Origin of the sequence: Enterococcus raffinosus (genome assembly GCF_001886185.1) — a bacterium.
GTDB classification, from domain to species: domain Bacteria; phylum Bacillota; class Bacilli; order Lactobacillales; family Enterococcaceae; genus Enterococcus_A; species Enterococcus_A raffinosus.
Genome location: NZ_JXLA01000013.1, coordinates 57,672 through 105,459 on the forward strand (window position 1 = coordinate 57,672; position 47,788 = coordinate 105,459).

Below are 47,788 nucleotides of genomic sequence, written 5' to 3' on the forward strand. Positions count from 1 at the left end.
ACTTTATACTCATACAATTCTCCTAATTCTTATTTATCTTATACAAAAATGTTTTCAACTTCTATGATAGTCGTAATTTAAAAGCACGTCAATTTACTAAATTAATGATTGAAAAAATAAAAACAGCCAGACTCTAATCCGGCCGTTACTAGTTAATCAATCTTTTTCTGTTTCACTTTTCCAGTCCATTCTTGCATACCGCCTTTAAGAATGTACAAGTCCTTATAGCCTTTTTTTCGTAACATGTTCGCTGCACGAGCACTAACGGCCTTATTATGATCATAAAGATAAATTGGTTGGTCTTTTCGTAAAGAACTATAAGTTTCTTTCAACATACTGAATGGAAAGCTGCGTGCTCCTAAAATATGCTTTGCGTTAAACTCATCTCGTTCACGTACATCGACAACTTGAGCTTTACGCATCCCCGCTTGAAATTCTTCTTGAGTGATAATTTTCGCAGAACGTCTCATCATGATCCGCACAACTAACTCATAAAGTCCAAATAGTACAAGGACCGAAATAAGTACGATATTAATTTTCCACCAAATTGACATGCCTTAATTCCTCTCTTACTTTTAATCTATTTTGCTAATGAAGCCGCGCCAATTACACCCGCTTCATTTCCTAATTCTGCTAGTTTGATCTTTGTGCTTTCACGTACTTGTGGGAAAGTAAATTGTTTGAAATAGTTTTCGACACGACTACGCAAGAATTCTCCTGCTGCCGAAACGCCACCACCGATTACGATTGTTGAAGGATTCAACGTATTACCAAGATTGCCGCAAGCTAATCCCAAATAGAAAGTCACTTTATCAACAACCATTAAAGCTAAATCATCGCCTTCAGCTTCAGCTAATTCAAAAACATCCTTACTTGTGATGTCTTCACCATTATCTAGACGAGCTTTTAGTTTCGAGCCGCCAGCGTATTCTTCCGCTAGTTTACGAGCGACACGAACAACTCCGGTTGCACTCGCGATAGTTTCTAGGCAGCCTCGTTTGCCACAGGTACACTCAAAACCGTTTGGATCAACTGTTATATGCCCAACCTCACCCGCACATCCGGCAATCCCGTGAAGTAATTGACCATTCATTACGATTCCGCCACCAACACCAGTGCCAAGAGTTATAAACACGACATCTTGTTCGTTGTCTCCTGCACCCTTCCAACGTTCACCCAAAGCGGCAACATTAGCATCGTTATCGATACTGAACTTAATTTTCGTTCCTTTTTCTATTTCACTTTTAACTTGTTGCAAGGTAGTCCAATTTAAATTGTAGGCGCCAATGACTGTTCCTGCTTCGATATCGACACTACCAGGCGTTCCCATACCAATTCCCATGAATTGTTCTGGCTTCATATCATATAAAGCTAGATGATGGTTGATTGATTCAATGATGTCTGGAACAATATGAGAACCATCATCTAAAATATTCGTCTCAATACTCCATTTTTGCTGAATTTCACCTGCTTCAGTCAAAATTGCAAATTTCACAGTTGTTCCACCTAAGTCAATACCTAATAATTTTTTATCCACTTTAGTCACCTTCTCGACTTTCTTCAATGTGATGTTCTCGTTTTAATATGCCCCAGCCTTGCAAATAAGTATCACGATCAATAACACGACTCTCGTACAAATTCTTTAATTCAATCTGCATTAATTCAATATCGTATATTCGTTTGCCAACATAAACATAGATACCAAATTGCTTTAAAAGCTGCTGTACATCATACAAACTTTCCATCAAACCACATCCCTAATATTATACAGAAAATTTTCTCTTTTTTATAGCCTATTTTTTTATTTCCTAGTTTATTTTTGATCCAATTATCCATTCTATATTTTAAAGTATTGATTGAATAGCCGCAATTCCAATACAATGATTCTTTCAATACTTACCTTCCAGTAAAAATTTTCTCTTACTTTATTGTTAAACACAAGCAGATAATTGTTTGGCTATCACCATTTAAAACGCGGACAACTTTGTCCGCGTTTATTCCTACATACTAAATTTTCTTAATCCAAAGAAAACAAAAAGAACGATAGCAAAAATGAAAAACAATACAGCAGTAACTCGTGCCCTTGTGGTAAAGCGGTCCTGCGAATAAGGTACCGCTAGCGCCCAGCCAGATAAAGCTCCTCCAATGATACCTCCTAAATGCCCCCAAATATCAATCGTGGAATCAAATAAACCAAAGGCTAAGTTCATTAAAATGAACAATGCAAACTGGCGAGTCAAAGCTTGAATTGCTCCGTTGTCCCGATAATGCAAACCTACTATTAAAAAGGCACCAAACAACCCAAAAATCGCTGTACTAGCACCACCCGATAACGTGGTCGGCTGATTAAACGCAAAGCTGGCAAAATTCCCCATTACACCACTTAGTAAATAAATGATTGCAAATCGCCAATGACCAAAAATTGCTTCGCATTGTTGTCCCATATAATAGAGCACAACACCATTCAAGGCGAAATGCATTAAACCAAAATGGATAAACATCGGTGTAATAAAACGCCAATACTGATGCTGCCAAATAACCGAAGGCGCAAACATTCCTAATTGGTTTTCTATGGATAATCCTGGTAACAAGTACTGCATTATAAAAACAATTGTATTAATTGCAAAAAGCGTGTACATCACATAAGGTCTGTCTTTTCTCATATATCCACCTCTCTTATTCTTCAAAATTTTGACCAAATGGGGGTTGCTTAAGATAGAAATAACTGTTGAATTGGTTGATCAAACGCCTCTATCTGCCAATCTTCCATTAACTGCTCAGCAAACACAAAACTACATGTTTTTCCCTTATAATTCGCTAAGTAGCGATCATAATATCCACCGCCAAAACCGATTCGATAACCCGCTCTATTAAAAATCAGCCCTGGGACAATCAGTAAATCCAGTTCGTCCGGTTGTGCCTTATCTTCGATGTCAGGCTCCTCCACACCGAATTTCGTCGTATAATATTCTGTCGTCGAATCGATCCAGTGAAAGATCATCTCACCCTTCGGCAAAGACTTAGGAATAGCAACTTTTCTTCCTGTTGCAAAAGCACGCTCAATTAGGGGGGCCGTAGGAAACTCGAGTGAAGTTGCCATCGTCACACCAATTGTTTTTACATCTTTCCACGTACTGCTTCGAAAAAAATTATGATAAATGTTCTCAATTTGAACTTTTCTTTCCCCATTCTCTTTTATTTCTTCTAGCCGCCTGATCGCAAGTTGTCGTAGCTTTTCTTTCTCCATTTACTCACCTTCTTATCTAGAAATACTAACAAACTCAGAACAAAATAAAAAGGGGATTACTCCCCTTTAACAAATTCACTAGAAATTTGACGAGCAATCGCTAAACCGGCGATTGCATTAAAATGCAAATGATCCCCACTATCAAACATCGGATTCAGATATCCTGAGGATTTTTCAACGATTGAAGAAATATCCCATACATTAGTGTAGGTATTCAGTAACCAACGGTTGATCTCTTTCCTGACCTTTTCCTTCTGTTCGTCCATCTCAGGATAGTTCATACAGGGAGTCAACGTGCATAGTTGATAAGCTACCTTTTCATACTCACACACCTGAATGATCTTTTCTATTTCCTTCTGAAATTTTTTTACTGAAAGATCCCCGTGGATTAAATCATTAATTCCAATAAATAATATGACTTTTTTAATCCCTTTATGGCTGGCGAAACATTTTTTCAAACGGTGAAACGCACTGTAGCCGTAAAAAAAATCTTTGGAATCCTTCGTCATAATATCGCTGCTCGATCTCAGTAAACAGCTGCCATTGATTCCTTGATTTACCAAATAAATATTTTGTTCACGAAACATTCTCTGCAGTGGTGCAGTCCATGTTGCCCCTTCAGTCAAAGAATCTCCTAATGCGATGACACAGTCACCTGCAACTTCTGCCTCGATCGCCAATAATCCAGAGCAAAAGTTTGATACGGAAGTTGAAGCAAAAACATCAGCGTCATTAACGGCGAAACCACTTTCCATTAAGTCGTTTTGAAAAGCAATCTGCCACTTTTGAGCCTCAGGATCAATTGAGATTGGAGCTGTCCGAACTATTTCACCTGGAGCAATGGAGAGGTCACCAATTTGTTGTCGTCTATCATTTGTCTGAATAAACAGATTACGAATCTTTTCCACTTGATCCCCATAATCATTTGCAAAAACCAGCCTAATTGTTCCAACAGGCGCAATTTGGCGCAATGGCAGAAAAACCTGCTTTTCTCCATTACTATGATGAGCAATTCCTCTTTGTGCATGACTCCATATTGTTGTCCAGCTCATATAGTCAAAACTCCTTTCTATTTGCTTTTTTTCATTAGCTGTAAAATGAAATAAGGGGCGCCAATTAACGAGACAATAATTCCTGCTGCCATCTCACCATTTGGTAAAATAACCCTAGCTAGAATATCACTAAACAGCAGCAATCCCCCGCCAATTAGGGCAGACATTATCAATGTTTGATTATTCTTTTTGCCCGTTACTTGTCGAGCAATGTGGGGCGCAATCAAACCAATAAAACTAATGCTTCCTGCAACTGAAACGCTCACTGCTGCCAAGCAAACCGCACAAATTAAAAAGAATAACTGTGTTCGCTTCAATTTGACACCTAATCCGACTGCTACCTCATCCCCTAATTCTAAAACTTCTAATGAACGCCCGCGAAGTAAAATCAAAGGCAGTAAGCAAAAAATCCACGGTAATAATAGCAACACATGCTGACGAGTCGTCCCCCATATGGTTCCAGCCAGCCATGCTGTAACAAATTGATAATTATCCTTAGAGACTCGAATGCTTCCGATTAGAGTCAATGCTGAAATTCCAGCGTTAACCGCAACACCTGCTAAAAGCAAACGATTCGGTGTAATCCGTTCTGCTTGTCGTCCGAAGTAATAAACCAATCCTGTCGCGATAAAACTTCCGACACATGCAATCAAAGGTAAGTACCAACTGCTTTCACCTGTAGCAAAAAAACCTAAATATATTAAAACCGTTAATCCAGCCCCCGCATTGATTCCTAATATTCCTGGATCAGCCAAATCATTATGAGTAATCGTTTGAAATAAATATCCGGAAACCGCTAATCCCACACCCGCTAGTATCGACACTAACATTCTAGGAAAACGAAAATCAAAAACGATTAATTGCTGACTTATGCTCGCTTTATTTTGAAAGACACTAAGTAAATCATTTAAGGTAAGAGGAATAGTTCCCACTGTTAAACTGAGCAAAATACCCAAAAACAGTAAAAGAAATAAAATTATCCAACCCAGCTTTTTTCTCATAAGCTTCCCTTCCTAATCTGTAAAAGTAAAAATGGAACTCCGATAATTGTAATGATTACCCCTGGCGGTGTCTCCAGTGGCGGAGCAATTAATCGGGAAGCAATATCCGCAACAACAAAAAATAAGGCGCCAAATAGCCCTGAGGCCGGAATCACATAACGATAATCGTGTCCGACAAAAAAACGAACAACGTGTGGAACGATCAATCCAACAAAGCTGATTGTTCCAACAAGAGCAACAGAGCTACCGGATAAAAGTAAAACAATGAAAAGAGTCAATTGACGAATTCGAGCAGGATTTTTACCTAACGAAATTGCCGTATCATCCCCTAAACTCAGTAAGGTTATTTGCGGACTGATCAAGCAAGCTCCAATGATTCCTAGTAAAATCAGTGGAAAAATTGTATGCAATTGATTCCACGTGAGATTTGAAGTTCCGCCGACGAACCAAAATGTCATATCCTGATTCAAGTCAAGCAACAAACTGACACTTTGACTAATTGCCGTGAAAAAAGAACTGATAGCGGCTCCTAATAAAACAATTCGAACAGGAGATAAGCTAAAAGAAACCTTAGTAGAGATAAAGTAAATCAGTAGAATTGATACAGAGGCTCCAACAAATGATCCAGTTATACCGATCGCTGGAGAAGGTTGCTCATTCATTGCAAAAACCAGTGCAAGTCCTAATCCTGCTCCAGAGTTGATACCAAGCAGCCCAGAATCTGCGATTGGGTTAGAGGTGATTCCTTGAATCAAGGCACCAGCTATTGCGAAGGCTGATCCAACTAGGACTGCTCCTATCATTCTTGGAAGGCGTAAATAACGAACTAGTTGTTCTCCTTGATTAGCAGGATCAAAATTTAACAAGGCTTGATGAACATCTGCCCATTTACTGGTAACTGCTCCATACCTCAAAGAGAAAAACATCGCTACGATAAGGAACAAAGCAACGATAAGTAAAAAGTATCTTCTTTTAGCCATTTCCCTGCTCCTTTACTAAATCATAAGCAATAACTAAAGGTTTCTCACTATTTGGTAAGGTAGCAAAAGTGGCTTGTATATCAAATAAATTTAATAGTTTTTCAGCTGTAAAAATTTCTTTTGGCGTTCCTTGAAAAATTAATTCACCTTTTTTCATTCCTAATAAATAATCAGAAAAACGCGAAGCATGATTCAAATCATGAATTGTCATCAGAATCGTTTTTCCTTGTCGATTTATTTCTTGCAACAATTCCAAAATCTCTAATTGATGTGCCGGATCTAAAAAAGTAATTGGTTCATCTAAAATTAATATATCCGTATCCTGCGCTAACGCCATGGCAATCCAAACACGTTGCTGCTGTCCCCCTGACAAAGTTGTCAATGTCCGTTCTTTTAAAGCTTGTAGATTTGTGGCTTCTAGAGCCCAATTAATTAATTGATGGTCTTCTTCTTTCAAACCTGAAAATCCTTTTTGATAAGGAAATCGTCCGTAGGCAACAATTTCTTCCACACTCAGTCCATTTACCTGACTGCTTGATTGTGATAAAGAGGTAATCTTTTGTGCGACTGATTTAGTATCCAATCGCTGAATATTTTCACCATCAATAAAAACTTCTCCTTTAGCTGGCTCAAGAATACGTGCCAATCCCTTTAGAAAAGTAGACTTCCCACTACCATTTGGACCGATTAGGCTGGTAATCTGCCCTTTGGGAATTTCTACTGTAATATCCTTCACAATTACTTTTTTATCGTATCCGATTGAAAGATCAGCTGTAGTTAATTTTGTCATAGATCTTCCTCTTTTCTCTGATAATCGTTCTCAATTATGACCTTCTTTTTCACCATCGTCAACCATTTGTGAAAGAAAACTCTCTGTTGACACCCTTGATTCTTTCAGTAATAATATCAATTGAGAACACTTCTCAATTAACCTCAAAGGAGTTTTTTTATGTTCAAAAAAATAATTTTAGGAACTGCTGCCTTATTGGCTTTGTTTAGTCTATCCGCTTGTGGCCAAAGCAGTGACAACAAAGATACAAATAATGACGTTCAAACATTAACTGATGCACAGAATCACAAGGTCGATGTTCCAAAGAAGCCTAAAAGGATTATCGCCTCGTATTTAGAAGATTACTTAGTTGCATTAGATGAAAAACCTGTGGCACAGTGGACCGTTGGTAAAGGGAAAATTCAAAATTATCTGCAGGATAAGTTAAAAGATGTTCCAACGATTAACTATGATTTACCTTATGAAAATGTATTAAAGTTTGAACCAGACTTATTATTAATCGGATCAAACGGCTCTTTAGAAGGCGGAAAATATAAAGAATACGCTAAAATCGCTCCAACGTATGTAGTAAAAAATGGGGACAACGTTACTTGGCGAGATCAACTTGAAGACATCGGAAAAGTACTAGGTAAAGAGGACAAGGCTAAAAAGGTTGAGAATGACTATAACCAATTGGTGGATAAAACAAAAAATGACTTGAAGGACAAAATCCAAGGCAAGTCAGCAGTTGTCTTATGGGTAACAAATAATTCCGCGTTCATGGTGGCAGATACTCGTTCTAGCGGTCAACTTCTTTATCAGGAATTAGGATTTGAGATTCCTCAATTAACTAAGGATATCAGCAAAAAGGCAACCGCTGACTTCTCACAGGTTTCATTAGAAAGTCTTTCTCAGTTAGATGCTGATTACATTTTTTTAGTTAACAGTGACTCTGGAGCTGCGATGTTTAAGGATCCTTTGTGGAGCAATATACCGGCAGTAAAAAATAATCACTTGTATGAATTTGATGGCGAATCAAGCTGGTTATATAATGGACCTATTGCCTATACCAAAATGGTTGAAAATATTCGCGAAGTCTTGAAATAAAAAGCCGACCTGATCAAGTTTCCTTCTGTTTTAAGAAGGAAACGATCAGGCGGCTTTTACCTTTTATTACGACGCGACCGTGTAGCTGAGGCTGCTTCTTCTTTTTTTACCAAGAATTTCAAACGATACGGCTCGTGATAACGAACCCCGTCCTTAACGAAATCTCCACCAATAATAAATAATCCAATCGGACTCAGTGGTTCATTTTGTCGGATTGTTCCAATCGTTTCAAGGTCACGATAATTTTTTCCAATCTGTAATCGATAGGTGCTAGAATCGATCTGTTTCACATAATAATAAGGATATAGTGTATTTTCTTCAATTAGGAACCCTTCTTCTTCTGTTAAATCACGTGTCTTAATTTCATTATCATCGATTAATGCTTGAATATTTTCGACTAACCGTAATTGGTAATCCTCGGTAAAATCAACTGGGATTTCCTGCGCCTGTTCAAACACTTTCTTCGTTTTCTGTTGTTTTTCATTTTGAATGTTAAAGGCATCATCTGGCAAATATTTGACAAAAAGCTGCGTGATGTCTCCTTTTAAATTTTTATCTAAGAAATAAAAGAAAAAATTCAAAATAATGAAATAGACCAATCCAACAAAAACTAAGCCATAGAGCACCAATTGCAAATAGTTTTGGTTAAGCCAAAGTCCATAAACAATACGTAAAATATAAATGGTAGGTATGATGCTTAGCAACGTATATGCACGGTTGGAATATTTAGGACTGATATCCAAAAAGCCTAAAAATTTATTTAAACCATTTATTATGTCTAATAGTATCGTCATTGTGTATCACCTGCCTCTGAGCTCGCTGAATCATTGGCTGGCTGTAGCTGTTGTGAAGGTGTTGTTTGTGACTCCTCTACAGAAGATGATGGCGAGACAGGGTCGTTAGAAATAGAGGACTGTGTATCTACAGATTGGTTCCTTTCGATTGTACTTGCCTCAATATTATTGTTTATTTTAGATACTTCCGTTGACGATTGTTCGTTGATTGTGCTTGTTTCATTAGTCATACTATTTGAATCCCGAGAAGAATCAGTCGTAGAAGTAGTTGATGACTCTGCCGTTGGTGAGGAATCTTTTACTTGACGATAACTGGAATTATTCAAAATTCCTGAAGTCGTAGCAATCAAAATCGATAATGTTAAAAGAGCAATAGGCTTCAAAATCGGCGGAACTTTACGCATCGGATCCTTCCTTTCTAAAATTATTTTATTTAATAACTAGTTTTATCACTGGAAGGTTAGCTTTTGTTTAGGATTCTATGAAGTTTTTATGTAGATTTCTGAAAACACGTCAGAAAAACTTTCGTTTATTGATAAAAAAAGCCAGCAATCGAATGGATTGCTGACTCGTAAGTGCGGTTATTTTACTTCTTTATGCAAAGTAACTTTGCGTTCGCGTGGGCAATATTTCATTTTTTCCAAACGATCAGGATTGTTACGTTTGTTTTTATTTGTTAGGTAGTTACGTTCTTTACAAGAAGTACATTCTAAAGTGATGTTTACGCGCATGATTTTCCCTCCCTTGTAAATACAAGTTTTCCAAGATATTTCTCAGACTTTGATATCATATCATGTTTTGATTTCCTTGACTAGTGTTTTTTCAAAAATCGTTAAGTAGTTCTACTTGACGATTTTAAAGTTGCGCCTCAATATCCTTTGCAATATCTTCAGGCTTCGTTTGCGAAGCGTAGCGTTTTATCACGTTTCCTTCACGATCAATAAGAAATTTTGTAAAATTCCATTTAATTGCCTTGTTAAGTAAACCACCTTGCGCGCTTTTTAAATAGCTGTACAATGGAGCTTCGTTTTCTCCATTTACATCAATTTTAGCAAACGTTTGAAACGTCGTATGATATTTCAACTGACAAAATTCTGCAACTTCTACATCCGTTCCAGGAGCTTGATTGCCAAATTGATTGCAGGGAAAATCAAGAATTTCAAACCCTTTAGCTTTGTACTGTTCATACAAATTTTGTAATCCTTCGTATTGTGGTGTGAAACCACAGCCTGTTGCAGTATTAACAATTAATAGGACCTTTCCTTGGTAATCTGCTAATGATTTTTCAGTTCCATCGGTCTGTTTTACTTCAAAATTATACACTGACATGTTTAGCACTCCTTTTTCATAGTGGTCATTCTTTTTCTTGGAGAAGAGATTGTTTTACTCATTAATCGTTCATCAGAAAAAGCTAAGGAGCAAGCCCCTTAGCTTTATTGTACGCCATATGTGTCCGCAAATGCATTTATAATGTCTTTTGCAATAGCCTTATTTGTATCATCATGTTCTTCATCCAAGTTTGGAAGCATTACACTAATCGCGATCTGAGGGTTGTCATAAGGGGCATAAGCCACAATATTACTATTAATAGTACTTTCACCATTTTCGGCAACAGTCTCAGCCGTTCCGGTTTTTGCAGCGGGATCTAACTTGGCAGAAGCTAAATCTTTAGCCGTTGTATACGCATCGCTTCCATGCACCGCCTGGTAAAATCCTTGCTTGATAATTCCCATTTGATCAGCTGTAATATTCACTTGATCTAACTTTTTCCCTGTAATTTCTTGTTGCAGCTTTCCTAAACCGCCACTTTCATTGTTCCCGTATATCCCTTTAACTACATGGGGAGAAATTCTAGTTCCGCCATTGGCTACTGTTGAGGCATACTGTGCTAACTGCATTGGAGTATACGTGTCATATTGTCCAAATGACAAATCAAGTAAGTTCCCGCCACCAGGACCGTTTTCTTTCCCAAATTGTTCATTTACTAAACCGGGAGATTCATTTGGTAAATCAATTTGTGTTTTAACACCCATTCCATATTCGGCAAACGCCTTACGTAATTTGTCATACATTTCCTTGGATGAAGCACTTTCCGGTAATGTCATGTTCTGCTGGTATTGAACACCCAACATACGTAAGACAATCTGCATCATATACGCATTAGAGGACCACTCTAACGCCTTAACAGTATTCAGCGGGATTTGATTTCCTAAGACCTTGTTATAGATAGAACCTTTCAACGGTGTTCCAGATAACTGAATCGGTTGGTCAATCAAGGTATCATTCCCACTTATTACACCTGTTTGATATCCAGCAGTGACCGTACCAGCCTTGACTACAGATCCAGGTACAAATGCACTGGTAATCGTTCCCAGGGTATTTTCTTCTATATTTTTACTATTGATATCATGAGTGAAGCCTGTCATCGCTAATACTTCACCTGTGTTAGGATTCATTGCAACTGCGTAGGCACCGGGTGAGTATTTCGCAACACCGCTATCAATCAAACCTTGGTAGTGATTCTTTAAGATATCCTCTACTTTTTTCTGGAAGTCTGAATTAATCGTAAGAACAAGATTCGATCCCTTTTCTCCTGCTTTGACCTCTTGCTGTTTCTCGATCGTACCATTTTGATTCAGGGTTACTTTATATTCCCCTTTTTTGCCTTGCAACTGTTCCTCATATTGCTTCTCTAGGTAACTCTTTCCGACACGGTCATTACGCGCATAGCCTTTTTTCAATAATGCATCTGCTTCCTCGGCGGGCAGACCTTCTTTTTCTGTAGTGATTGTACCTAAGATACTTTTCAACGAGCCGTCTAAATCATTATTATAAGAACGGTCCCAGTCTGTACCTGTAGAGACGCCTGGTAAATCAGAGGCCCGCTCAGCGACTACAGCCAACTCTTCATCAGTGACACCTTCGTTTTTAATGAAGACCGTACTTAGTGCTGACGCCGCATTCATTCGTTTAAAGATCGTTGCGACTTTCATTTGTTCGTCATTAAGTTGAATCTCACTATCTTTGACTTTATCGACTAACTTCTGATATTCATTCGTAGTGTCTAAATTTTTCTCCTTGAAGGATAAACGATCTTCAGCCTCTTTCAAGTGGTCTTCGTCCGCCAACCAATAGTCTTTTTTATCACGTGTCGTCAAATTCTCATCTGCAGGAACATCGATCAATTTGTTTAGTTCTGTTGCGAGCTTAAGAATTTCTGTCGCCTTCATCTCGTTCCCACGAGTAAAAGTAATAGCACTATTTGGTGTGTTCTTAACTAACGCCGTGCCCTTTGCATCGTATATCTCTCCTCGAGGAGCGTTTTCCTTAACAGTTATGGTCGTTGAAGCTTTCATTTCCGCCTTCATCTTGTCACCTTCGACAATTTGAAGATAACCTAATCGTGAAACTAAAATCACGAACAAGCCAAAAATGACAAAAAACAAAAAGTTTAACCTAAACGGAATATGACTTCTATTTTGATTTCGCCCGCTTTCGTCCGCCAGCTTCAATTTTTCAAAAAGTTTTTTAAATGGATTTGTAAATTTCATTCATCTGTTCCTTCCACTTTGACAGTTACTTGTCTTATTGTAGCCGAAAAATAGTTTTTTCAAAAGGATTATTCGTCCTTCCTTTACCATAGTTTAATAACTTTATGCTCTTTCCTATTCAAAATGCTAAAGTGTTTCACGCGATAATGAAAAAAATTTAATAGCGTGGCTTTTTTTGCGTAAAATATGGGTTCTTATTAGATCAAAAACTCATTTTACGTGAAACAATCCCTTTTCGATTTACCTGTGGAAAACTTTATTAATTTAGATGGTCAGTATTACGCATTTTCTTAAAAAAGTTTTCCACAAATGAATCGTTTTTATGTATTCACTTAACATATAAGTCCAAAAAAGAAAGCGGTGAGAGAACTCACCGCTTCAGCTTAATTACGACTTAAATTGTCAATATCATCCTTAATTGCTTCAATAAATATATTCAAATCTTGTGCTTGCTGCTCTTCACTACCATAACGACGGACATTTACTGAAGCACTCTCAACTTCTTTATCTCCAATAACTAATAGATAAGGAATTTTTTGTGTTTGTGCTTGACGAATCTTGTAGCCAAGTTTCTCGTTACGATCATCAACTTCGACACGAACACCTTCACGAACTAGACGATCTTTTACTTCATAAGCATAATCTCCGTGATGCTCTGGTGATACTGGTAAAATCGCTACTTGTTCAGGTGCTAACCATGTTGGAAAGGCTCCTTTGTATTGTTCAATCAAATAGGCAGTGAATCGTTCCATTGTTGAAACGACACTACGGTGAACAACCACTGGACGATGTTCTTTTCCATCTTCACCAATATATGTTAAATCGAAACGCTCTGGTAACAAGAAGTCAAATTGAATTGTCGAAAGTGTTTCTTCTGTTCCAATTGCAGTTAAAACTTGAACGTCCAATTTAGGTCCATAGAAGGCTGCTTCTCCATCCGCTTCAAAGTAATCAAAACCTGATTCATCCATTACTTCTTTTAACAGCCCTTGAGAAGTTTCCCACATTTCATCATCATCAAAATACTTTTCAGTATTTTCAGGATCTCGATAGCTTAGACGGAAACGATAATCTTCGAAGCCAAAGTCTTTGTATACTTCTAAAATCAAGTCTAAAGTGCGACGAAATTCTTCTTTAATTTGATCTGGACGGACGAAAATATGAGCGTCGTTCATAGTCATCTCACGAACACGTTGTAAACCAGACAAAGCTCCAGATTTTTCATACCGATGATCCATTCCAAGTTCAGCTAAACGAATTGGCAATTCACGATAAGAGTGAATATGATTTTTGTAAATCATCATGTGGTGTGGACAGTTCATTGGACGTAAAACTAATGATTCTTCCCCGTCTCCCATATCCATTATTGGGAACATATCTTCCTTATAATGATCCCAGTGTCCAGATGTTTTATATAGGCCTGTATCAGCTAAGACTGGTGTATAGACATGCTCATATCCCATTGAGATTTCTTTATCAACAATGTAACGTTCAATGATACGACGAATCGTTGCCCCTTTTGGCAGCCAGAATGGAAGTCCCGAACCAACTTCTTGTGAAATCATAAATAGGTCTAATTCTTTTCCTAGTTTACGATGATCACGTTCTTTGGCTTCTTCACGCATTTTTAAGAAATGATCCAAATCTGCTTGATTAAAGAATGCTGTTCCATAAACACGCTGCATCATTTTATTGTCAGAATTTCCTCGCCAATAAGCACCTGCGACAGATAATAATTTAAAAATCTTGATTTTCCCAGTTGATGGTACATGTGGTCCACGGCATAAGTCAGTGAACTCGCCTTGTGTATAGGCTGTGATGACTTCATCTTCAGGCAGATCCGTGATCAACTCTACCTTATAAGGGTCATAGCTGAAGAAATCTAAAGCTTCTTGTCGACTCATCACTTTACGCTCAATCGGCAGATTTTCTTTGATAATCTTCTTCATTTCTTTTTCAATTGCTGGGAAATCTTCCTCACTAATTTGTGCGCCTTCACCATTATCCGTATCATAATAGAAACCGGACTCAATGGCTGGACCGACACCGAAATGCATATTTGGGAATAAGCGACGAATTGCTTGTGCCATTAAGTGTGCACTTGAATGACGAACAAGTGGCAAAGCTTCTTCATCCTTTTCAGTGATGATTTTTAAGTCCGCGTCTTCTTCGATTGCTCGATTCAAATCTTCTAGCTCACCGTTTACCACAACAGCTAATGCTTTTTTGGCTAATGAACTGGAAATACTTTTTGCAATTTCTAAGCCAGTAATACCATTGTTAAACTCTTTTGTAGATCCGTCTGGAAATGAAATTTTTACCATCCTGTAATTCCCCCTTGTTTGTTTTGATTGATAAAAAAAGTCCTAGTACCGAAAACGGTACTAGGACGAATAAACGTGGTTCCACCTAATCTTTGAGCAGAGTTTCTGCTCCTCACAAGCGATAACGGCGCTGTCCGCCTCTGCATTTATGCAGAAGTCTCAGAAAGTGGTCATTCCTTGTGCTTGTCTGGAAAAGTTTCAGCCATGCTTTTCCTCTCTGTTAAACAGCCTCCAAGTTCAGGTGTCTTTCTTCATCAATCAATTACAAAGTCATTATAAACACTTATTGATTTGAATTGCAAGTATAATATGAATTATTTCCACTTGCCACCTTGCGCATATTTTCCTTTTTGCATTTCATTAATGATTACATGGATATTCTCTTTAGGTGCTCCGGCAGTTCTTGAGACTGCTTCCGTTACTTCTTCCACCATTTTCGTTAATTGTTCTTCTGTTCTTCCTTCGACTAACTCGATGTGAACAAATGGCATAACAAATCGCTCCTTTGATTAATATAGTTCTATCGTTTCATATTTTATCATAAGTAAGAATAAAAAGAGAGAGCAAACCCATTTCTGGTTTCAGCTGAATGAATACAATAATTACCTATATGTTCAAGTCGAATTGTTATTGAAAGCCTTCTCTTCATGGTAGAGTATATGCATAAGATTGGAGGAATTATCATGGACATTTATTTGCACTTTAAAGATCAAGCAGCAGAAGCTATTATGTTTTACGAAAATGTGTTTAAAACAGAACCTGCTAAAATTATGACTTTTGGAGATTTGCCTCAAGATGATGAGCATCCGATAGATGAATCAATAAAGAAGTTGGTGATGAATTCAAGCTTGATAATTAACGATACAACGATGATGATCTCTGACAGTCCTGAAGGATTAGCCTCACCAATAACTATTGGAAATAATATTGCTTTAGTTTTTAATGCCTCCACCGAAGAAGAGGCATCAGATATTTTTCTACAATTGGCAAAAAACGGAGTGATCCTATTACCACTTGAAAAAACATTTTGGGCAAAATTGTATGGCATGGTAAAAGATCCATATGGTGTCATTTGGCATATTAATCTTTATTGAAGGAAGGTTGAGTAGTCATGGAGCAGCAATTTGGCTGTTGTCTCTGGTTTGATGGTCAGTTAGCTGAAGCAGCTGACTTTTATATGAAAACATTTGAAGACAGCAAGAAAAAGAATGAAACTCATTTTATTAGTAATGAACACGGTACGATTGGCGACTTGTTAACCGTTACTTTAGAATTAGCAGGCACTGAATTTCTTTTATTGAATGGCGGACCGGATTTCGAACCAACTCCTGCCATTTCTTATGTTGTTAACTGTGAAAACGAAAAGCAACTCAATGACGTTTGGAAACAATTGAATCAGAGCGGTGAAACTTTGATGGCATTAACAGACTACCCTGAGCTTGGCAAATTTGGTTGGACGAATGACCGCTATGGGGTTTCTTGGCGGGTTCGCTTGGGAGAGAACTTACAGACGATTATTCCCTGCATTATGTTTGCGAATAAAAATTATGGATTGGCTCAAGCGGCTGTCGATGAATGGATCACAACTTTCGGCGGAAAGCAGACTTTCGTTATAAAAGGAAAAGATGACCGTTTACGTGCCTCTGGCTTTCAGCTTCGAGGTCACGATTTGATTATCATGGACAGCCCTGAAAAACACGCCTTTGACTTTTCCATGGGAAATTCCTTTTACTTTTATTTTAACGATCAAGCTGACATTGATCATGTGTGGAACTTAATCACTAAGAATGGAAAAGAATGGCCATGCGGTTGGATGGAAGACCGTTATGGTGTTTCTTGGCAAACTGTTAACAAGGACCTGTTGGCGTGGACGAATGATTCAAATTTGGAAAAAGCTCGACGTGCCACGGAAGAGATGTACAAAATGAAAAAAATTGATCTTGCTAGGATCAAACGCGCTCATGACGGTATTCTTTGATTTCATCAAAAAAGAGGAGAACCCTCCTCTTTTTTTTTCGCAAACTACCCTTTTGCCTCTCCTTACTCTTATGTGCTATACTATTATGCTGTTATAAACAGTTGACGTAAAAATAAAGGGGGATGCTCAATGAACGCGAGAGAGTACGAACAAGAGCACGTCCAGCAAACAAGCGCTTTGATTCAACAGGAAATTGCTTTTTTGGACAGCCAAAAAAAAGAAACCAAATCAAAATTTGATACAGATATGTTAGAAAATGCTGATCAAAGAATTCAAGGTGGTTCCTTTGAGGCATTAGCTGAAACCATGGCTGATACACGACAGCACGAAGCAGAGCTGCTTTTACGCTATCAAACATTCGCTTCACAAGAAAAACGTCAAAGAGTGTTGAAATTGATGGGAGAAAATCCTTATTTCGCGCGCATCGATTTTAAAGAGGACCAAGAGGCTGAGACGCTTTATTTAGGTATCGCTTCTTTGAGAGATACACAAGAAGAAACAGTCGTAATCGACTGGCGGGCACCTATTGCGAATCTCTACTATGAAGGAACACTCGGCAAGACAGAATACGAAGCTCATGATGCAATCATTCCTATCGAACTTTTATTGAAGCGGCAATTCAAAATTCGTGAGGGGCAAATACTATCGATGGTTGATACCTCAGAAGCGATTAATGACGATTTCTTATTGGAAATCTTAGATGAAGCCTCTTCAAACCATATGAAAAATATTGTAGCAACGATCCAGCGTTCGCAAAACGAAATCATTCGTGATACGAGAAGTAAGGTTTTAGTTGTTGAAGGAATTGCCGGTAGTGGAAAAACCTCAGCTTTGCTTCAACGAGTTGCTTATCTGCTTTATCACAACCGAAAATGGTTAGAGAATGAACAGGTCTTATTGTTCTCCCCTAACCACATTTTTTCAGATTATATTTCAACTGTCTTACCCTCACTGGGAGAAAGCGGCATACCAACAGAAACCTTTAAAACTTTTTTGAGCGCGCTATTGCCTATGTATCATATTCATACCGAAGAAAGTCACGAAGAAGTCTTTCTTTCTGGACAAGATGATCGAGTACTGCGAGCAAAAAGTAGTTTTGCAATTGTTCAGGAATTGTATGAATATGTTGACCGAATCGTTGACTTGGGCCCATTATTTCGTGACCTCAAGCTAAATCAAGATGTTTTAATCTCAAAACGACAAATCCGCAGTTGGTATCAAGAGGCTAATCCTGAATTACCGATGTATCAACGAATGCAGTTGTTGCAAACGAAATTGTTAAAAAAATTAGGCGGCTTAGAAAAAGACGAAATGAAAAAGGACTGGGTCAAAAAAGCAGCGGATGAGTTAGTTGATGCTGTCTTTATTAATAATCCCGATATGGAAGATTCAGAAAAGGCTGAACGTCGTTTGCGTCGGCAAATGGCACAGAAAGTCGTCCGAAAGAAATTACGACCACTTCGCAGACAAATCAATCGTTTCGGATTCATTAATTATGCGAAGCAATACCTGCATTTTTTGCAAAGCCTGCCGAAACGTTTATTAGCAGATTATCAATTGACAGAGGGTAATTGGAAAACTATGCTTGAAGAGCTATTAAAGGACTTCAAGCGAAAAGATATCAGTTTAGAAGACGGGACCTTGCTGTTTCTTCTGATGAAGTCCATTCATCCACTCGACGTAAAACAAAAGGCCCGCTTCATTTTTATTGACGAAATGCAGGATTTCTCTCCAGCCCAGGTGGCTTTGCTACGTCATTTATATCCAAGAGCAACCTATACGTTGTGCGGCGATTTAAACCAAAAGGTCTTTGGTAATGAAAGCATGGTTCATTCCTTAGAAGAAATTTTTCCTGATCAAGCCTTGACGCATTTTGAATTAACGACTAGTTATCGTTCGACGGAAGAAATCACTCATTTTGCAAATCAGTTTCTGACTCAAGAAAATCGAGTTGAATTAACTGCACGAGTTGGCGATCTACCAAAAGTTTATTATGCGAACGAAACACGTCAAATGATTGATGGGTTAATTCATCAAATTGATGAAACAGCCGAACTAGCTAAATACTGGCGCACAGCTATTATCGCAAAAACAGTCGAAGAATGTCAGACGCTTTATGATCAATTGACCTCCGAACAAAAAGATCACGTACAGTTGTTGACTGATGAAGAAGATTTTATGAAGAAAAGTCTGATTATTATTCCCACTTATTTAGCAAAAGGGTTAGAATTTGATCGTGTCTTTGCTTGGAACATCTCACCAGAGAATTATTACACAGAGCAAGATAAATTAATTCTTTACACTGTTTGTACTCGTGCGATGCACGAACTGAATCTTTTAGTCATTGGAAAGAAAAGTCCTTTACTAGAAACAATTCCCGAAAACTTATATGTACAGGCTTCTTTCGAATAGAAAGCTTTAATAAAAAACCATCCAGCTCTTATTAGAGTTGAATGGTTTTTTTTATAAGCTAGTCTTCTAACTCAACATTGTGATAGACCTGTTGAACGTCTTCTAGTTCATCCAACACATCGATCATCTTTTCAAATTTTTCTAAATCTTCCCCAGTTAGAGTTACTTCGTTTTGTGGAATCATTTGCATTTCTGCGACTGAAAATTCTGTGATCCCTTTTTCTTTTAAAGCTTCTTGGATTACATTGAAGTCTTCGGGTTCTCCATAAACGATAACTTGACCCTCTTCATCCACAACATCACGAACATCAATTTCCTTGTCCATCAGATATTCTAAAATTTCATCTGCATCTTCACCTGAGAAACCGAATAACGCAGTGTTGTCAAACATATAAGCAACTGCACCAGAGACACCCATATTTCCACCGTTCTTGCCAAATGCTGCACGAACGTCTGATGCTGTCCGGTTTACATTATTCGTTAAGGCATCAACGATTACCATTGAACCATTAGGACCAAAGCCTTCATAACGTAATTCTTGGAAAGTTTCGTCTCCTGACCCCTTCGCTTTTTCAATTGCGCGATCAATAATATGTTTTGGCACATTGTACGTTTTAGCACGTTCGATTACGAAACGTAATTTTTGATTTGCATGCGGATCAGGTTCACCTGATTTTGCAGCTGCATAAATCTCGATTCCAAATTTAGCGTAAATTTTACTGTTGTTTGCATCTTTCGCAGTCTTTTTTGCTACGATATTCGCCCATTTACGTCCCATGTTTTCACTTCTCTTTCGTTAATTTCATACTTTCTCATTATAACGGCTCATTTAAGCTTTGGAAAGTATTTTTATGCTTGAATAGGAAATCGTCCAATTGTTTGTTCTTGCTGATGGATCAATTGATAGATCTGATCGGCACGATAAGTCAAAAAATGTTTCTCTTTTTCTTTTTGACCAATTTTTGCTGCAATCGGTAAAGTAAACTGTTTTTTTCGTTTGTTTAGATACGCTTGACCCTTTTTAGTAAAACCTAATATATGAAGCATTGAGTTTTCTTGCTCAGCGATTATTTCTGTTTCTTTGATCTGCAACAAAACATAGGTCAAAAGTCGCTGCAATCGTGGCTGAGTATATCGTTTGGTACTAATTAGCTGCAGGTATTCTGAAAAGCTGGCCGCTTCCTGCTCAATTAAACGATGCTCGACCCCTTCTCTCATTTGATAGATTTCTCGAAGGTCGCTTAAGGAGTTTGCACGAAGTTGATAATTTAAGTAGGGCCAGAAATCTGACCACGATATTTGCGTATTTCGTAACGCTTCCAACGTCTTACTAGGAACAAAAGCGGATATATCCTCGCCTGCGAATACTGCATGTCGGATTCCTGTAGCACTTGCAAACTGATCCATGATTAATGACTCGTCGTGATAGCCTTGATTCATTCTAGCTAAAGGAAAAATTTCCATCGGTTGTGCATACAACGCATTTTCCTTCGCATAGCTCAGTCCTAAAATATGATTGGGTGGAAAATTCTGCGCCTTCGGATAGAGCTGTGAAACCACCTCTGCCATTTTTTCAGGATAACTCCATCCAATTGGTAACTCATGAAATAATTGATCAATAGCAGGCTTCTCCTCAATAAAGAAGCGTCCATAATCCGCATAGTCAAATTGTTGTTCATTATCTGTGCCAAAACAGAGTGCATCACACTTGAGTGCCTGCAATAATTTAATGCTTCCCTTAGCAAAATAGTCTGCAGATTGAACCGCCCATGAAAAAGGCAGCTCAACCACGAGATCAACACCATTTTCTAGTGCCGCTGCTGCACGAGACCATTTGTCAGTAATTGCAGGCTCACCTCTTTGTAGAAAGTTACCACTCATCACTGCAACAACAATATCCGCACCGCTTAATTCTCGTGCTTTTTCTGCATGATAACGGTGTCCATTATGAAATGGGTTGTACTCAACAACGATTCCGCAACTTCGCATTTTTCAACTCCTCACTTACTATCATTTACTTACTATTCGGTACATTCTCACAATGAAAAATTCACAAAAAAACCGAGATTTCTCTCGGTTACTTATTACAAACAAAGAACCAACGTTTGCTTTTTTCATTTGGATGTTCATCCATAAAATCTGCGAAGACTTCCACTTTAAATCCAACCTCAGTAAGCATTTTTTGATACATATCTAAAGGATAGGTTCTCTCCTTGTGCAATTCATCAAACCGCTCAAATATCTCCTCTTCCTGTTTTACAAAAAAAGTCAAAAAGTGTTCAATACTGTGGTCCGAATCGCCAGGATAGCTATCCCATAAAAAGGCAAAATCCTCAGTCTGATCGTGATAACTATATTCAGGAAAGATCGTGTCAATTTGGTAAGTTGAATGAACGTCAAAAATGAAAGTTCCTGCTTCCTTCAACAACTGATAGACCCCTTCAAAAACTTGCTTAACTTGTGAGGCGTCCTGCATATAACAAAGAGAATCAGAGAAACAGGTTACAGCTTGATAGCTTCCAATATCCGTTAAATCAAGCATATCTCCAGCAACCCAATTGACTGCAACCCCCTCTTGAAGAGCACGGTCATTGGCAAGTGTTAGCATTTCTTCTGATAAATCTAAACCAGTCACGTCAAAATCCTTTTTTGCAAATTCTACTGCTAATGCACCAGTCCCACAAGCTAATTCTAATAGTTGATTGGTTTCTTTGGGTAGATGACGTAATGAAAAATCCAGCCATTGCTGATATAAAGAATCATCCATCACCTCATCATAAACAAAAGCAAATGTTTCATAGGCCATTAGTCTAACCAAGCCTCGATATTTTCAAGTGGTGCATCTGACCACAGCTTTTCTAAATTATAAAATTCGCGCTCTGACGTGCTAAATACATGGACAATTACATCACCTAAGTCAATCAAGACCCATTTGCCGCCATCTTTTCCTTCAATACGTTTAACTTCTACTTGCGCCTCTTCTTCCTTATCTACGATTTCATCTACAATAGCATTAATTTGACGATCAGAGTTTGCTGAACAAATCATGAAATAATCCGCCAATAATGATACCTTTGAAACGTTTAATGCCACAATATCAACTGCTCGCTTTGAATCAGCTGCTTTAACGGCGATTTCTAACATATTTTTACTATCTATGATAATTCTCCTCCTTATTTTTCATACCATACGACATTCTTCTAAACAACTAGAATACTTAGTTGCTTCATTCAATCATTATTTTATCCCAGCAACCCACCGATTATACGTTTCTATTGTTTTCGGATAGACTGGATTCTCCGCCTCAATTAAATGAGCCAGCGTATGTTTTGTTTCAAATGCGACTGCCTGATCTAAATCCCTCAAAGCAATCACACGTGCATCTTCAACACCAGGGAAAGATCTCCCTGGTTCAATATAATCTGCCACATAAATTATTTTGTCTAACAACGTCATCTCTGCCGCTCCCGTTGTGTGGAGACGGATCGCATTTAATATTTCCTCATCTGAAATATTCAGCTCACGAGCCACAAACTCCGCACCAACAAGACCGTGCCAAATAGCGTTACCATATTTTAATAGCTCTGTTTTATTTTCGTACTTTCCTCGTTCAATCGCAAGTTGGAATTCTTCATCTGAACGTTCTTTAGCATAATCATGAGTTAAGGCAGCGATACTCGCTTTTTCTGGCGATTCACCAAACTGCTCTGCCAAAGCAATCGCAGTTTCTTCTACACCCAACACATGTTTAAAACGTCGCTCACTCATTCGCATTTGAACGGCTTGCATCAATGCCTCACGATCCATTGCTGTATATCTATCACTATACTTCATCGAGATACAATCCTTCTTCCGCAATATACTCTCGTACACGATCTGGTACCAGATACCGAATAGAGCATCCCTGATTCACTTGCTTTCGAATGTAGGATGAAGACAGCTGGATCTCTGGAACATCTACCCAAATAATTGGGTATGGGCTCTCTAGTGCATAGCCGGCCCGTTTAACCCCTACGAAGTTGACGATACGCACAAGCTCATCAATCCGGTGCCACTTAGGCAGATAGGCTACTTCGTCTCCACCAATGATAAAATAATACTCCGTATCTGGATTTTCTGTGGTTAACTCTAGCATTGTATCAAAGGTATAGCTTTTCCCTTTTCGAGCCAGTTCTCTAGTATCCACTGACAAAAAAGGATTATCTTCAATCGCCAGCTTGACCATCGCAAGTCGATGCTCGCTATCAATAGTCTTCTTTTCATCTACATGTGGCGGTAAATAACTCGGCAACAGGTGTACTTCATCAAATCCCATTTTTTGTCCCACCTGCTCAGCGATCATTAGGTGCGCATGATGGATAGGATTAAAATTCCCCCCTAGCAGTCCTACCTGCTTTTTTGGCAGCGTAGTATCTGTTAGTGATTCAACTTTTGGAATCGTTAAGACGTCCTGATACAACGGTTACTCCCCCTTAATTTTTAATCAATCATTGTTTAGATACTTTGAACTTCTTTTGAAATCTTTTGATATTTTTCTTTACTTGAAGCCTTATACAGTACTAATACACGTCCAATAATTTGAACAATCTGACAATGGATCTTTTCTTCTAAAACATGTGCTACATCTTCAGCGATCTCATCAGTATTTTGTAATAAATTAATTTTTATTAATTCTCTTTTCTCCAACGCTTCAGCAATTTGAACAATTGCTGCCTCATTCATCCCGTTTTTTCCAATTTGGAAAATCGGTTGTAAGTGATGTGCCTGACTGCGCAAGAAACGTTTTTGTTTTCCTCTTAGTTTCATTAATACTCCCCTTATTTTAGATGAAAGTTTTTAGACCAATGCTTTTCGGGTCAAAACATCTACACCCTTTGGTGCCCAGCCAGCGACCACTGCTGGTTTTGATACGGTTACCCAGCCTAATCCAGCAAAAACAATATCGGTTTTTTCTTTAATTGAAAATTCAAAGCGAACTAACTCTGGAAAATCTTCTACCTCATCTGGACGTGGCGGCTGCAATAATCCACCAACGTGTTTCTCATAAAAGGCATCCGCTTTTTCTAATTTTGTTCGATGCGGATCAATGTCATTTGACACATAGGCAATAAAGGATGCGCGCTCTCCCTGAATAAAGTCAAATCGAGCCAATCCACCTAAGAATAACGTTTGACCAGCATTTAACTGGTAAACTTTTGGTTTAATTTCTTTATGGGGCGCAATAATTTTCAAATCTTTTTTTCCAAGATAATGAGCCATCTGATGACGATGAATAATTCCTGGAGTGTCAAAAAGATAATGACCATCATCCAGTGGAATTTCTATCTTATCCAATGTCGTTCCAGGAAACTGAGAGGTCGTAATTAAATCTTGTACACCAGCGGTTTGTTTGATGATTTGATTAATCAATGTTGACTTGCCTACATTTGTCACACCAACTACATATACATCGCGACCATCCCGGTACTCTTCAATTTTCTCTAATAGTTCGGCCATTTCATTTGCTTTGCGTGCACTCGTTAATAAAATATCCACTGGGCGCAGCCCTTCCTCGTGGGCACGTTCACGCATCCATTGAGTTAGGCGACCTCGCTTTAAGGACTTAGGCAGCAAATCAACCTTGTTCCCAACTAATAGGACTGGGTTATCACCAACAAATCGATGTAAGCCTGGAATCAGTGAACCATTAAAATCAAAAATATCCACCACATTCACAATCAACGCGTCTGCTTTTCCAAGCTCATTCAGCAAACGTAAAAAATCATCATCCGTTAATGATACATCTTGAATTTCATTGTAGTGGCGCAAGCGGAAGCAGCGTTGACAATAAACTTCACCATTTGCTAAGCCCTTTTCTAAAGCTGACTGCGGAGTATAACCTAATTCATTCGGATGCTCGGTCTGAATCTTCGCGCCACAACCGATACAAAATAATTCTTCTTCCATTTATAATTCACTCTTCCATTTCATTTCAGGGTCTTTGCGCAATAAAATATGCATGACACGACGTTCAAAAAATCGATTGATCCGCGTATTCCATCCATCTGTATCAAGAATCGGTCGAACAAGAATACTACGGATTCCTGCTGCGCTTGCCCCGCGAATATCTGTCATTACTTGGTCGCCAATCATAACAATCTCATCTTTAGAAACGCCTAATTGTTTCTGCGCATTTTTTATTCCTACAGAAAAAGGTTTCATTGCCCGTGAAACAAAATCTAATTGAAAGCTTTCTAAAGCCTTCGCGACACGACTGGCTTTATTATTTGATACAACAACCACAGGAATTCCTGCTTCATCCATCATTTTTAGCCAATCAATCAGCTCTTTTGTCCCATTCGGATTGTTCCAAGCAATTAGCGTATTATCCAAATCCGTTAACACTGCTTTAAATCCGTGAGCCTTCAATTGTTCCGGGGTTATTTGATAAATGGCTTCGACCATCCACGTTGGTTTGAATTTATCTAACATGGCAACTCCTATAACTTTATTTATACTTCTACAAAACCTGATTATAACGCAAATTTTTTGAAAACTCTACATTTGGGTACAAAGGTTTAAAAAAGACTAGGCTTTCTTCGCCTAGTCTTACTAATTTTATAATACTTTTGATAAGAAATCGATAGTTCTAGGATTCTTAGTATGATCGAAAACTTCTTCAGGTGTACCTTCTTCAACGATTACTCCACCGTCCATAAAAATTACCCTATCTCCCACTTCTTTAGCAAAACCCATTTCATGGGTAACGATCATCATCGTCATTCCTTCTTTAGCCAATTGCTGCATTACTTGCAGCACATCCCCAACCATTTCAGGATCAAGCGCAGAAGTTGGTTCATCAAAAAGCATGACATCTGGTTGCATCGCTAATGCTCGAGCAATAGCAATCCGTTGCTGTTGTCCTCCGGATAAAGATTGCGGATAAGCAGTCGCTTTTTCAGACAAACCAACTTTTTCCAACAGCTCTTTAGCTATTTTTTCTGCCTCAGGTTTAGCCATTCCTTTAACTTTAATAGGGGACAAGGTAATGTTATCTAAAACAGTCATATTAGGAAATAAATTAAACTGTTGAAACACCATACCCATCTTTTCTCTCGTCTTGAAAATATCGTTCTTTTTATCTGTAATATCGGTTCCTTCAAACCTGATCGTACCAGAAGTAGGAACCTCTAATAAATTAACGCAACGTAAAAACGTACTTTTCCCAGATCCAGATGGTCCGATAATTACAACAACTTCTCCAGGTGTGATCTCTGCTGAAATGTCTTTAAGAACCTCGTTATCACCAAATTTTTTATTTAAATGTTCAATTTGAATCAATGCTTCTGTCATTTTACTCACCTCTGCTCCTTATCGCTGATACCCTTTTCCAAGTTTTTTCTCCCATAAGTTCACTAAGCGGGAAGTGATGAAGGTCATCACGAAATAAACAACCGCAGCGACAATTAAGGGTTCCAATGGAATATAGGAATTAGAAACAACGATTTGAGCGGATCCCATTAATTCATTAATTCCTATCGTTGCAAGTAGAGAAGAATCTTTAATCAAAGTAATGAATTCATTCCCTAAAGGCGGCAAAATGTTTCTTAACGCTTGTGGTAAAATCACATAGCGCATTGTTTGAGATGGACGCAGTCCTAATGAATGAGCTGCCTCGGTTTGTCCGAAGTTTACAGCTGTGATCCCCCCACGAATGATTTCCGCAACATATGCTCCAGAATTCAAAGATAAAACAATCATACCTGGAATTAAACGATTTAAACCAACGGTCAATACACCGACGTTCAAATCAGTTGATGGGAAAAATCCCTGTAAAATCAGAAATCCAATCGTAATTTGCAACAACATCGGAGTACCGCGAAGCACTTCGATATAGATATTTGCTAACCAGTTTAAAGGCTTATGTTTAGACAGCTTTAAAAGAGCCATAGCTAATCCTATTAAAGTCCCTAAACAAACTGTCACAAGCGAGATAATCACTGTGATTCCCGCTCCTGAAACGAAGTAAGATAAATATTTATCTAAAAAAGAAAAGTCCAAAACATGCTTCCTCTATTCTTCTACTGATTTTTCGGCTAATTCATGATTTTGTTTAACAAACTCATCAATCTTGCCTTCATCATTTAACTTTTTAATGATTTTATTGATTTCTGTTTGTAATTCTTCACTGCCTTTTGGCAATGCAATGGCAAAAGCTTCATCTTTGGATGCCTCTAAATCAATGTTTGCAATCATCAAATCAGGATTTTGCTGTACATAAGATTCTGCAATTGTTTTTTCTACAACCATCGCATCCAGCGAACCACTGTTCACTTCGATGACCATGTTAGGAACCTTTTCGATTGAAACTAATTTTGCATCTTTCATTTGTGTTTTTACTACATCTTCTTGGATTGAGCCTTTTTGCGCCCCGACGTTTTTATCTTTTAAAGCATCTAAACTTGTAAATTTGTCTTGGTTTTTCTTATTGATGATTACTACTTGTGGTGGATTGTAGTAGTTGTCAGTAAAGGCAAATTGTTCTTTCCGTTCTGGTGTTGCAGAAATTGCAGAGATAGCAATATCTGATTTCCCTTCTTTTAAAGATGCCAGCACTGTATTAAAACTCATATCAGATACTTCAGCCTTCACACCAAGTTCTTTTGCTATCGCATTGACTAAGTCAATGTCAGCACCAACAATCTTATCCTTTCCATCTACCATTGTATGGAATTCAAATGGTGCGTAATCAGCAGAGGTAGCTACTTTTAATACGCCAGCTTTCTTAATTGCTGCTAATTGGTCTTCTGATTTTGCATTTGATGAATCGGCAGTTTTATCTCCGCCTCCTCCACATGCTGCTAGAGAGAATAGTGCTACTAATGTCATTACTAAGCCGGTAATTTTCTTCATCCTGTTTCCTCCTAAATAGTGAATCCTTTTTTCAATGAATTTATTATAGCATGAAATTTTCATAAAACAAGCAAATAGTTGTATAAATATTAGATATAATTCGAAATTAGGTTTATATATTGTATATATTCAATTGCAAGTGTATAAATATTTTAATTTCCACTTTCTTGTGCTAATTGATTATTCTTCTCCACCATTTTTTCAATTTCTCCAGTTTCCTTTAACTCTTTTATATGCTTATTAAGCGCTGCTACTAATTTTTTATTTCCTTTAGGAACAGCGATACATAGAGAATCCTCCTTCATACTTTTCAATGGAATATTCGCAATCATTAATTCTGGATTTTTACTCACGTAGGCGTCGGCTACAGTCTTCTCAACAACTAAACCATCTAAAGAACCCTTTTTGACTTCCAAGAAAATATTCGGCAGCTTTTCAATCGACACCAATTTAGCATCTGTCATTTGTGATTTTACAATATTTTCTTGAATGGTCCCCTTTTGAGCACCAACTTGCTTATCGGAAAAATGATCAATTGATGTAAATTCATTTTCATGCTGCTTATTGATAACGATTACTTGAGGCGATGTATAATAATCTGTAGTGAAATCAAAACTTTCCTCACGTTCACTAGTAACCGAAATTGCTGACACCGCTACATCAGCTTTTCCTTCTTTTGCAGCAGCTAAGACTGCATTAAAACTCATATCCAGCCATTCCACTTTTACACCCATTTTTTTGGCGATAGTTTCCATCATTTCAATATCAGCCCCAACGATTTTATCTTTACCATTCATTGTTGTATGGAATCCAAATGGCGCATAATCTGGTGAAGTGGCTACTTTAATGACTCCATCCTTTTTTATAGTATTTAATTTGTCTTCTTCCTTCTGATTACCGCATGCTGCAAATAAAACTATTAGTACCATACCTAAAACAATCTTTAACCCTTTTTTCATAACCCATCCCCCAAAATCTTTTTTATAGTATAGCATATAATTTCGTTTTTACTACCTAATTATGTATATTTATTTACTAAAAGAACTATTTTTGTATAAAAAAAGACGGCTATAGCCGTCTTTTTGAGGATTAAAATTTACGAAAACGTTGATATCTCTTCTCAATCAATTCTTCTGTTGAATATTGAGAGAGCTCAGTGAGTTTTTCGATTAAAGATTTTTTCAACATACGAATAATTTTTTCCTCACTTAGTTTTTTACCCCTTAGTGTTTCAGGAATCACACGGTCAATCACGTCCAACTCAAGTAATTCTGCAGCGGTAATTTTCATTAACTCAGCAGCTTCGTCAGCACGTTTCCCATCCTTCCAAAGGATTGATGCAAACCCCTCAGGTGAAAGAATCGCGTAAATACTGTATTCCATCATCCAGACCTCATCAGCCAAAGCTAAAGCTAATGCACCGCCACTTCCACCTTCACCAGTTACGATAGAAATGATTGGAACTTTTAAATCTGACATCTCTAAAAGATTACGGGCGATTGCTTCGCCTTCCCCACGTTCTTCTGCCTCTACGCCGCAAAAGGCTCCTGGAGTATTAACAAAGCAAATAACAGGACGATGGAATTTTTCAGCTTGCTTCATTAATCGTAACGCTTTGCGATAACCTTCAGGATTGGGTTGTCCAAAATTACGATCCATGTTCTCTTTCAGGTTGGCTCCTTTTTGAATACCAATAATTGTGACTGGTTTTCCAGCCAAATTAGCGATACCCCCAACGATTGCAGGATCATCTCCAAAATGGCGATCACCATGGAGCTCTTGAAAGTCAGTGAAAATTTTTTCGAAATAGTCTAGGCTAGTCAAACGATCTTGATGTCTGGCCAACTTAACAATTTCCCCAGCAGTTAGACTCATTCTTCACACCAGCCCTTCTGTTGATGAAATGCCAATAATTGCGATAAACGATCTTTCAACATCATTCTTGGAACAATTTGATCAATAAATCCATGCTGTAAAAGAAACTCAGCTTTTTGAAAATCGTCTGGTAGCTGTTGACGTATCGTTTGTTCAATTACCCGTCGTCCAGCAAATCCAACTAAGGTTTGCGGTTCGGCTAAAATAACATCACCCTCCATTGCAAAGCTGGCAGTAACTCCTCCAGTAGTTGGATCTGTTAAAACAGTAATATAAAGCAGTCCCGCGTTACTATGACGCTTAACAGCTGCAGAAATCTTAGCCATCTGCATCAATGAGAAGATTCCTTCTTGCATTCGAGCACCACCTGAGGCAGTGAAAAGAACAACAGGTAACTCTTCAGCTACCGCCTTTTCAAAAAGCCGAGTGATTTTTTCGCCTACAACAGTACCCATACTTCCCATAATGAAATTGGCATCCATCACACCAATGGCCACTATTTGTCCATTGATTGTTGCTTTTCCTGTCAGTACAGCTTCATCCAAGCCTGTTTTTTCCTTCATTGACTCTATTTTTTTTAAATACTCCGGAAAATCGATCGGATTTCTTTGTTCTAGTTGGTTGTCCCAGTCAATAAAACTTTTTTCATCAATCGTCAGAGCCAATCGTTCCCAAGCACTTATTCGGAAGCTATAGCCGCAATGAGGACAAACTTTTTCAGTACCAATTTCTTTTTTATACAAGGTACGTTTACAGTTTGGACATTTGGCCCACATATCATCCGGTACGGTTGGCTTCGTTGTTGGTACACTGTCGCGGTTAGGATTGATTCGAATGTAGTTTTTTTTCTTGTTAAAAAGTCCCACCTATATTCCTCCTACTCGCTTTGCTGCCACTCAGGTAAAAATGTTTTTTGCAAGAAGCTTGTATCATAATCACCAAATAAAACACTTGGATGACTGATTAAATCCATCTGAAATTCAACGTTAGTAATTACACCATCAGAAACGAATTCGCCTAAAGCACGCTGCATCTTCATTAGTGCATCAAAACGATCTTCACCATGAACGATGATCTTCGCAATCATTGAATCATAATATGGCGGAATTGTCACACCGCTATACATCGCGCTATCTACTCTCAGTCCTAGCCCTCCGCTAGGCAAAAGAAGTGTTTTAATCTTACCAGGAGAAGGCGCAAAGTTAAATGCTGGATTTTCAGCATTTATTCGACATTCAATCGAGTGTCCATGAAACTTCACGTCTGACTGCTTCAAACCCAATGGCTCTCCCGCAGCGATTTTGATCTGTTTCTTCACAATATCAATGCCTGTAATCATCTCAGTAATTGGATGTTCCACTTGAATTCGAGTATTCATTTCCATGAAGTAGAAATTTCCCTCTTCATCTCGAAGAAATTCAATTGTTCCGGCACTTTCGTAATTTACAGCCTTTCCAGCTTTAACGGCAATATCACCGAGCATCTTACGATTTTCTTCACCAATAACGACAGAAGGAGCTTCTTCTAAGACTTTTTGATTATTTCGTTGCAACGAACAATCACGCTCTCCTAAATGAATCACATGACCTTGCTGATCTCCCAAGATTTGAACTTCAATATGCCGAGCTGGATAAATAATTTTTTCCATATACATGGCATCATCACCAAAGGCTGCTTTAGCCTCTGATTTGGCCGACAAGAAATTTTTTTCAAGTTCATTTTTCGTAGGAACTTTACGAATTCCTTTTCCACCGCCGCCAGCAGCAGCCTTCAACATAACCGGATATCCGATTTTATCTGCTAATTTCTCTGCTTCTTCCAGTGTGTCGATGGCTCCGTCACTACCAGGAATTACTGGGACACCTGCTTTTTGCATCAACTGGCGCGCATGAATTTTATTTCCCATCGCATCAATAGTTTTTTCGCTTGGTCCGATGAATTTAATGTTGCATTCGGCACACATTGTCGCAAATAAGCTATTTTCAGATAAGAAACCGAACCCTGGGTGGATGGCTTCGGCGTTCGTCACGATCGCTGCGCTTAGAATTTCCTGCATATTTAGATAGGACTCACTAGAACGAGCTGGTCCGATACAAATCGCTTCATCAGCCATCTCGGTGTGCAACGCTTCTTTATCCGCTTCCGAATAAACCGCAACTGTCTGAATTCCTAATTCACGACAGGCACGGATAATTCGTACAGCGATTTCGCCACGATTAGCGATTAATATTTTTGAAAACATAGACATCTATCCAATCATAAAAGTCAGTTCTGCTTCGGCTACTTTTTTGCCATCGACATAGGCGATGCCTTTTCCACAACCTGCTGAAGAACGAACTTTTGTTAATTCTACTTCTAAAACTAAGGTATCTCCTGGAACAACTTTCTTACGGAATTTTGCTTTATCGATTCCACCGAAATAAGCCGTTTTCCCTTTGAATTCATCCATTGATAACAAAGCAACTGCTCCGGCTTGAGCCATTGCTTCGACGATCAGCACGCCGGGCATTACTGGTTCGTGAGGAAAATGTCCTTGAAAGAACGGTTCATTAACAGAAACGTTTTTCTTTGCTTTGATACTTTTTCCTGGTTCCAATTCCTCTACGCGATCAATCAATAACATTGGGTAGCGATGCGGAATAATTTCTTTGATTTCTTCGATCGTTAACATGTAGTTCTCCTCCTAGCTAATACGAAACAATGGTTGTCCATATTCAACAACATCTTCATTTTCCACCAAAATCTCAGTGATAGTTCCATCGAAATCACTTGTGATTTCATTCAACAGCTTCATCGCTTCAATGATGCAGACTGTTTCACCTTGTTTTACAGTATCACCCACTGATTTATAGGCTTCTTGTTCTGGCGACGGCTGTAAATAAACGATCCCAACGATAGGGGAAGTGATTACCTGACCAGTCCCTTTACTTTCAGCAACAGGTATAGACTCTGCTTCCAAGTTTGAAGCTGCTGGTGTATTCGATACTACGGGGGCAACTTCAGTAACCTGCTCAGTTTTCACTGGTGCTGCGGTTTGTCGACTCGTTTGATTTTTATTCATGTATAATTCAAAACTGCCTTCCCGTAAATCAAACTCGGTTAGGTTAGAATCATTAAATTGATTCAACAGTTCTTTGACTTCATTGATCTCCATTTTTAGTCCTCCCAGCGTTTCAAACAGATCACAGCGTTGTGACCGCCAAAACCTAGAGAATTACTTACGGCGTAATTTACCGTTGTTTCTTTTGCTTCGTTCACAACAACGTTTGTCTTAACTTCTGGATCTAATTCTTGAATATTTGCGGTTGGCGGAATAAATTGGTGCTGGAGTGCCATCAATGAAGCAACTGCTTCAACACCGCCAGCTCCACCTAATAAATGTCCCGTCAATGATTTAGTGCTGCTGACGTAGGCATTGTCAGTTAAGGCTGTCGCAATTGCCTTACTCTCAGCCACATCATTAGGTGGGGTACTTGTACCGTGAGCATTTACATAGTTTACTTCTTCTGGTTGAATTCCTGCTTCTTCAATTGCTGCCGTAATTGCTCTTGCGGCACCATCGCCATCAGGAGTAGGTGAAGTCATATGGTACGCATCACATGTGGCTCCATAGCCTACAACTTCGCCTAAGATAGTTGCACCACGTTTTTGAGCGTGCTCCAATGATTCTAAGACTAAAACACCAGCTCCCTCACCCATTACAAATCCATTTCGATCTTTATCAAAGGGGATTGATGCACGATTTGGATCTTCTGAGGTACTTAATGCTGTTAATGCCGCAAAACCGGCGATACCAATTTTATTGATACAGGATTCAGCTCCCCCAGCTATGATCACATCAGAATAGCCATGCTTAATATTACGGAATGCTTCACCGATTGAATGTGTTCCACTGGCACACGCAGTTACAGTACTAGTACAAATACCTTTCGCACCAATCCGTAAAGCGACATTTCCTGCTGCCATATTAGCAATTGCTAACGGAACAAACATCGGAGATACTCGTGCCGGACCCTTTGCATCCATTTTCAAGACCTGATCCTGGATCGTTCCTAAACCGCCGACACCAGAACCGATCATCACACCGAAACGTTCCATATCTTCTTCTTCAGTGTTAATCCCGCTCATTTCCATCGCTTCAAGCGCTGAATAAATGGCATACAACGAGTAGGTTTCCATTCGTTTAGTATCTTTTTTAACAAAATATTTTTCTAAAGGTAAATCTTTGACTTCACCTGCTAAAGTGACACCTGTTTCACTGGCATCAAAGCGCGTGATTGGACCGAACCCATGATTTCCTTCTTTTAAATTATTTAAAAATGTTTCTTCATTATTACCAATTGGTGAGACAACACCAAAGCCTGTAATTACGACACGATTCATTTTATTCCGTCCTTTCTTTACATGACCATTCCGCCATCAACGTTCAGTACCTGACCGGTGATGTAACTGTTTTGTGCTAGAAATAGAGCCGCTTTTGCTACATCATCTACACTACCGAAACATTTTAAGGGAATTTGACCTTCCATTTGTTCTTTGACTTTATCATTCAGTTCATCTGTCATATCTGTTTTGATAAACCCTGGAGCAATCGCATTGCAGGTAATTCCTCGCGGAGCTACCTCTCTTGCTACTGCTTTGGTAAAGCCAATTACGCCTGCTTTACTTGCTGCATAATTGCTTTGACCGACATTTCCAATCAAACCAACAACACTGGAAAGATTAATAATAACTCCAGCACGTTTTTTCATCATTTTTTTCAAAACCTGCTGAGTCATATTGAAGGTACCCTTTAGGTTAATATCCATAACTGCATCGAAATCTTCAGGTTTCATCCGTAAAAGTAACTGATCTTTTGTAATGCCGGCATTGTTGACTAGAATATCAATCGAACCTAAGCACTCCTCACATTCCTTGATCATGTTACCTGCTTCTTCGAAAGAGCTGATATCTCCACAAATGCTGCTGCATTTCACCCCGAAACTTTCGATTTCCGCAATTTTATCTGCGGGGATGGCTTTGCGACCATTCAATACAATGTTCGCACCAGCTTCAGCAAAAGCCTTAGCAATTCCCCAGCCAATCCCTCGACTGCTACCGGTAATGAATACTGTTTTATTCGTTAGTTCCATTCGAACCTCCTAAAAAGCTGATTGTGTCTGCCAATGTTTTTACATCTTCTACACGACTAGTCGCAAGTGACCGATCAATTTTCTTAATAAAACCAGTCAGCGTTTTTCCAGGACCAACCTCAATCAAACGTTCAATACCAAGTTCTTTTAACGTTAAAACACTGTCGCTAAAACGAACCGGTGACATCACCTGTTTTGTTAATAAAGAAATGATTTCATCCTGAGGCATGATCTCCGCAGTAGTATTTGAGATAACTGGTACTTGCATCTCGCTAAATGAGATTGTTTGTAACACTTCGTTCAACCGTTTGCTAGCTGGTTCCAATAATGCTGTGTGGAAAGGACCGCTAACATTCAATGGAATCATTCGCTTTGTTCCAGCAGCTTGCAATAATTCTTCCGCTTTTTCAACTGCAGCAGTTTCGCCGCCAATCACAATTTGTTGCGGAGTATTATAGTTTGCTGGTGAAACAATTCCGATGGCAGAGGCCTGTTTACAACATTCCTCAATCACTTCTGCCTCAGTATTCATGACAGCTACCATCTTACCACTGCCTGTCGGTGCTGCTTCACTCATGAATTGCCCACGTTTATGAACCAGTCTTACTGCATCGCTGAATTTTAATGCTTCAGAAGCAACTAAAGCAGTGTACTCCCCTAGGCTTAGTCCTGCTACTGCATCCGTTCGAAAACCTTTATCGATTAGCACACGCAAAAAAGCGGTGCTGACTGTTAAAATTGCTGGCTGAGTATATTTCGTCTCATTTAATTGATCGTTTTCTTCGAAGCATAAATCTTCCATCGAAAAGCCCAGTAAATCACTAGCTTCTTCAAATGTTTCTTTTACGATTTTCTCCTGCTGGTATAACTCTTTGCCCATTCCGACATATTGAGCGCCCTGCCCACTGAACAAGAATGCTGTTTTCATGATCGTCTCCTAATAGCAGGAAAGGCCAGGCCTTACGCCTAGCCTTTTCCCGAAATTTTATTAATTAAGCGTTTTGTTGTTTTTCAACGTATTCAACTAAATCTTTCACAGTTGTAATGCCATCTTCAGTTTCGATTTTCACATCAAACTCGTCTTCGATTTCGTTGATAATTTGGAATAGATCCAAGCTGTCTGCTTCAAGATCTTCTTGGATATTTGTTTCTAATTTTACTTCTTCTTTTTCTACTCCTAGTTCTTCTACGATAATGTCTTGGATTTTTTCGAATGTCATAAGTTGTTTCCTCCGATAATTTTAAGTTTTTAGTTTTATATTTTTAACAAACTTATAGCTGAATCAGCAGGTTGCCCCATGCTAGTCCACCGCCATAGCCTGTCAATACCACTTTTTGATTGCTGTTTAATGATAAAATATTAGCTTCAACAAGTTCATCCAATAAAATAGGAATACTTGCTGCCGAAGTGTTCCCATAATTCATTAGGTTCATCGGAAACTTCTCAATTGGCTCGTTCATTTTGCGAGCGATTTTTTCAATGATTCGTTTATTGGCTTGATGCAGAAGATAATAGTCAACTGTCTCCTCACCAATAAATTCTTTCAAACTTTTGGTTACGTCATTTAGGGCGAAGTTCCAGATTCCACGGCCGTCCATTGATAAAGCCGTACTAGTCTCTGCCTCTTCATGGAAGATATTACTATTTTTGCGATAACCGGAAGTTAATGCATTGGCACGCTCACCATCCGCTCGCAACATTTGCTTCATTATAGAAGGCTCTTCATTTGCCTCAAGCAAAACACCCGCGGCGCCATCTCCAAACAGAACAGCCGATGAACGATCTTGCCAATCTAGAAGCTTCGAAGTCTTCTCTCCACCGATAACGATTCCCCGCTTCATTCCACTGCGAACGAAATTTTCAGCGGTTGCTAATGCATAAACAAATCCAGCACAGGCAGCCGTTACATCAAATGCCATCGCATGTTTTGCTCCAAGTTGTCCTTGAACCTGACAAGCCACAGAAGGTGATGTGTAGTCTGGTGACATTGTAGCGACAATAATAAAATCCAAATCCATTGGGTCTATTGCTGCCTTATCAACCAGTTTTTTCGCTACATGAAAGCACATGTCTGAAGTATTCTCCGCTTCTGCGACGTGGCGCTGCTTGATCCCAGTTCGTGATTGAATCCACTCATCTGAGGTATCCATCCATTCTGCCAAGTCATCATTCGTCACTACTTTTTCAGGTAAATAACGCGCAGTTGCAATTATTTTTCCGAAGCTCATACTCATTTGATCTCCTCTAAGTAACTATATAGATTTACTAGCGCCTTCAAGAAAACCTCTTGCTCTTCTGCATTCAAATCCTTGATGGCACTTTTGACCATTTCATGATGAAAATGCTGATGAACTCGAAAGACTAAGCGTCCTTTTTTTGTCAAACCTAGTTTAACCACACGACGATCATCCTCACTGCGGATTCGCTCTACATAGCCCTTTTTCACTAAACGATTGATTGATGTCGTCAAGGTCCCAACTGTTACCAATAATTCCCTGGCAACTTCTGTGGTCGTTTTCTTTTTGTACATCCCGATTGCATCAATGGTGTGCATTTCTGTAATCGTCAAATCGCTGAATTGTGATTTTTTTAGTTCGTTTTCTTCAATCGACAGAACATCGTTGAAAATTGAAACTAAATAGGTATTTAATTCTTCCCAGTTTCTTTCCATGTCCTCACCTAATTAGTTTGATTATCAAATCATTTGATGTTCAAACTATATCTTATTTTATTTCTGAATGCAACAATATTTTTCCAATTAACCAAAAATTAATGATTAAATCGAGGAGGATTTGACTGATCTACTTTTCAATTTACTTTGATAACCAAAGGAATTTTCCATATAAAAAAAAGCGGGAATCCCGCTTTTTTTATACATTTCGATGCATTGGAATGTTGTTGTTATTTGGATGAACCAATAAATATTGGATAACATCAATATTGCTAGCTTGGAAGGATGCCGCGCAAGCCTGTAGATAGAGATCCCACATTCGATAAAAAGCTTCATCTTTTTGCGCAATGACTTTCTCTTCTACATTGTGGAAGTTTTTCGTCCAATGTTCAAGAGTTAATTGATAATCACGACGGAGACTCTCAAGGTCAATTAGCTGCAGATCATTTTCAGTAATATGACCGACTAATTCAGTTACACCTGGAATATAGCCCCCTGGAAAAATGTATTGGTTGATCCAAGCATTTTTCGCTCCGCCTTGTTGACGACTAATTCCATGAATCAATGCAGTTCCACTTGGCGCCAAATGATTTTCAACAACCTTAAAATATTCCTGAAGGTTTTCTGCCCCAACGTGTTCGAACATACCGACACTTGTAATGTGATCAAAAGTCCCTTTTAGATCCCGATAATCCATCAATTCAACAGATACCGTATCTTCAAGCTTCTCTTTTTTAATAATTTCTTGAATATGTTGATATTGCTCTTCACTCAATGTGATTCCTTTAGCCTTGACCTTATATTCTTTTGCGGCAGTCAAAATCAATGTTCCCCAACCACACCCGATATCTAAAAGTGTGTCTCCAGGTTGAATGAACAATTTGTTCAAAATGTGATGTACTTTGTTAATTTGAGCTTGCTCCAATGTATCCTCTGGTGTTTCGAAATAGGCACAAGAATAAGTTAGAGTACGATCCAACCACATCTCATAGAAATCATTTCCCAAATCATAATGGCTATGAATATCGTGAGCTGATTGTTTTTTTGTGTGTTTTTCTTTCGGCATCCATTTTTTGAAATTATTATTATGGAAAAATCCGTTGGCTTGGTTATACACATCGTAAATTAAAGCCTGTAAATCACCTTTGATTTCAATTTTCTTTTCCATGTACGCTTCTCCAAGTGCCAAAGAAGCGTTGTTAATTAATTCTTTTACTGGGATTTTTTCATTAAAAATAATCTTGAAAACTACTTCTCCCTCGGAATTTCCATACTCTTTAGTAGAACCATCCCAAAAAGTTACTTGAGTTTTTTGTGAAAAAGATGGTTTAAATAATTGATTGTATACTTCTTTATCTAACATAATATTGCCTCCCTCACCATATCTTCCGACTAAATCTTAATTAGTTCAAAAGATTTGCCCTTGGTTGGCGAAAAAAATAGGAAATCCTCATAAAAATATCATCAAAAATTATATGAAACCCTTTTTCTAAAAAGAAAGGTACAAAAAAAACGGGTTTCCCCGTTTTATTGAATCAAATCATAAATTTCCATCGCAACGATGTCGATGTTATCAAATTGATAAGATTGTTTGCTGTCGCTTTCAGTCAGCTCAAATGTTTCTGTTGTATTATCATAAGTTACAGTACATTTTTCCACGCCCTCTTTTTCAAAACGACGCAATTGTACTTCATTATCAGTCGATTCAGTCATTGCTTCTAAGCGTTTAATAATGGCAACTAATTGTGAATGTTTCATCTAGATGCCCCCCTTCTTCTCAATTCTGTCTTATTGTATCAAATCCGACCGTATCTTGCATTGATTTTCATCAATTAATTTATGATTTTTTTACTAAATCTAACTTAAGACTGTTCCCACCACAATTTAATTAAAGCTTGTGTTCCATCATTCTCAAATCCTTGTTCCGCTAACTGTTCGTATAGCTCCGTAGCCAATTTTGTCGCTGGTAGATGAAGCTGCATTTTTTCTGCTTCGTCTAGGGCAATTTTCAGGTCTTTTATAAAGTGCTTAACGAAAAAGCCAGGAGAGTAATCTGCTTTTAAAATGCGTGGCGCGTAATTTGTCATTGACCAGTTTTGCGCTGCACCGCCTCCTAACGTTTCTAAGACCTTTGGTACATCTAGATTCGCCGCTTTTGCATAAACAAGCATCTCAGTCATTCCAGTCATGGTTCCAGCAATCATAATTTGATTGGCCATTTTTGTATGTTGTCCTGCACCGGCTTTGCCTTGCAACGAATAACTTTTACCCATAATTTCAAATAGTGGTAACACTTGCTCATAGGCTGTTTGATCACCGCCAACCATAATGGTTAAAGTTCCGTTTTGCGCACCAAGATCTCCTCCCGATACTGGCGCATCCAAAGCAGCGGCACCTTTTTCCTTAGCTGTCTCATAAATTCTTTCCGCTAAAGTTGGGGTAGATGTTGTTAAATCCACAAGAATCTTATCTTTTACCTCTGTCGAATATATACTGTTTTTCCCAAAATAAATTTCTTCAACATCACTTGGATACCCAACCATAGAAAAAATAATATCGCTCGTAGCAGTTACCTCTGCTGGTGTTGGCTGCCACATGGCTCCATGTTCAACTAGGTCATCTGTCTTGCTTTTCGTACGATTATATACGGACACTTCATGCCCTGCAGAAAGAAAATGCTTCACGATGGATTTTCCCATCACGCCTGTTCCGATAAAACCTATTCTCATGTTATTACCTCCTAATAAAAAAATAATCCACCTCCAGTATACATGAAGAGATGGATTTCAGCTTTATTTATCTTCACCATTTCGAAGTGAGTTAATCCGTATTCGCATTTTTTGAACGGTTCGAGCAGGAGTGCTCGTCTCTGTGTGATTTTCAGCATAGTAGATCAACATTTCTTGATAGAATTTAAGAATTTCATCGCCAAAACGCTCTGCCGATATTTCAACTAACTTGTTCTTTTGAACTATTGGATCAATTGGAATCTGCTGCTGCACGTATCGAACAAAGCTCTCGCTAAAGTCTTCATTACGTTCGAAGGTAATTCCTAAAGACTCATCATTTAGTAGTTGCGTGAGATAGTCATTTCCCTCTACGACACATTGTGTCCCCGAAGCAATCGCTTCAGCGTAAGTCAGGCCTTGTGTTTCCGAAGTCGAAGCACTAACAAAATAATCTGCTGCATGATAATAGTAGGCAACTTCTTCATGAGGGACTTCTCCTGTAAATTGAACATAATCCTCAATTTCTAATTCACGAGCCATTGCTTCTAGGTCTTCTCGATAGGGTCCTTTGCCAACAATGACCAAACGAGCATTCGGATAGCTCATAAGTACCTCTGGGAACTGTTGGACGATGACATGAATGTTCTTTTCATAAGAAATTCTGCTTAATGACAAAATCATCAACTCATCAGGCTGTATTCCGAGTGTTGTTCTTAATTTCTCTGTGTCCTCTTTTGTAATATCTGAGCGAACAAAATGTTTTACATCGATCCCTGTCGGAATGATCCGCATTGGAATATCTACTTCATAACGCTTCAATGTATCAACTACCCGTTTACTTGGACAAACAACTCCCGTAGAATGATTGACAAACATTTTTATAAAATGCTTTACATGCGTCGGGCGAACAACTTTTCCATTGGCAATATAATGGAGGTAATCCTCATACATCGTGTGATACGTATGGACGACAGGTATCCGTAAACGATTCGCTACCATTTTCCCTAAAAAACCAGCACCAAACTCTGTATGCGTATGAATGATTTCTAATTCCAATTCTTTCGCTATTTGATAAGCGAACCATATTCCTCTTACCACGATTCGACGATCCTTGAAGGATACAAAAGGAACGCTAGGCATACGTACGATATCTTTTTCAAACTCATCCGCATCTGGGTCAGTCGTTGTAAAAATGTAAACCTCATGCCCTTGTTGCTCAAGTTCATTTTTTAATGTTCTGATCGATGTTGCTACCCCGCTGACCTGGGGGAAATAAGTATCTGTAAAAAAGCCGATCCGCACGACTATTCCTCCAAACTATTTTGTGACTTTTGCATACACTTGATGATCATAAGGCAAACCTAAGACCTCTTGATACACAGATTTTAACTCAGCACCGATTTGTGTGATACTTTTTTCCTGAGCTGTTTTAAAGCCTGCCATCGAAAGATTCGGTAACCGTCGATTCACCAACTGTTGAATTAACTCTTCAAACTCCTGATTATTGGTCCCCATATAGCAGTTTTCACGATTTGTTAACCATCCATCATAAACAGGAATATCTCTTAATAATACTTGTTGTTGACTTGCTAAGGCCTCCAATACGACAATTCCTTCTGTTTCTTCATAAGAAGGAAAAAAGAATAGATCTGCACCAGAATAAGCTCCCTCTATGAGATCTCCATTGATATAACCTGGAAAAATCACGTTTTTAGGATGTGCTTTTTTTACAAGACGCCGGATATTCGCAGGGATCGAAAGCATAGGCACATCGCCAAACCAAATGAAAGTATAGTCTGGCATTTTTTCTGCAAGCTCGACAAAATCAAGAATCCCTTTGCGCTCAAAAAATAGACCTACACATATGATCACCTTTTGTGTTTCTGATAAATTAAAATGATTCCGAAAAGCCGCCTCTTTATGCTCATCTGGATAATACCTTTTCAAATCAATACCGTTTGAAATCGCCGCGATTGGCTGTTTTAATCCATAGCTACGAAGTAACTTCTTAGAATAAGGGGTAGGAGTGATCAGGTGATCTGCCTGTTCATACAAAGAGACTAGCCATTTTTTTACCAAAGGAGCAAGTTGGTTTGAGCCTACAAATGAATTACGGAAATCTTCCTCCGTCGAGTGTGCATGAAAGACCACTTTTTTACCGAGCCTTTTTGCTTTTCTGACTAATTGAAGGCTCTTCAGTCCATACGTATTAATATGTAATATATCATAATCAGTCGCACTTGGGTCAAGAGTATAATCAATCCCCATTGAAGCCAACGCTCTTTTTTGATGGCTTAAGGCACGTCCAATCCCTGATTTACCAATAACATTCTGACCTTCAAAGTAAAGTAATATTTTCATATGCAGCCTCCTTAAAAACAAATCAATTATATCACAAGCACTTGATTTTTATCTCAACCTATAGTCTGATTTTACTCCTTCTTCATCATTTTACCTTTTTCCCATTTTATATTTTATAACAAGAAAAAAGACCGCTGTCCGAAAAGACAACGGTCTTAAAATAAAAATCTATTTTACGTATTCTTTTACTAGTTCTTCGACTTCTTCCATTGTGTCGCACTCTTTCAACGCTTTTTCAGCCAATTCAGCCATGTCAGTTGTTGTTAAACGCTTCATCAAGCTACGAGTTCTAAGGATTGATGTCGCACTCATAGAGAACTCATCTAAGCCCATACCCATTAGCAATGGAACAGCTGTTTGATCGCCAGCCATTTCGCCACACATACCAGCCCATTTACCTTCAGCATGTGCTGCATCAATGACGTTTTTAATCAAACGTAAGATTGATGGGTTATATGGTTGATACAGGTATGAAACGCGTTCGTTCATACGGTCAGCAGCCATTGTGTATTGAATCAAGTCGTTTGTTCCGATACTAAAGAAGTCAACTTCTTTTGCAAACTTGTCAGCTAGAACAGCTGCGGCAGGGATCTCGATCATGATTCCGACTTGAATCGTATCAGAAACCTTCACGCCTTCGTTAACAAGCTTTTCTTTTTCTTCGTTGAACATTTTCTTCGCTGCACGGAACTCTTTTAATGTTGCAACCATTGGGAACATGATGCGTAAATTGCCATGAACTGAAGCGCGTAACAATGCACGTAACTGTGTACGGAACATATCGTCGCCTAATTCAGATAAACTGATACGCAATGCACGATAACCCAAGAATGGATTCATTTCGTGAGGTAATGTTAAGTATGGTAACTCTTTGTCTCCACCGATGTCCATTGTACGAACAACAACTGGTTTGTCACCCATGCCTTCTAAAACGGCTTTATAAGCTTCAAACTGATCGTCTTCTGTAGGGAAATCTGAAGAGTCCATATATAGGAATTCCGTACGGTATAAACCAATTGCCTCAGCGCCATTGTTATGAACGCCTTCAAGGTCTTTTGGTGTACCGATGTTCGCCGCTAATTCAAAATGCTTGCCATCAGCAGTAACTGTTTCAGCATCTTTTAATTTTTCCCATTCAGCCTTTTGCGTTGCATAAGCTTCGCCAGCTTTTTTGTATTCAGCTGCTTGTTCGTCTGTTGGGTTCACAATTGTTTCACCAGTAATTCCGTTAACTGCAAGAACATCGCCTTCTTTAGCTTTAGAAGTGATTTCCTTCGTACCAACGATTGCTGGGATTTCCAATGAACGAGCCATGATTGCTGAGTGAGACGTACGTCCCCCGATATCAGTAACAAAGGCTTTTACGAAGTTCTTGTCCAATTGCGCAGTATCACTTGGTGTCAAGTCATGTGCTACAACAATTACTTCTTCATCAATCATTGATGGATCTGGTAGAGATACACCTAATAAATGTGCCATTACACGTTTTGTAACGTCACGAATATCTGCTGCACGTTCTTGCATATAAGCGTTATCATCCATCGCTTCGAACATGCCAATATACATATCAGTAACTTCTTTAAGTGAGCTTTCAGCATTCACTTTATTATCTTGAATGTGTTGTTTGATTTGACCAATCATTTCTGGATCTGAAAGAACCATTAAATGAGCATCAAAAACTTGTGCTTCTTCTTCACCTAAGCTTTTCGCTGCTTTATCCCGAATTTTTTCCAGTTCAGCAGAAGAAGCCGCCAAAGCGTCATCAAGACGCTTTTCTTCGGCAGCAGTATCTTCTACATTATTTTGCTTGAAAGATAAATCCGGTTGTACTAGCAGATAAGCTTTCGCAACGGCTACACCGTCACTTGCGGCAATACCTTTTAGTAATTCAACCATTATTCAGATAATCCTTCCTTTTTCATTGTTTCAACAATTGCTTCCATTGCTTCTTTTTCGTCAGCACCTTCAGCAGAGATAACAACGTCAGAACCTTGGCCAACACCTAGAGACATAACTCCCATGATTGATTTAAGGTTAACTGATTTTCCTTTATACTCTAAGTTAATATCAGAGTTAAATTTGCTTGCAGCTTGCACCAATAAAGTTGCGGGACGTGCATGAATCCCTGTTTCTGCTACTACGTGAAAATCTTTTTTTTCCATATTGACCGTTCTCCTTTATAAAAAAAATGTTTTTTTATGTTAGGGCTTTAATGATAACATCCATCATTTTGAGCCCTTCATTTTCTTAGATTACCATTTTTTTGCGGTGGATACAACAATTTTAGTCGATTTATTCATACGAAATGTATGCCCTTTCTTAAAATATCTGACTAGACCGTTTAACTTCCTTATCCCGCTTGCTTTCATTTTTTTTACATAACAATACTGCATAGTAAAAAATTCAGATTTTGTTCTTTTTAGCACTCGACTACTTCGATTGCTAAAAAATGAAACAAAGTGTTTGCTTTTATCTGAAATCTCGTTATAATTGTTTTTAAGGTCAGTGAAAGTCAAACAACTGACCAGCGTATCTTTTTACGAGACTCGCTTACTCGATGTACAATGGAAGAAACAATCAACTATTGAAAGGGTGAAAAAAATGCTTTGCCAAAATTGTCATGAAAATGAAGCAACGATTCATTTATATGCAAATGTCAATGGGCAACGAAAGCAATTAGATTATTGCCAAAGTTGCTATCAAAAATTGAAGAATCAAGCTGGAGGTGCGCCCCAAATGGCAGGAAATGATCCTTTTGGTTTTGGAAGTTTAGATGATTTGTTCCGCTCAATGTCTCAACAAATGCAACAAAGACAAGGCGCTGCAGATCAAACACCACCAACACAATTCGGTGGCGGAAATGGAATTAACAATCAACCCCCTCGTGGAAATGGCGGCGGTGGCTTATTAGATGAATATGGTATTAACATTACTGGTCAAGCGCGTGAAGGAAATATTGATCCAGTCGTTGGACGAGACGATGAAATTCAGCGTGTGATCGAAATTTTGAATCGCCGGACAAAGAACAACCCTGTTTTAATTGGTGAACCTGGTGTGGGTAAAACAGCAGTAGTTGAAGGCTTAGCGCAAAAGATCGTTGATGGCGATGTTCCACAAAAATTAATGGATAAAGAAGTTATCCGTTTAGATGTCGCTTCTCTTGTTCAAGGCACTGGTATTCGCGGTCAATTTGAAGAAAGAATGCAAAAGCTGATTGAAGAAATTCGCCAAGCTGAAAATATCATTCTCTTCATTGATGAAGTTCACGAAATCGTTGGTGCAGGTGCTGCTGGAGACGGCAACATGGATGCTGGAAATATTTTAAAACCAGCATTAGCTCGTGGTGAGCTGCAAATGGTCGGCGCGACAACCTTGAATGAGTATCGCATTATTGAAAAGGACGCAGCTTTAGAACGTCGGATGCAGCCTGTTCGTGTCGAAGAACCTTCTGTTCAAGAAACGATCGAGATTTTAAAGGGATTGCAACCTCGTTATGAAGATTACCATCATGTAAAATATACAGATGAAGCGATCAAGGCTGCTGCTGAGCTTTCAAATCGTTATATCCAAGACCGTTTCTTACCTGACAAAGCAATTGATTTGTTAGATGAAACAGGTTCAAAGAAAAACTTAACAATTCAGATCGTGGATCCAAAAACGATTGATAAAAAATTAGCAGAGGCTGAGCAACAAAAATCTCAGGCTTCACAAGAAGAAGACTTTGAGAAAGCAGCCTACTACCGTGATCAAATTAATAAGCTGCAAAAAATGAAAGAACGTCAGTTAACAGATGAAGAAACACCTGTCATCTCTGAAAAAGATATGGAAAAAATCGTTGAAAAACGGACAGGTATCCCTGTTGGCGAATTAAAGGAAAAAGAACAAACACAATTGAAAAACTTAGCTGTTGATTTGAAACAGCATGTAATTGGTCAAGATGAAGCAGTTGATAAAGTAGCCAAAGCCATCCGCCGTAACCGTGTTGGCTTGAACAAGAAGAACCGTCCAATCGGCTCCTTCCTATTTGTTGGACCAACAGGGGTTGGTAAAACAGAGTTGGCACGTCAATTAGCAGAAGAATTATTCGGCTCAAGTGATTCAATGATTCGCTTTGATATGAGTGAATACATGGAAAAACATAGTGTTTCTAAATTGATCGGTTCTCCTCCAGGTTATGTTGGTTATGAAGAAGCTGGTCAATTGACTGAACAAGTCCGTCGCCATCCTTATAGCTTGATTTTATTGGATGAAATTGAAAAGGCACACCCAGATGTGCTTCATATGTTCCTACAAATTCTTGATGATGGCCGCTTGACGGATTCTCAAGGTCGAACTGTCAGCTTCAAAGATACTATTATCATCATGACTAGTAACGCTGGAACTGGCAAGATTGAAGCAAATGTCGGTTTTGGTGCAGCTAGAGAAGGCGTCACTCGCTCTGTCTTAGGTCAGTTAAAAGATTTCTTTGCACCTGAATTCTTGAACCGTTTTGACGGAATTGTTGAATTCAGCCCATTATCAAAAGAAAACTTGATGAAGATTGTTTCATTGATGTTGGAAGATGTGAACGAAATGTTAGCTTCACAAAAGCTTCACATCGATGTTCCTGATAATGTGAAAGAAAAATTGGTTGATTTGGGATATGATCCTGCCATGGGCGCTCGACCTCTTCGCCGGACGATCCAGGAAAATATTGAAGACGGCATCGCTGAATTCTATTTAGATCATCCAACGATTACTGATCTTAAGGCTAAACTTGATAAAGAAGACCATATTGTTATCACGTCAAAGCCTGAACGTCTAGCAAAAGAAGACAAAAACTAATGACTTTAGGATTCTCGTATAAAACGAGAATCCTTTTTTATCAAATTGTTCAAATTTTCTAATTGAGCTAATTTCATAATTCGCTTTT

General features: G+C 38.6%; 53 protein-coding genes (1 of these 53 running past the window's edge). 5 read left to right on the forward strand and 48 right to left on the reverse strand.

All coding sequences use genetic code 11. The features are described from left to right. The 10 genes from yidA to RV13_RS08830 all read right to left on the reverse strand — a co-directional run. Nucleotides 1-13, reverse strand: the 5' portion of a protein-coding gene (yidA, locus tag RV13_RS08785) for a sugar-phosphatase (protein WP_010746046.1). The gene continues 800 nt to the left of window position 1, outside the view; only the first 13 of its 813 coding nucleotides appear in the window; its start codon is at nucleotides 11-13; its stop codon lies off the left edge, out of view. Between the two features lie 139 nt (nucleotides 14-152). Then, complete coding sequence (locus tag RV13_RS08790; RefSeq protein ID WP_010746045.1) at nucleotides 153-554, reverse strand: rhodanese-like domain-containing protein; 402 nt, start codon at nucleotides 552-554, stop codon at nucleotides 153-155. Nucleotides 555-580: 26 nt separating this feature from the next. Further along, nucleotides 581-1,537: an ROK family glucokinase gene (locus tag RV13_RS08795; RefSeq protein ID WP_010746044.1), complete on the reverse strand. Its 957-nt coding sequence runs from the start codon at nucleotides 1,535-1,537 to the stop codon at nucleotides 581-583. A 1-nt stretch (nucleotide 1,538) separates the two neighbouring features. Beyond that, a complete protein-coding gene (locus RV13_RS08800) occupies nucleotides 1,539-1,745 on the reverse strand; it encodes a YqgQ family protein (RefSeq protein ID WP_010746043.1) in 207 nt (68 codons plus the stop codon). A gap of 255 nt (nucleotides 1,746-2,000) precedes the next feature. After that, complete coding sequence (locus RV13_RS08805; RefSeq protein WP_010746042.1) at nucleotides 2,001-2,663, reverse strand: rhomboid family intramembrane serine protease; 663 nt, start codon at nucleotides 2,661-2,663, stop codon at nucleotides 2,001-2,003. Between the two features lie 47 nt (nucleotides 2,664-2,710). Beyond that, on the reverse strand, nucleotides 2,711-3,247 hold the full coding sequence (locus RV13_RS08810; protein WP_010746041.1) for a 5-formyltetrahydrofolate cyclo-ligase: 537 nt from the start codon (nucleotides 3,245-3,247) through the stop codon (nucleotides 2,711-2,713). A gap of 56 nt (nucleotides 3,248-3,303) precedes the next feature. Next, complete coding sequence (locus RV13_RS08815; protein ID WP_010746040.1) at nucleotides 3,304-4,299, reverse strand: GDSL-type esterase/lipase family protein; 996 nt, start codon at nucleotides 4,297-4,299, stop codon at nucleotides 3,304-3,306. Nucleotides 4,300-4,316: 17 nt separating this feature from the next. Beyond that, nucleotides 4,317-5,300, reverse strand: coding sequence for a FecCD family ABC transporter permease (locus RV13_RS08820; RefSeq protein WP_010746039.1), 984 nt, complete (start codon nucleotides 5,298-5,300; stop codon nucleotides 4,317-4,319). Continuing rightward, complete coding sequence (locus RV13_RS08825; protein ID WP_010746038.1) at nucleotides 5,297-6,280, reverse strand: FecCD family ABC transporter permease; 984 nt, start codon at nucleotides 6,278-6,280, stop codon at nucleotides 5,297-5,299. Before RV13_RS08825 ends, RV13_RS08820 begins: the two co-directional genes overlap by 4 nt. After that, on the reverse strand, nucleotides 6,273-7,070 hold the full coding sequence (locus RV13_RS08830; RefSeq protein ID WP_010746037.1) for an ABC transporter ATP-binding protein: 798 nt from the start codon (nucleotides 7,068-7,070) through the stop codon (nucleotides 6,273-6,275). The genes RV13_RS08825 and RV13_RS08830 overlap by 8 nt, the downstream gene beginning before the upstream one ends. A gap of 159 nt (nucleotides 7,071-7,229) precedes the next feature. On the opposite strand from RV13_RS08830, the gene RV13_RS08835 reads away from it, so the two are divergent. After that, complete coding sequence (locus tag RV13_RS08835; protein ID WP_010746036.1) at nucleotides 7,230-8,156, forward strand: ABC transporter substrate-binding protein; 927 nt, start codon at nucleotides 7,230-7,232, stop codon at nucleotides 8,154-8,156. 56 nt (nucleotides 8,157-8,212) lie between these two features. Here the strand turns inward: RV13_RS08835 and RV13_RS08840 are convergent, their stop codons facing one another. The 7 genes from RV13_RS08840 to RV13_RS08870 form a co-directional block, all read right to left on the reverse strand. Next, the gene (locus RV13_RS08840) at nucleotides 8,213-8,950 is read right to left on the reverse strand and encodes a DUF6681 family protein (protein WP_010746035.1); all 738 of its coding nucleotides are present in this window, start codon (nucleotides 8,948-8,950) and stop codon (nucleotides 8,213-8,215) included. After that, a complete protein-coding gene (locus RV13_RS08845; protein ID WP_010746034.1) occupies nucleotides 8,947-9,354 on the reverse strand; it encodes a hypothetical protein in 408 nt (135 codons plus the stop codon). The genes RV13_RS08840 and RV13_RS08845 overlap by 4 nt, the downstream gene beginning before the upstream one ends. Before the next feature lie 177 nt (nucleotides 9,355-9,531). Continuing rightward, nucleotides 9,532-9,681: a 50S ribosomal protein L33 gene (gene rpmG / locus RV13_RS08850; protein ID WP_010740369.1), complete on the reverse strand. Its 150-nt coding sequence runs from the start codon at nucleotides 9,679-9,681 to the stop codon at nucleotides 9,532-9,534. Nucleotides 9,682-9,805: 124 nt separating this feature from the next. Further along, a complete protein-coding gene (locus RV13_RS08855) occupies nucleotides 9,806-10,279 on the reverse strand; it encodes a glutathione peroxidase (protein ID WP_010746033.1) in 474 nt (157 codons plus the stop codon). 104 nt (nucleotides 10,280-10,383) lie between these two features. Then, nucleotides 10,384-12,501: a penicillin-binding transpeptidase domain-containing protein gene (locus RV13_RS08860; protein WP_010746032.1), complete on the reverse strand. Its 2,118-nt coding sequence runs from the start codon at nucleotides 12,499-12,501 to the stop codon at nucleotides 10,384-10,386. A 383-nt stretch (nucleotides 12,502-12,884) separates the two neighbouring features. After that, entirely contained in the window at nucleotides 12,885-14,825 is a 1,941-nt protein-coding gene (gene thrS, locus RV13_RS08865) for a threonine--tRNA ligase (RefSeq protein WP_010746031.1), read from the reverse strand. Nucleotides 14,826-15,139: 314 nt separating this feature from the next. Then, nucleotides 15,140-15,316, reverse strand: coding sequence for a 2-hydroxymuconate tautomerase (locus RV13_RS08870; RefSeq protein WP_010746030.1), 177 nt, complete (start codon nucleotides 15,314-15,316; stop codon nucleotides 15,140-15,142). Nucleotides 15,317-15,508: 192 nt separating this feature from the next. Between RV13_RS08870 and RV13_RS08875 the strand changes: the two genes are divergently transcribed. From RV13_RS08875 to helD, 3 genes are all read left to right on the forward strand, one after another. Beyond that, on the forward strand, nucleotides 15,509-15,919 hold the full coding sequence (locus tag RV13_RS08875; protein ID WP_060789393.1) for a VOC family protein: 411 nt from the start codon (nucleotides 15,509-15,511) through the stop codon (nucleotides 15,917-15,919). Between the two features lie 17 nt (nucleotides 15,920-15,936). Further along, on the forward strand, nucleotides 15,937-16,803 hold the full coding sequence (locus RV13_RS08880; protein ID WP_010746028.1) for a VOC family protein: 867 nt from the start codon (nucleotides 15,937-15,939) through the stop codon (nucleotides 16,801-16,803). A 129-nt stretch (nucleotides 16,804-16,932) separates the two neighbouring features. Continuing rightward, entirely contained in the window at nucleotides 16,933-19,215 is a 2,283-nt protein-coding gene (gene helD, locus RV13_RS08885) for an RNA polymerase recycling motor HelD (protein ID WP_010746027.1), read from the forward strand. 58 nt (nucleotides 19,216-19,273) lie between these two features. Here the strand turns inward: helD and RV13_RS08890 are convergent, their stop codons facing one another. The 31 genes from RV13_RS08890 to RV13_RS09040 form a co-directional block, all read right to left on the reverse strand. Next, entirely contained in the window at nucleotides 19,274-19,993 is a 720-nt protein-coding gene (locus RV13_RS08890; RefSeq protein ID WP_010746026.1) for a YebC/PmpR family DNA-binding transcriptional regulator, read from the reverse strand. Between the two features lie 71 nt (nucleotides 19,994-20,064). After that, nucleotides 20,065-21,204: a nucleotidyltransferase gene (locus tag RV13_RS08895; protein WP_010746025.1), complete on the reverse strand. Its 1,140-nt coding sequence runs from the start codon at nucleotides 21,202-21,204 to the stop codon at nucleotides 20,065-20,067. A gap of 88 nt (nucleotides 21,205-21,292) precedes the next feature. Beyond that, a complete protein-coding gene (locus RV13_RS08900; RefSeq protein WP_010746024.1) occupies nucleotides 21,293-22,021 on the reverse strand; it encodes a class I SAM-dependent DNA methyltransferase in 729 nt (242 codons plus the stop codon). Next, complete coding sequence (gene rsfS / locus RV13_RS08905; RefSeq protein WP_278758301.1) at nucleotides 22,021-22,377, reverse strand: ribosome silencing factor; 357 nt, start codon at nucleotides 22,375-22,377, stop codon at nucleotides 22,021-22,023. The genes RV13_RS08900 and rsfS overlap by 1 nt, the downstream gene beginning before the upstream one ends. A 75-nt stretch (nucleotides 22,378-22,452) precedes the next feature. Further along, complete coding sequence (gene yqeK / locus RV13_RS08910) at nucleotides 22,453-23,049, reverse strand: bis(5'-nucleosyl)-tetraphosphatase (symmetrical) YqeK (protein ID WP_010746022.1); 597 nt, start codon at nucleotides 23,047-23,049, stop codon at nucleotides 22,453-22,455. Beyond that, nucleotides 23,039-23,674 carry a nicotinate-nucleotide adenylyltransferase gene (locus RV13_RS08915; RefSeq protein ID WP_010746021.1) on the reverse strand — a complete coding sequence of 212 codons (636 nt, stop codon included), beginning with the start codon at nucleotides 23,672-23,674 and terminating at the stop codon, nucleotides 23,039-23,041. Before RV13_RS08915 ends, yqeK begins: the two co-directional genes overlap by 11 nt. Nucleotides 23,675-23,709: 35 nt before the next feature. After that, entirely contained in the window at nucleotides 23,710-24,021 is a 312-nt protein-coding gene (gene yhbY, locus RV13_RS08920; protein WP_010746020.1) for a ribosome assembly RNA-binding protein YhbY, read from the reverse strand. A 30-nt stretch (nucleotides 24,022-24,051) separates the two neighbouring features. After that, nucleotides 24,052-25,161 carry a ribosome biogenesis GTPase YqeH gene (gene yqeH, locus RV13_RS08925; RefSeq protein WP_010746019.1) on the reverse strand — a complete coding sequence of 370 codons (1,110 nt, stop codon included), beginning with the start codon at nucleotides 25,159-25,161 and terminating at the stop codon, nucleotides 24,052-24,054. Then, complete coding sequence (locus RV13_RS08930) at nucleotides 25,162-25,686, reverse strand: YqeG family HAD IIIA-type phosphatase (protein WP_010746018.1); 525 nt, start codon at nucleotides 25,684-25,686, stop codon at nucleotides 25,162-25,164. Between the two features lie 126 nt (nucleotides 25,687-25,812). After that, on the reverse strand, nucleotides 25,813-26,547 hold the full coding sequence (locus RV13_RS08935; RefSeq protein WP_010746017.1) for an amino acid ABC transporter ATP-binding protein: 735 nt from the start codon (nucleotides 26,545-26,547) through the stop codon (nucleotides 25,813-25,815). Nucleotides 26,548-26,565: 18 nt separating this feature from the next. Next, entirely contained in the window at nucleotides 26,566-27,255 is a 690-nt protein-coding gene (locus RV13_RS08940) for an amino acid ABC transporter permease (RefSeq protein WP_010746016.1), read from the reverse strand. Between the two features lie 12 nt (nucleotides 27,256-27,267). Then, on the reverse strand, nucleotides 27,268-28,107 hold the full coding sequence (locus tag RV13_RS08945; RefSeq protein ID WP_010746015.1) for a transporter substrate-binding domain-containing protein: 840 nt from the start codon (nucleotides 28,105-28,107) through the stop codon (nucleotides 27,268-27,270). 152 nt (nucleotides 28,108-28,259) lie between these two features. Continuing rightward, on the reverse strand, nucleotides 28,260-29,066 hold the full coding sequence (locus tag RV13_RS08950) for a transporter substrate-binding domain-containing protein (protein WP_010746014.1): 807 nt from the start codon (nucleotides 29,064-29,066) through the stop codon (nucleotides 28,260-28,262). 130 nt (nucleotides 29,067-29,196) lie between these two features. Continuing rightward, nucleotides 29,197-29,982 carry an acetyl-CoA carboxylase carboxyl transferase subunit alpha gene (locus RV13_RS08955; protein WP_010746013.1) on the reverse strand — a complete coding sequence of 262 codons (786 nt, stop codon included), beginning with the start codon at nucleotides 29,980-29,982 and terminating at the stop codon, nucleotides 29,197-29,199. Next, the gene (gene accD / locus RV13_RS08960) at nucleotides 29,979-30,848 is read right to left on the reverse strand and encodes an acetyl-CoA carboxylase, carboxyltransferase subunit beta (protein WP_010746012.1); all 870 of its coding nucleotides are present in this window, start codon (nucleotides 30,846-30,848) and stop codon (nucleotides 29,979-29,981) included. Before accD ends, RV13_RS08955 begins: the two co-directional genes overlap by 4 nt. An 11-nt stretch (nucleotides 30,849-30,859) precedes the next feature. Next, entirely contained in the window at nucleotides 30,860-32,224 is a 1,365-nt protein-coding gene (locus tag RV13_RS08965) for an acetyl-CoA carboxylase biotin carboxylase subunit (RefSeq protein WP_010746011.1), read from the reverse strand. Nucleotides 32,225-32,230: 6 nt separating this feature from the next. Further along, a complete protein-coding gene (gene fabZ, locus RV13_RS08970; RefSeq protein WP_010746010.1) occupies nucleotides 32,231-32,653 on the reverse strand; it encodes a 3-hydroxyacyl-ACP dehydratase FabZ in 423 nt (140 codons plus the stop codon). A gap of 12 nt (nucleotides 32,654-32,665) precedes the next feature. After that, nucleotides 32,666-33,136: an acetyl-CoA carboxylase biotin carboxyl carrier protein gene (accB, locus tag RV13_RS08975; protein WP_010746009.1), complete on the reverse strand. Its 471-nt coding sequence runs from the start codon at nucleotides 33,134-33,136 to the stop codon at nucleotides 32,666-32,668. 2 nt (nucleotides 33,137-33,138) lie between these two features. Further along, on the reverse strand, nucleotides 33,139-34,365 hold the full coding sequence (gene fabF / locus RV13_RS08980; RefSeq protein WP_010746008.1) for a beta-ketoacyl-ACP synthase II: 1,227 nt from the start codon (nucleotides 34,363-34,365) through the stop codon (nucleotides 33,139-33,141). Nucleotides 34,366-34,382: 17 nt separating this feature from the next. Beyond that, entirely contained in the window at nucleotides 34,383-35,114 is a 732-nt protein-coding gene (gene fabG, locus RV13_RS08985; protein WP_010746007.1) for a 3-oxoacyl-[acyl-carrier-protein] reductase, read from the reverse strand. Continuing rightward, nucleotides 35,098-36,042, reverse strand: a complete 945-nt coding sequence (fabD, locus tag RV13_RS08990; RefSeq protein WP_060789636.1) for an ACP S-malonyltransferase — start codon at nucleotides 36,040-36,042, stop codon at nucleotides 35,098-35,100. The genes fabG and fabD overlap by 17 nt, the downstream gene beginning before the upstream one ends. Nucleotides 36,043-36,106: 64 nt before the next feature. Then, nucleotides 36,107-36,334, reverse strand: a complete 228-nt coding sequence (locus RV13_RS08995) for an acyl carrier protein (protein ID WP_010746005.1) — start codon at nucleotides 36,332-36,334, stop codon at nucleotides 36,107-36,109. Between the two features lie 52 nt (nucleotides 36,335-36,386). Beyond that, a complete protein-coding gene (locus RV13_RS09000) occupies nucleotides 36,387-37,349 on the reverse strand; it encodes a beta-ketoacyl-ACP synthase III (protein WP_010746004.1) in 963 nt (320 codons plus the stop codon). Beyond that, nucleotides 37,346-37,786 (reverse strand): fatty acid biosynthesis transcriptional regulator FabT, encoded by a 441-nt coding sequence (gene fabT, locus RV13_RS09005; protein ID WP_010746003.1) that lies wholly within the window; start codon nucleotides 37,784-37,786, stop codon nucleotides 37,346-37,348. The genes RV13_RS09000 and fabT overlap by 4 nt, the downstream gene beginning before the upstream one ends. A 199-nt stretch (nucleotides 37,787-37,985) precedes the next feature. Beyond that, on the reverse strand, nucleotides 37,986-39,149 hold the full coding sequence (locus tag RV13_RS09010; RefSeq protein ID WP_028020443.1) for an SAM-dependent methyltransferase: 1,164 nt from the start codon (nucleotides 39,147-39,149) through the stop codon (nucleotides 37,986-37,988). Between the two features lie 164 nt (nucleotides 39,150-39,313). Continuing rightward, nucleotides 39,314-39,544 (reverse strand): YkuJ family protein, encoded by a 231-nt coding sequence (locus RV13_RS09015; protein ID WP_010740403.1) that lies wholly within the window; start codon nucleotides 39,542-39,544, stop codon nucleotides 39,314-39,316. Between the two features lie 104 nt (nucleotides 39,545-39,648). Next, the gene (locus RV13_RS09020; RefSeq protein WP_010746001.1) at nucleotides 39,649-40,515 is read right to left on the reverse strand and encodes an NAD(P)-dependent oxidoreductase; all 867 of its coding nucleotides are present in this window, start codon (nucleotides 40,513-40,515) and stop codon (nucleotides 39,649-39,651) included. 63 nt (nucleotides 40,516-40,578) lie between these two features. Continuing rightward, nucleotides 40,579-41,817 carry a glycosyltransferase family 4 protein gene (locus RV13_RS09025; protein ID WP_010746000.1) on the reverse strand — a complete coding sequence of 413 codons (1,239 nt, stop codon included), beginning with the start codon at nucleotides 41,815-41,817 and terminating at the stop codon, nucleotides 40,579-40,581. Between the two features lie 15 nt (nucleotides 41,818-41,832). Further along, complete coding sequence (locus RV13_RS09030; protein ID WP_010745999.1) at nucleotides 41,833-42,876, reverse strand: LTA glycolipid anchor biosynthesis glycosyltransferase, IagA/BgsA family; 1,044 nt, start codon at nucleotides 42,874-42,876, stop codon at nucleotides 41,833-41,835. 168 nt (nucleotides 42,877-43,044) lie between these two features. Next, entirely contained in the window at nucleotides 43,045-44,772 is a 1,728-nt protein-coding gene (gene ptsP, locus RV13_RS09035) for a phosphoenolpyruvate--protein phosphotransferase (RefSeq protein WP_010745998.1), read from the reverse strand. Then, nucleotides 44,772-45,038, reverse strand: coding sequence for a phosphocarrier protein HPr (locus RV13_RS09040; protein ID WP_010745997.1), 267 nt, complete (start codon nucleotides 45,036-45,038; stop codon nucleotides 44,772-44,774). Before RV13_RS09040 ends, ptsP begins: the two co-directional genes overlap by 1 nt. Nucleotides 45,039-45,477: 439 nt before the next feature. Between RV13_RS09040 and RV13_RS09045 the strand changes: the two genes are divergently transcribed. Further along, on the forward strand, nucleotides 45,478-47,700 hold the full coding sequence (locus tag RV13_RS09045; protein WP_010745996.1) for an ATP-dependent Clp protease ATP-binding subunit: 2,223 nt from the start codon (nucleotides 45,478-45,480) through the stop codon (nucleotides 47,698-47,700). Nucleotides 47,701-47,788 lie beyond the last annotated feature (88 nt).

Excerpts from the sequence above, each read along its gene's own strand:
- RV13_RS08935 (WP_010746017.1), bottom strand. The coding sequence starts at position 26,547 with ATGACAGAAGCATTGATTCAAATTGAACATTTAAATAAAAAATTTGGT.
- yqeH (WP_010746019.1), bottom strand. The coding sequence starts at position 25,161 with ATGGAAGAAGAATTATTTTGTATCGGTTGTGGCGCGAAGATTCAGACC.
- RV13_RS08870 (WP_010746030.1), bottom strand. The coding sequence starts at position 15,316 with ATGCCATTTGTTCACATCGAGTTAGTCGAAGGAAGAACAGAAGAACAA.
- RV13_RS08835 (WP_010746036.1), top strand. The coding sequence starts at position 7,230 with ATGTTCAAAAAAATAATTTTAGGAACTGCTGCCTTATTGGCTTTGTTT.
- yhbY (WP_010746020.1), bottom strand. The coding sequence starts at position 24,021 with ATGAAACTAAGAGGAAAACAAAAACGTTTCTTGCGCAGTCAGGCACAT.
- RV13_RS08800 (WP_010746043.1), bottom strand. The coding sequence starts at position 1,745 with ATGGAAAGTTTGTATGATGTACAGCAGCTTTTAAAGCAATTTGGTATC.
- RV13_RS08825 (WP_010746038.1), bottom strand. The coding sequence starts at position 6,280 with ATGGCTAAAAGAAGATACTTTTTACTTATCGTTGCTTTGTTCCTTATC.
- fabT (WP_010746003.1), bottom strand. The coding sequence starts at position 37,786 with ATGGAAAGAAACTGGGAAGAATTAAATACCTATTTAGTTTCAATTTTC.
- helD (WP_010746027.1), top strand. The coding sequence starts at position 16,933 with ATGAACGCGAGAGAGTACGAACAAGAGCACGTCCAGCAAACAAGCGCT.
- rpmG (WP_010740369.1), bottom strand. The coding sequence starts at position 9,681 with ATGCGCGTAAACATCACTTTAGAATGTACTTCTTGTAAAGAACGTAAC.
- fabZ (WP_010746010.1), bottom strand. The coding sequence starts at position 32,653 with ATGTTAACGATCGAAGAAATCAAAGAAATTATTCCGCATCGCTACCCA.
- RV13_RS08900 (WP_010746024.1), bottom strand. The coding sequence starts at position 22,021 with ATGGCCTATGAAACATTTGCTTTTGTTTATGATGAGGTGATGGATGAT.
- RV13_RS08955 (WP_010746013.1), bottom strand. The coding sequence starts at position 29,982 with ATGAGTCTAACTGCTGGGGAAATTGTTAAGTTGGCCAGACATCAAGAT.
- RV13_RS08930 (WP_010746018.1), bottom strand. The coding sequence starts at position 25,686 with ATGTTAGATAAATTCAAACCAACGTGGATGGTCGAAGCCATTTATCAA.
- thrS (WP_010746031.1), bottom strand. The coding sequence starts at position 14,825 with ATGGTAAAAATTTCATTTCCAGACGGATCTACAAAAGAGTTTAACAAT.
- RV13_RS08840 (WP_010746035.1), bottom strand. The coding sequence starts at position 8,950 with ATGACGATACTATTAGACATAATAAATGGTTTAAATAAATTTTTAGGC.
- yqeK (WP_010746022.1), bottom strand. The coding sequence starts at position 23,049 with ATGAAGTATAGTGATAGATATACAGCAATGGATCGTGAGGCATTGATG.
- fabD (WP_060789636.1), bottom strand. The coding sequence starts at position 36,042 with ATGAAAACAGCATTCTTGTTCAGTGGGCAGGGCGCTCAATATGTCGGA.
- fabG (WP_010746007.1), bottom strand. The coding sequence starts at position 35,114 with ATGGAACTAACGAATAAAACAGTATTCATTACCGGTAGCAGTCGAGGG.
- RV13_RS08860 (WP_010746032.1), bottom strand. The coding sequence starts at position 12,501 with ATGAAATTTACAAATCCATTTAAAAAACTTTTTGAAAAATTGAAGCTG.
- accB (WP_010746009.1), bottom strand. The coding sequence starts at position 33,136 with ATGGAGATCAATGAAGTCAAAGAACTGTTGAATCAATTTAATGATTCT.
- RV13_RS08810 (WP_010746041.1), bottom strand. The coding sequence starts at position 3,247 with ATGGAGAAAGAAAAGCTACGACAACTTGCGATCAGGCGGCTAGAAGAA.
- RV13_RS08965 (WP_010746011.1), bottom strand. The coding sequence starts at position 32,224 with ATGTTTTCAAAAATATTAATCGCTAATCGTGGCGAAATCGCTGTACGA.
- RV13_RS08890 (WP_010746026.1), bottom strand. The coding sequence starts at position 19,993 with ATGGGACGTAAATGGGCGAATATCGTAGCAAAAAAGACTGCGAAAGAT.
- RV13_RS08830 (WP_010746037.1), bottom strand. The coding sequence starts at position 7,070 with ATGACAAAATTAACTACAGCTGATCTTTCAATCGGATACGATAAAAAA.
- RV13_RS08995 (WP_010746005.1), bottom strand. The coding sequence starts at position 36,334 with ATGACATTCGAAAAAATCCAAGACATTATCGTAGAAGAACTAGGAGTA.
- RV13_RS08845 (WP_010746034.1), bottom strand. The coding sequence starts at position 9,354 with ATGCGTAAAGTTCCGCCGATTTTGAAGCCTATTGCTCTTTTAACATTA.
- RV13_RS09040 (WP_010745997.1), bottom strand. The coding sequence starts at position 45,038 with ATGGAAAAAAAAGATTTTCACGTAGTAGCAGAAACAGGGATTCATGCA.
- fabF (WP_010746008.1), bottom strand. The coding sequence starts at position 34,365 with ATGAATCGTGTCGTAATTACAGGCTTTGGTGTTGTCTCACCAATTGGT.
- RV13_RS09045 (WP_010745996.1), top strand. The coding sequence starts at position 45,478 with ATGCTTTGCCAAAATTGTCATGAAAATGAAGCAACGATTCATTTATAT.
- RV13_RS08855 (WP_010746033.1), bottom strand. The coding sequence starts at position 10,279 with ATGTCAGTGTATAATTTTGAAGTAAAACAGACCGATGGAACTGAAAAA.
- RV13_RS08875 (WP_060789393.1), top strand. The coding sequence starts at position 15,509 with ATGGACATTTATTTGCACTTTAAAGATCAAGCAGCAGAAGCTATTATG.
- RV13_RS09000 (WP_010746004.1), bottom strand. The coding sequence starts at position 37,349 with ATGAGTATGAGCTTCGGAAAAATAATTGCAACTGCGCGTTATTTACCT.
- RV13_RS08815 (WP_010746040.1), bottom strand. The coding sequence starts at position 4,299 with ATGAGCTGGACAACAATATGGAGTCATGCACAAAGAGGAATTGCTCAT.
- RV13_RS08895 (WP_010746025.1), bottom strand. The coding sequence starts at position 21,204 with ATGCGAAGTTGCGGAATCGTTGTTGAGTACAACCCATTTCATAATGGA.
- RV13_RS08945 (WP_010746015.1), bottom strand. The coding sequence starts at position 28,107 with ATGAAGAAAATTACCGGCTTAGTAATGACATTAGTAGCACTATTCTCT.
- RV13_RS09015 (WP_010740403.1), bottom strand. The coding sequence starts at position 39,544 with ATGAAACATTCACAATTAGTTGCCATTATTAAACGCTTAGAAGCAATG.
- ptsP (WP_010745998.1), bottom strand. The coding sequence starts at position 44,772 with ATGGTTGAATTACTAAAAGGTATTGCCGCAAGTGACGGTGTAGCCGTT.
- RV13_RS08950 (WP_010746014.1), bottom strand. The coding sequence starts at position 29,066 with ATGAAAAAAGGGTTAAAGATTGTTTTAGGTATGGTACTAATAGTTTTA.
- RV13_RS08805 (WP_010746042.1), bottom strand. The coding sequence starts at position 2,663 with ATGAGAAAAGACAGACCTTATGTGATGTACACGCTTTTTGCAATTAAT.
- RV13_RS09010 (WP_028020443.1), bottom strand. The coding sequence starts at position 39,149 with ATGTTAGATAAAGAAGTATACAATCAATTATTTAAACCATCTTTTTCA.
- RV13_RS09020 (WP_010746001.1), bottom strand. The coding sequence starts at position 40,515 with ATGAGAATAGGTTTTATCGGAACAGGCGTGATGGGAAAATCCATCGTG.
- RV13_RS09030 (WP_010745999.1), bottom strand. The coding sequence starts at position 42,876 with ATGAAAATATTACTTTACTTTGAAGGTCAGAATGTTATTGGTAAATCA.
- RV13_RS08790 (WP_010746045.1), bottom strand. The coding sequence starts at position 554 with ATGTCAATTTGGTGGAAAATTAATATCGTACTTATTTCGGTCCTTGTA.
- RV13_RS08820 (WP_010746039.1), bottom strand. The coding sequence starts at position 5,300 with ATGAGAAAAAAGCTGGGTTGGATAATTTTATTTCTTTTACTGTTTTTG.
- RV13_RS08880 (WP_010746028.1), top strand. The coding sequence starts at position 15,937 with ATGGAGCAGCAATTTGGCTGTTGTCTCTGGTTTGATGGTCAGTTAGCT.